Annotated in this window: 46 protein-coding genes and 3 pseudogenes; 29 read left to right on the forward strand and 20 right to left on the reverse strand. The window is 50.4% G+C overall.

Annotated features, from left to right (window positions below):
* Positions 1-122: 122 nt before the first annotated feature.
* Both HMPREF3142_RS00575 and sopA read right to left on the reverse strand, forming a co-directional pair.
* Positions 123-1,094 carry a ParB/RepB/Spo0J family plasmid partition protein gene (locus HMPREF3142_RS00575; protein WP_004206785.1) on the reverse strand — a complete coding sequence of 324 codons (972 nt, stop codon included), beginning with the start codon at positions 1,092-1,094 and terminating at the stop codon, positions 123-125.
* Positions 1,094-2,260 carry a plasmid-partitioning protein SopA gene (gene sopA / locus HMPREF3142_RS00580; RefSeq protein WP_000523812.1) on the reverse strand — a complete coding sequence of 389 codons (1,167 nt, stop codon included), beginning with the start codon at positions 2,258-2,260 and terminating at the stop codon, positions 1,094-1,096. The genes HMPREF3142_RS00575 and sopA overlap by 1 nt, the downstream gene beginning before the upstream one ends.
* 750 nt (positions 2,261-3,010) lie before the next feature.
* On the opposite strand from sopA, the gene HMPREF3142_RS00585 reads away from it, so the two are divergent.
* A complete protein-coding gene (locus HMPREF3142_RS00585) occupies positions 3,011-4,021 on the forward strand; it encodes a replication initiation protein (RefSeq protein ID WP_038992771.1) in 1,011 nt (336 codons plus the stop codon).
* A gap of 717 nt (positions 4,022-4,738) precedes the next feature.
* Here HMPREF3142_RS00585 and HMPREF3142_RS00590 read toward each other — a convergent pair.
* Together HMPREF3142_RS00590 and HMPREF3142_RS00595 are read right to left on the reverse strand one after the other, a co-directional pair.
* Positions 4,739-5,479 carry a tyrosine-type recombinase/integrase gene (locus HMPREF3142_RS00590; protein WP_001515717.1) on the reverse strand — a complete coding sequence of 247 codons (741 nt, stop codon included), beginning with the start codon at positions 5,477-5,479 and terminating at the stop codon, positions 4,739-4,741.
* A gap of 720 nt (positions 5,480-6,199) precedes the next feature.
* Positions 6,200-7,168, reverse strand: a complete 969-nt coding sequence (locus tag HMPREF3142_RS00595; protein ID WP_077264187.1) for an IS5 family transposase — start codon at positions 7,166-7,168, stop codon at positions 6,200-6,202.
* A gap of 407 nt (positions 7,169-7,575) precedes the next feature.
* Here HMPREF3142_RS00595 and HMPREF3142_RS00600 point away from each other — a divergent pair, with 407 nt between their 5' ends.
* Positions 7,576-8,484: an HNH endonuclease gene (locus HMPREF3142_RS00600; RefSeq protein ID WP_001372261.1), complete on the forward strand. Its 909-nt coding sequence runs from the start codon at positions 7,576-7,578 to the stop codon at positions 8,482-8,484.
* A 386-nt stretch (positions 8,485-8,870) separates the two neighbouring features.
* Here HMPREF3142_RS00600 and HMPREF3142_RS00605 read toward each other — a convergent pair whose 3' ends face one another.
* The 4 genes from HMPREF3142_RS00605 to silR all read right to left on the reverse strand — a co-directional run bounded on the left by HMPREF3142_RS00605 (position 8,871) and on the right by silR (position 12,195).
* Entirely contained in the window at positions 8,871-9,221 is a 351-nt protein-coding gene (locus HMPREF3142_RS00605) for a CopM family metallochaperone (protein WP_000694953.1), read from the reverse strand.
* A gap of 143 nt (positions 9,222-9,364) precedes the next feature.
* Positions 9,365-9,796 (reverse strand): silver-binding protein SilE, encoded by a 432-nt coding sequence (silE, locus tag HMPREF3142_RS00610; RefSeq protein ID WP_000790483.1) that lies wholly within the window; start codon positions 9,794-9,796, stop codon positions 9,365-9,367.
* Positions 9,797-10,046: 250 nt separating this feature from the next.
* Positions 10,047-11,522 carry a copper/silver sensor histidine kinase SilS gene (gene silS / locus HMPREF3142_RS00615; RefSeq protein WP_000555737.1) on the reverse strand — a complete coding sequence of 492 codons (1,476 nt, stop codon included), beginning with the start codon at positions 11,520-11,522 and terminating at the stop codon, positions 10,047-10,049.
* The gene (silR, locus tag HMPREF3142_RS00620; protein ID WP_000697969.1) at positions 11,515-12,195 is read right to left on the reverse strand and encodes a copper/silver response regulator transcription factor SilR; all 681 of its coding nucleotides are present in this window, start codon (positions 12,193-12,195) and stop codon (positions 11,515-11,517) included. Before silR ends, silS begins: the two co-directional genes overlap by 8 nt.
* Positions 12,196-12,384: 189 nt before the next feature.
* Between silR and silC the strand changes: the two genes are divergently transcribed.
* The 7 genes from silC (at position 12,385) to HMPREF3142_RS00655 (ending at position 22,054) form a co-directional block, all read left to right on the forward strand.
* Positions 12,385-13,770, forward strand: coding sequence for a Cu(+)/Ag(+) efflux RND transporter outer membrane channel SilC (gene silC / locus HMPREF3142_RS00625; protein WP_023292107.1), 1,386 nt, complete (start codon positions 12,385-12,387; stop codon positions 13,768-13,770).
* Positions 13,771-13,798: 28 nt separating this feature from the next.
* Complete coding sequence (gene cusF, locus HMPREF3142_RS00630) at positions 13,799-14,152, forward strand: cation efflux system protein CusF (protein WP_001246153.1); 354 nt, start codon at positions 13,799-13,801, stop codon at positions 14,150-14,152.
* A 113-nt stretch (positions 14,153-14,265) separates the two neighbouring features.
* Entirely contained in the window at positions 14,266-15,558 is a 1,293-nt protein-coding gene (gene silB, locus HMPREF3142_RS00635) for a Cu(+)/Ag(+) efflux RND transporter periplasmic adaptor subunit SilB (RefSeq protein WP_070611369.1), read from the forward strand.
* Positions 15,559-15,568: 10 nt separating this feature from the next.
* Positions 15,569-18,715 (forward strand): Cu(+)/Ag(+) efflux RND transporter permease subunit SilA, encoded by a 3,147-nt coding sequence (silA, locus tag HMPREF3142_RS00640; protein ID WP_004098958.1) that lies wholly within the window; start codon positions 15,569-15,571, stop codon positions 18,713-18,715.
* An 86-nt stretch (positions 18,716-18,801) separates the two neighbouring features.
* Entirely contained in the window at positions 18,802-19,242 is a 441-nt protein-coding gene (locus tag HMPREF3142_RS00645) for a DUF411 domain-containing protein (protein WP_000758228.1), read from the forward strand.
* A 126-nt stretch (positions 19,243-19,368) separates the two neighbouring features.
* Positions 19,369-21,816, forward strand: a complete 2,448-nt coding sequence (gene silP, locus HMPREF3142_RS00650; RefSeq protein WP_004098955.1) for an Ag(+)-translocating P-type ATPase SilP — start codon at positions 19,369-19,371, stop codon at positions 21,814-21,816.
* A 40-nt stretch (positions 21,817-21,856) separates the two neighbouring features.
* The gene (locus HMPREF3142_RS00655; protein ID WP_000843497.1) at positions 21,857-22,054 is read left to right on the forward strand and encodes a DUF2933 domain-containing protein; all 198 of its coding nucleotides are present in this window, start codon (positions 21,857-21,859) and stop codon (positions 22,052-22,054) included.
* 33 nt (positions 22,055-22,087) lie between these two features.
* On the opposite strand, the gene HMPREF3142_RS00660 is transcribed toward HMPREF3142_RS00655, so the two are convergent.
* Complete coding sequence (locus HMPREF3142_RS00660) at positions 22,088-22,825, reverse strand: peptidoglycan DD-metalloendopeptidase family protein (protein WP_004118669.1); 738 nt, start codon at positions 22,823-22,825, stop codon at positions 22,088-22,090.
* A gap of 288 nt (positions 22,826-23,113) precedes the next feature.
* Positions 23,114-23,563: a copper resistance protein gene (locus HMPREF3142_RS00665; protein ID WP_001023257.1), complete on the reverse strand. Its 450-nt coding sequence runs from the start codon at positions 23,561-23,563 to the stop codon at positions 23,114-23,116.
* A 233-nt stretch (positions 23,564-23,796) separates the two neighbouring features.
* On the opposite strand from HMPREF3142_RS00665, the gene pcoA reads away from it, so the two are divergent.
* From pcoA to pcoE, 7 genes are all read left to right on the forward strand, one after another.
* Positions 23,797-25,614 carry a multicopper oxidase PcoA gene (gene pcoA, locus HMPREF3142_RS00670; RefSeq protein ID WP_000925242.1) on the forward strand — a complete coding sequence of 606 codons (1,818 nt, stop codon included), beginning with the start codon at positions 23,797-23,799 and terminating at the stop codon, positions 25,612-25,614.
* 5 nt (positions 25,615-25,619) lie between these two features.
* Complete coding sequence (gene pcoB / locus HMPREF3142_RS00675; RefSeq protein ID WP_001378118.1) at positions 25,620-26,510, forward strand: copper resistance outer membrane transporter PcoB; 891 nt, start codon at positions 25,620-25,622, stop codon at positions 26,508-26,510.
* Positions 26,511-26,549: 39 nt separating this feature from the next.
* Positions 26,550-26,930: a copper resistance system metallochaperone PcoC gene (gene pcoC, locus HMPREF3142_RS00680; RefSeq protein ID WP_000025662.1), complete on the forward strand. Its 381-nt coding sequence runs from the start codon at positions 26,550-26,552 to the stop codon at positions 26,928-26,930.
* A gap of 55 nt (positions 26,931-26,985) precedes the next feature.
* The gene (gene pcoD, locus HMPREF3142_RS00685; RefSeq protein ID WP_080821469.1) at positions 26,986-27,864 is read left to right on the forward strand and encodes a copper resistance inner membrane protein PcoD; all 879 of its coding nucleotides are present in this window, start codon (positions 26,986-26,988) and stop codon (positions 27,862-27,864) included.
* Between the two features lie 54 nt (positions 27,865-27,918).
* A complete protein-coding gene (gene pcoR / locus HMPREF3142_RS00690) occupies positions 27,919-28,599 on the forward strand; it encodes a copper response regulator transcription factor PcoR (RefSeq protein WP_001188930.1) in 681 nt (226 codons plus the stop codon).
* Positions 28,596-29,996 carry a copper resistance membrane spanning protein PcoS gene (pcoS, locus tag HMPREF3142_RS00695; RefSeq protein WP_001211180.1) on the forward strand — a complete coding sequence of 467 codons (1,401 nt, stop codon included), beginning with the start codon at positions 28,596-28,598 and terminating at the stop codon, positions 29,994-29,996. The genes pcoR and pcoS overlap by 4 nt, the downstream gene beginning before the upstream one ends.
* A gap of 217 nt (positions 29,997-30,213) precedes the next feature.
* Positions 30,214-30,648 carry a copper resistance system metallochaperone PcoE gene (pcoE, locus tag HMPREF3142_RS00700; protein WP_023292111.1) on the forward strand — a complete coding sequence of 145 codons (435 nt, stop codon included), beginning with the start codon at positions 30,214-30,216 and terminating at the stop codon, positions 30,646-30,648.
* Positions 30,649-30,827: 179 nt separating this feature from the next.
* On the opposite strand, the pseudogene HMPREF3142_RS29675 reads toward pcoE, so the two are convergent.
* Together HMPREF3142_RS29675 and HMPREF3142_RS00705 are read right to left on the reverse strand one after the other, a co-directional pair.
* Positions 30,828-30,990, reverse strand: a pseudogene (locus tag HMPREF3142_RS29675) (type II toxin-antitoxin system RelE/ParE family toxin).
* 36 nt (positions 30,991-31,026) lie between these two features.
* Positions 31,027-31,146 carry a type II toxin-antitoxin system RelE/ParE family toxin gene (locus tag HMPREF3142_RS00705; RefSeq protein ID WP_009654306.1) on the reverse strand — a complete coding sequence of 40 codons (120 nt, stop codon included), beginning with the start codon at positions 31,144-31,146 and terminating at the stop codon, positions 31,027-31,029.
* Positions 31,147-31,229: 83 nt separating this feature from the next.
* On the opposite strand from HMPREF3142_RS00705, the gene tnpA reads away from it, so the two are divergent.
* The 6 genes and pseudogenes from tnpA (at position 31,230) to HMPREF3142_RS28855 (ending at position 36,162) form a co-directional block, all read left to right on the forward strand.
* Entirely contained in the window at positions 31,230-31,634 is a 405-nt protein-coding gene (tnpA, locus tag HMPREF3142_RS00710) for an IS66-like element accessory protein TnpA (protein WP_070611371.1), read from the forward strand.
* Positions 31,631-31,978: an IS66 family insertion sequence element accessory protein TnpB gene (gene tnpB, locus HMPREF3142_RS00715; protein ID WP_000612626.1), complete on the forward strand. Its 348-nt coding sequence runs from the start codon at positions 31,631-31,633 to the stop codon at positions 31,976-31,978. Before tnpA ends, tnpB begins: the two co-directional genes overlap by 4 nt.
* A 48-nt stretch (positions 31,979-32,026) precedes the next feature.
* Positions 32,027-33,565, forward strand: coding sequence for an IS66-like element ISKpn24 family transposase (locus HMPREF3142_RS00720; protein WP_070611373.1), 1,539 nt, complete (start codon positions 32,027-32,029; stop codon positions 33,563-33,565).
* A 38-nt stretch (positions 33,566-33,603) separates the two neighbouring features.
* Positions 33,604-33,837, forward strand: a pseudogene (locus HMPREF3142_RS00725) (arsenic metallochaperone ArsD family protein); the annotation flags it as partial.
* An 18-nt stretch (positions 33,838-33,855) separates the two neighbouring features.
* Positions 33,856-35,613, forward strand: coding sequence for an arsenical pump-driving ATPase (gene arsA, locus HMPREF3142_RS00730; RefSeq protein ID WP_023292112.1), 1,758 nt, complete (start codon positions 33,856-33,858; stop codon positions 35,611-35,613).
* Positions 35,614-35,734: 121 nt separating this feature from the next.
* Positions 35,735-36,162: pseudogene (locus tag HMPREF3142_RS28855) on the forward strand (GNAT family N-acetyltransferase).
* A 32-nt stretch (positions 36,163-36,194) separates the two neighbouring features.
* Here the strand turns inward: HMPREF3142_RS28855 and arsC are convergent.
* The 5 genes from arsC to arsR are packed head-to-tail and all read right to left on the reverse strand — an operon-like array spanning position 36,195 to position 40,503.
* A complete protein-coding gene (arsC, locus tag HMPREF3142_RS00740) occupies positions 36,195-36,620 on the reverse strand; it encodes a glutaredoxin-dependent arsenate reductase (RefSeq protein ID WP_007779002.1) in 426 nt (141 codons plus the stop codon).
* 12 nt (positions 36,621-36,632) lie between these two features.
* Positions 36,633-37,922 (reverse strand): arsenite efflux transporter membrane subunit ArsB, encoded by a 1,290-nt coding sequence (gene arsB / locus HMPREF3142_RS00745; protein WP_023292114.1) that lies wholly within the window; start codon positions 37,920-37,922, stop codon positions 36,633-36,635.
* A gap of 47 nt (positions 37,923-37,969) precedes the next feature.
* Positions 37,970-39,721, reverse strand: coding sequence for an arsenite efflux transporter ATPase subunit ArsA (arsA, locus tag HMPREF3142_RS00750; protein ID WP_038992627.1), 1,752 nt, complete (start codon positions 39,719-39,721; stop codon positions 37,970-37,972).
* Between the two features lie 17 nt (positions 39,722-39,738).
* A complete protein-coding gene (arsD, locus tag HMPREF3142_RS27145) occupies positions 39,739-40,101 on the reverse strand; it encodes an arsenite efflux transporter metallochaperone ArsD (RefSeq protein ID WP_004206665.1) in 363 nt (120 codons plus the stop codon).
* A 51-nt stretch (positions 40,102-40,152) separates the two neighbouring features.
* On the reverse strand, positions 40,153-40,503 hold the full coding sequence (gene arsR / locus HMPREF3142_RS00755) for an As(III)-sensing metalloregulatory transcriptional repressor ArsR (protein ID WP_004206664.1): 351 nt from the start codon (positions 40,501-40,503) through the stop codon (positions 40,153-40,155).
* Between the two features lie 357 nt (positions 40,504-40,860).
* Between arsR and HMPREF3142_RS00760 the strand changes: the two genes are divergently transcribed.
* The 7 genes from HMPREF3142_RS00760 (at position 40,861) to HMPREF3142_RS00790 (ending at position 47,326) form a co-directional block, all read left to right on the forward strand.
* Positions 40,861-41,109, forward strand: a complete 249-nt coding sequence (locus tag HMPREF3142_RS00760) for a hypothetical protein (protein ID WP_004193994.1) — start codon at positions 40,861-40,863, stop codon at positions 41,107-41,109.
* Positions 41,106-42,317, forward strand: a complete 1,212-nt coding sequence (locus HMPREF3142_RS00765; RefSeq protein ID WP_032415728.1) for a hypothetical protein — start codon at positions 41,106-41,108, stop codon at positions 42,315-42,317. The genes HMPREF3142_RS00760 and HMPREF3142_RS00765 overlap by 4 nt, the downstream gene beginning before the upstream one ends.
* A 133-nt stretch (positions 42,318-42,450) precedes the next feature.
* Positions 42,451-42,942: a hypothetical protein gene (locus HMPREF3142_RS00770; RefSeq protein ID WP_004206662.1), complete on the forward strand. Its 492-nt coding sequence runs from the start codon at positions 42,451-42,453 to the stop codon at positions 42,940-42,942.
* A gap of 60 nt (positions 42,943-43,002) precedes the next feature.
* Positions 43,003-43,206: an HHA domain-containing protein gene (locus HMPREF3142_RS00775; protein WP_004206661.1), complete on the forward strand. Its 204-nt coding sequence runs from the start codon at positions 43,003-43,005 to the stop codon at positions 43,204-43,206.
* A gap of 13 nt (positions 43,207-43,219) precedes the next feature.
* Entirely contained in the window at positions 43,220-43,450 is a 231-nt protein-coding gene (locus tag HMPREF3142_RS00780) for a hypothetical protein (RefSeq protein WP_004206660.1), read from the forward strand.
* 450 nt (positions 43,451-43,900) lie between these two features.
* On the forward strand, positions 43,901-45,298 hold the full coding sequence (locus tag HMPREF3142_RS00785) for an ISNCY family transposase (RefSeq protein WP_032435757.1): 1,398 nt from the start codon (positions 43,901-43,903) through the stop codon (positions 45,296-45,298).
* An 849-nt stretch (positions 45,299-46,147) separates the two neighbouring features.
* The gene (locus tag HMPREF3142_RS00790) at positions 46,148-47,326 is read left to right on the forward strand and encodes a hypothetical protein (protein WP_070611375.1); all 1,179 of its coding nucleotides are present in this window, start codon (positions 46,148-46,150) and stop codon (positions 47,324-47,326) included.
* A 52-nt stretch (positions 47,327-47,378) separates the two neighbouring features.
* Here HMPREF3142_RS00790 and HMPREF3142_RS00795 read toward each other — a convergent pair whose 3' ends face one another.
* The 3 genes from HMPREF3142_RS00795 to HMPREF3142_RS27160 all read right to left on the reverse strand — a co-directional run bounded on the left by HMPREF3142_RS00795 (position 47,379) and on the right by HMPREF3142_RS27160 (position 49,786).
* Complete coding sequence (locus HMPREF3142_RS00795; RefSeq protein ID WP_070611377.1) at positions 47,379-47,702, reverse strand: hypothetical protein; 324 nt, start codon at positions 47,700-47,702, stop codon at positions 47,379-47,381.
* Positions 47,703-47,774: 72 nt separating this feature from the next.
* Complete coding sequence (locus tag HMPREF3142_RS00800) at positions 47,775-48,770, reverse strand: hypothetical protein (protein WP_070611378.1); 996 nt, start codon at positions 48,768-48,770, stop codon at positions 47,775-47,777.
* 101 nt (positions 48,771-48,871) lie between these two features.
* Positions 48,872-49,786: a J domain-containing protein gene (locus HMPREF3142_RS27160; RefSeq protein WP_077270007.1), complete on the reverse strand. Its 915-nt coding sequence runs from the start codon at positions 49,784-49,786 to the stop codon at positions 48,872-48,874.
* Positions 49,787-50,083: the final 297 nt, after the last annotated feature.

A 50,083-nucleotide genomic window follows, 5' to 3' on the forward strand; every position in this document is an offset into this window, starting at 1 on the left:
CTGACAGATGACGCAGGTGGGACCGTGGTCCCAGAGAGAATATTCAGGCCAGTTATGTTTTCTGGCCTGTGAGAAAGGAAATGAAGTAAAGGGAGATCACCGTAGAATAATGCGTGTCCGCATCAGACTCCTGGTTTCTCAAGCTCCTTAAGAATGGCTTCTATTTTCTCTATACACTCCGCAGGAATGCGGGACTTATCCAGGTTAAGCACCATTTTATCGCCCTTATACAATGCTGTTGCCCCTGGAGCAAACTGATGACGTGAGCTCAGATTAACTCTTGATGCGGGAGATTGTTTCAGTACGGATGTTAAAAGACTAATGACCTCTTCAGCTTCAAAGATTAGTCCCGCTTTCTTCTGATCGTGGAGAGTCTCAGCCTGCTGCTTCAGTAATTCTTCTTTATCTGCAAAAGCCTTCTGAAGGGCTTCACCTGACCGGGCAGACAGTTCTCCAGGATGTGCAAACAGGGCAACAACGGATTTAGGCAGTTTGGCCGTATTAATACAGCGGGTAATGATCTTACGAGAAATGTTTTCCGCATCGGCAAGCGCAGAAATATTTCCTGCAAACTCATTCTGCAGCCGGCTTGTATAACGCAGGCCACGTTCATAAGCACTCGTCGGCCGATAATCGTTACCCAGTCGGGACAATGCAGCCATCTGCTCATCGTCCAGTTCACCAACCAGAACGCGATAATCACTTTCCGTCAGGATTGCGGCTTTACGGCGACGGCTGCCGTCTGCAATTTCTATGACATCAGAAACCCGGCGGCCGAAAGCTGGAGTCTGCTGACCGGTCAGTAAAAATGAAGGAATGAGATCATCCAGAGCATCTTCGGTAAGTAGTTCCTGATCGCGCTCATTGCCTGACCATACGCGTGAAGCGCTCTCAACAGAGTCTCCCCGGAGCACCTCAAGGGTAAATTTTACTTCCCGCCCACTTACCGGAAGAGAGATTGCATTACCGCGGGCCATAGCACCCACGCGCGCAATTAATGAATCCACCATCGGCGCGGCCGGCGCCGGTGATGAAGTATCTTCAGTCGATTGAGTATGTGTGGTATGTCTTGGAATGACAGGAGCACGCTTCATTATCTAATCTCCCAGCGTGGTTTAATCAGACGATCAAAAATCTCATTGCAAACAGGCTCCCAGATAGAGAGGGCATTACGCCAGGCACCGGTTGAAGAACGTTGATCAATAGCCTGTTCAAAAACGGTTCTCATACGGATCTGACCTTTGCCGACTTCATCCGTTTCGCGCACAACATTTTTAAGGACCATGCTTCCCCAGGCATCCCGAATTTGTTCTTCCATCCACGGGGACTGCGAGCCATTATTATTACTGTATTTGGTAAGCAGAATACGGACATCTGGCTCGAAGCCTTTAAGATCCACGTTCTTAAGCAGGTCACGAAGCATATCGAAAAACTGCAGTGCGGAGGTGTAGTCGAACAGCTCTGCCGGAGTAGGGACAATCAGAACATCAGCAGCGCATACAACATTTATCGTACCGATACCAAGGTTGGGTGCGCTGTCGATAACTATCACGTCATAATCATGAGCGACAGTTTCAATGGCCAGACGGAGCATCAGGTGCGGGTCAGCAGGTAATTTGCCTTCGTCAAATTTCCCCATCAGCTCGGTTTCAATGCGGTGCAGTGCCAGACAGGACGGGATGATATCAAGGCCAGGCCAGCAGGTGGGCTTTATAGCGTAGCTGGCGTCATCCTTTTCCCCAAGATAAAAGGGCAGGAGAGTGTCCTCAGCATGAATATGAAGATCGGGCACCCATCCGTGATACATAGAAGCAGTTCCCTGTGGGTCATTGCCTTCAACAAGCAGAACACGGAGTCCTTTCAGAGCAAGATCCTGAGCCAGGTGAACGGATACTGAGGTTTTGTAAACACCACCTTTGTGAGCTGCAACGCCAATCACCGGCGGAAACGCATCTTCAGCACGGCGCAGTCGTGTACCAAATACATCCCGCATGTGATTGATTTGTTCGATGGTATAACCAACGCGTTGCTCAACTCTCCCACGGGTTTCCATATCAGGGTGCGGCAGCCGGCCAGCTTTCTCGGCATCCCTGATAGCCTGAGATGACACGCCAACTAAATCTGCCGCTTCACCAATCCTCCAGCGCCGGGTTATTTTCCGGGCTTCCGGACTGTCATCATTAAACTGTGCAATGGCGATTGCTTTCGTCATTTCATGACCAGCACTTATGCACTGGTTGAGTGTATCCATGAGTCCCATACTGAACATCCTTTAATCATCACTTTGCATTATTTTATTAAATCTTGGAATTTATTGCAAAGCAACAATAAAATCGCAAAGTGCACGAAAAAGTGCAAAGTGAACCACATTGGGTAATGAAAGAACGCAGGGGATTACAAAAGAGTACATACCGCAGTCAATATTAATCACTGCCGCTCGCCGCAGTAAGCGATCTCACACAGTGAGAAAGCGGCGAGGAAGCGGAAAATCACAGAATTCACAGATTGCACGTACGTCGGGTTGCTAAAGATGGCTCGGGATCAGCCAGTTATAATGAAATTGACTGCGGTATGTAATATATTGACTATGGTATGATGCTTACCGCATCTGTGTCGAGGAAGAGGAAAGACGACTCAGCATACCGCAGTCAATGTTTCATTGTTGTACTTGTAGATCTCAATCTTCCAGAGCGTATTCAGGAAAATAAGGCCAGGGTTCTGGATATCTGGCGTGGCGCTTCCGGGCTTGTATCTGGGTTATTCATGGTCTCGATCCAATAATTGATCCCAAGGAGATCATAATGAGATCCAAAAGAGATCCCCGGATCGCTCCAGCATGCGCTGTAACTGGCTTTAACGTCTGTCTGGATCGACTGTGGAATGTAAAATGTTGACTGTTATATGCATAATCTAATACTGTGATATGCAACGGTATTTACTGAGGTATGTATATCCGTTGACTGCGATACGTATTACTACATCCTTTTGTGGATAACCGTTGAGGATCAAGATGACGAGCGAAAATAACAGCTTACTTCTGAACCTTCAGGAGGTTGATAAGACAACCGGTGAAGTTGTTAAGCTGGATGTCAACAGCACCAGTACCGTGCAGCCAGTAGCGCTCATGAGACTCGGTCTCTTCGTCCCAACTCTGAAATCAACAGGGAAGAGCAAGGCGAACCGGAAAAACGTTACAGACGCGACTGAGGAGCTTGTACAGCTGTCCATTGCCAAAAGCGAAGGATACACTGACGTTAAGATCACCGGTTCGCGTCTTGATATGGACACGGATTTTAAAGTCTGGCTGGGGATAATTCGCTCCATGTCGGAGTATGGGGTAAAAAGTGACACCCTGGAACTGTCGTTCGTCGAATTCGTTAAGATGTGCGGATTTGACTCCCGTCGTTCAAACAAAAAAATGCGCGATCGCATCAGTAATTCCCTGTTTAAACTCGCCTCGGTTACGCTGAAGTTCCAGAGCGAGACCAAAGGATGGACCACACATCTGGTGCAGTCAGCCTATTATGACATCAACGAGGATATCGTTGAGATCAAGGCTGAACCTAAGCTGTTTGAGCTTTACCACATGGACAGAAGGGTACTGCTGCGGCTGAAAGCCATTGACGCCCTGCAGCGCAAGGAATCAGCCCAGGCGCTTTATACCTACATCGAAAGTCTTCCCCCGAATCCTGCACCTATTTCCATGAAACGGATGCGTGACCGGCTGAATCTCACCTCAAATGTCTATACGCAGAACCACACGGTGCGTAAGGCGATGGAGCAGCTGCGGGATATTGGTTATCTGGATTACACCGAGTTTAAACGTGGCCGAGCCACCTATTTCAGCGTGCATTATCGCAACCCCAAACTCATCAGTGGCCCTGTGAAGGTTCCGCGCAATGAGGAAGAAGAGAAGGCGCCAGAGCAAAATTATGACGAAGTCATTAAGGCGCTGAAGGCTGCGGGCATCGATCCTCTTAAACTGGCTGAAGCCCTCTCAGCGATGAAGCCAGAAAATTGACTGCGATATGCATATCATGACTGCCGTATGCCGCTAAGGACATTCCATTGACTGTGATATGCATCACGCATACCGCAGTCAATATTTATTCTCTATCATGTCTGCCCGGATCGAACAATATTGACTGTAATATGTGATTTCGGGTCTTGATACGCAGATATTGACTACGGCATGCGGGTTTAACGGGGGTATTCCCTGGTCTGTTCACTATTTCATGGGTGATAACATGCCACAGTCAATTTTTCAGTAAAGCTCTATACTCCTTACGAAGATCTCAATCGGATGCTGAGACGGTCATGTTACCTGATGGTATCCGTTCCCCTGTGTACTGCAGATTTAGCCCGGCAGGATGAGACTGCAGCTGTTTGTATAACCCGGCGCCAGCTTCACGCTGCTAAATGCGATCAGGAAACGGGAGCCGGATGGCAGAAAAATGTGGGCCACAGATGGTCAATGACTGTCGCAGTTAACGGGATGATTCGCTGAGCTTTCAGGAAATAACGCACCGTGGGATGCACGGCCAGAATGCCTGCATTGTGCCCTGTCTTGTCTGCGGTATGTTGATGCCTGCAGGATTGCAGGTCACCGGGTAAGACCACGGCGGTTCAGTCATCAGCATGATGGACTGGTGTGCTGGAGCAGGGAGGGGGCTGAATGCGCTCTGCTCCTGTATTCCGTATTAGCGGAATACAGGACGTCATGCCAGGCGTGCCAATCTCAGCCGGCCGGGGGCAGGGAGCGAAGGATCTCCGCGGCATCGCGACCGTCACCGGTAAAGGGAACGGCCAGGGTGGCAGCCATGTCCAGCGCAAATACCCGGGTATAGACTTCCATCGAGCGCGGATCCTTATGCCCGGCCAGTGCCTGGATGACCTTCCTGGGCTGCCGGTGATAAAGCATGTGCATAATATAGCTGTGACGGAAAGTATGCGGCGTCACGGGGATCGAAAAATGCACGCCGTCAGCTTCAGCCCGCTTCACCGCCTGTTTCAGCCAGTTGCGCATTGTCTCATCCGTGACCGGCCATAACGGCTCACGCCGGCGGGGGCGGGTGGTGACCATCCAGCTTTCCATCTGACGCACAAAACTGGCATCCGTCAGCGGCACCAGTCGCACTTCATCTTTTGGTGGCCGCCCGCGCCGCGCGCGCACTTTCTCCGACAGCACCCTAACAAACGGGCGCAGACCATCCAGGTCGAACGATTCCGGGGTGAGCGTCCGGGCTTCACCGATACGGATCCCGGTATTCCACATGGTGGCGAACAACATGTGGTGACGCTGGTCAGGCATATACCAGAGGAGGGCGCTCACTTCCGGCGCCAGGAGGTAAGCCGGCGTGGCACCTGTTGAGGTGGCCATCCGCCGGAGTGCCACCGCGGTCGCAAAATCAACGCCCGGGGCGATCGGCAGCAGGGAGACGCGTTCTGGTGAATTCTGCAGGGGAATGATGCTGTTCATGAGTTATTTTTCACGTAGCGCACGCACTGTTTATGGATACAGGTATTTTGCACCTGACGGGCCGATCCTGCCATGACAATAAATCGCAGCGCGCGGATCCTTTTGTTGTCTTATCCCGCATTATTGCGGGTAAAACCAAATACGTAAAGGATCCTTTTTCTGCTCAGATCCTCCATGAAGCCAGTCATGACGCGGGTTGATGGCTGTTTTACGGTTTTTGGGAGAATTGGGGTAATGCCAGGAAAACAGGATCGAACCAAAAAAGGAAGGAAGCAGAGAAGGGGAGGATGCGCTACGTGAATTCTGACCTGGTACACCCCTGTAACCCTGTCAGTTTTCACGCAGCGCAATGTAGTCACTGACTAGTGTCAGTTAAGATGACGGCCTGCATCCTGATGCTGACTTAATATACGGATAATAAAAATTTCAGTATTAGTATGCAGAAAATAAAGCATATACCGTTCAACGGGTAGTGCCAATATGTATTCTCCAGTTCAGGAAAGGGGAGCGATATTATGGTCACTCAAAAACAAAAAATACCGGAGAGCAAATTAATATATCTTTCGGCCCGCTCCTCATCGAAATGGTGGTACCCGTAATACCAGATATCCTCAAGATCCTGGTTGGCTTCCGGTGTGAGTTTAACAGTTTTCACCAGCAGGTCGGCTTTGTTGAATAAATCAGATTTCGGGTAAGTCTCCCCCGTAGCGGGTTGTGTTTTCAGGTAATACGCACGCTTTCAGGCATACCTGCTTTCGTCATTTTGTTCAGCGCTCGTACCAGGGCCATAGCCTCCGCAACCTGACTATCGTAGTCACGCAGCGTCAGTGAACCCCCGAACAGCTGTTTTACCCGGTACATCGCCGTTTCCGCTATCGAGCGACGGTTGTAATCTGTTGTCCATTTCCACCGCGCATTACTCCCGGTCATTCGCTGATTAGCCACTGCACGGTTACGGTCTGCATATTCACCGGGCCAGTAACCCGCACCTTTTCGGGGAGGGATAAGCGCGCTGATTTTCTTACGCCGCAGTTCATCGTGACATAGCCGGGTATCGTAAGCGCCATCGGCGGCGGCTGACCTGATTTTCCGGTGGGTTTGCCGGATAAGACCCGGGAAGGCTTCTGAGTCCGTCACATTGTTCAGCGACAGGTCAGGGCAGATGATTTCATGTGTTTTACTGTCAACGGCGAGATGCAGCTTACGCCAGATACGGCGGCGTTCCTGGCCATGCTTTTTGACTTTCCACTCGCCTTCACCGAAGACCTTCAGCCCGGTGGAATCAATCACCAGATGCGCGATTTCACCCCGGGTGAACGTTTTGAAACTGACATTAACCGACTTTGCGCGCTTGCTGACACTGGTGTAATCCGGGCAGCGCAACGGAACATTCATCAGTGTAAAAATGGAATCAATAAAACCCTGTGCAGCCCGCAGGGTCAACCTGAACACGCGTTTAATGACCAGCACAGTCGTGATGGCAAGGTCAGAATAGCGCTGAGGTCTGCCTCGTGAAGAAGGTGTTGCTGACTCATACCAGGCCTGAATAGCTTCATCATCCAGCCAGAAAGTTATGGAGCCACGGTTGATGAGGGCTTTATTGTAGGTGGGCCAGTTGGTGATTTTGAACTTTTGCTTTGCCACGGAACGGTCTGCGTTGTCGGGAAGATACGTGATCTGATCCTTCAACTCAGCAAAAGTTCGATTTATTCAACAAAGCCTATCCACCCGTTAAACAAAATGATTAATATTTAAAAATACTCGTTGAACACCCGTGCCGTAATAATGAAGTACATTAAAAACGTTATCCGGTCATGTGAAGCTGAGACCGTCTCTTCGTCATGTAAAATGCCGTACTTTCTTTGTCGTGAAGAATGACCGGGTTAAGTCCATAAGGTTGAGAGGAAGTCTGCTGATGTGATACGCTCAAGGCGAGATTTATCTCAGTGAGAACTCACGGCAACAAAAAGTTTTTGGACAACAAAACACAAAGTTGTTTTGGACTGTAGGAGTCCAAGAGACAATGACATTACATACAACGCCGTGTAACGGATTTTACATTATTACAAAGCCTGTGTTACAAGAGAGTTATGGACATGATTGAAAAAATATGTGAAGTAATTGATGGTGAATACGTCTGTGATATAGATATTAGCGTTGAAGAATGGAAGATTTTATTAAGGGATAAAAAAGTTTTTGATGACAAAAGTATTGCAGCGTTAAAAAAATGGTTCATTGAGCCAGACCATTCCTGTACATGTTTCGATATCGGCAAGAAGTACGACCTGCACAGTATGAGTGCTAATGGTGTAATCAATGGGTTGGGTGGAAGAGTTCAGAAGCAGCTTGGCCGATTCGAGGTTAAAGGAGTCGGAAAGATTGCTTCCGGGACAAAATTCATTACAGTCATGAAAAGTAGAGAAATTAAAGGAAACCCAAAGCGAAATTTATGGACTATCCGTGAAGAACTTGTTCAGGCAATAAAAGAACTAGATTTTTTTAGTACGAACGAAAGCTCAAGCATTGATTTTTACTCAGATAATGATTTGATCACTGCTCTAGAAGAAAGTAATCACTTTGACGTTACTCAGACATTTGAGTATAGCGAAAAAGCGAAACCTAAGAAAGCTGCAATAGAAGTCAAAAATGGACTCTCATACCCAAGAAGTAAATCTGTTTCAAAAAATGCGCTTAACAAAGCTGATTATAAATGTGAAATTAATTGCGACCATCCAACGTTCAGAAGGCGAAACTCTCCTCTAAATTACACAGAACCTCATCACATTGTCCCGATGTCAAAGCAAGACTATTTTGAGAATTCACTGGATGTGGAAGAGAATATCATATCACTATGTTGCAACTGCCATAAACAAATTCATCTTGGCAAGGGGTTTGAAGATATGTTGAGGAAAATATATGCCGAGCGGAAAGATGTATTAAAAAAAGCGGGAATCGAGATATTATTAGAGGATTTGATTCTTTTTTACAAGATGGAAGGTAATTAATCTTCGAGAAGATGCATGCTTATTTTTATTTTTTAGCAATGAATGTGAAATACTGCCTGACTATCAATCCTGTCATGTGGTTCAGATTTATGGGGGAGGATTTTAATATTTTACCAGCATGGCACGTCGATCAATCGGTTAAGTATAGCGCCAGGTAACCAGACGGATTTTCCCTCTCAGGCGGGAGTCGTTATCCATCGTCCAGTACCTGATTAAAAGTAGGAGTAATTACAAGAAAATTAAGTTGTATGACTATTATTTCCGTTCAGAAAAGAAAGTTACATTAAAAACCCGAAATTATTCGGGTTTTTAATTAGTTAAGTGCTATATATTTTCGTGTCCGGGGGTACCCTAAGAGGGTGCGCAAGACAACACTCCAGTGTTCATTATTTATGACTGTCAAGCCATTTATTCATCTGCTCAATTTCACCTTTTTGAGCTTTAATGATGTCCTGCGCAAGCTTTCTCATTTCGGGATCTTTTCCGTATTTGAGCTCGGTCTCAGCCATTGCGATTGCCCCTTCATGGTGTGCGATCATACCTTTTGCAAAGGCCTTATCGGGATTGGATTCATTAACGGCGGCCATCATTTTTTCATGCATATTTTTCATGCCAGCCATATATTCCTGTGATGATGCCGATGAGTGCATATCTGACATTTTCATTTCCGAATGTTCAGCAGAAATGGCTGGCAGGGATAACATTAATATTACAAAAAGGGTGTTTTTGATTTTCATATAATAATTCCTTTCAGACAGGTACCGGTTAAGTGTAGCTGAGTCAGACAAAAAAGCCCCCTGACGGGGGGCAAAAATGTAGCAACGTTGTTTCAGGAAAATCTATCAGGGAAAAGGTAACAGCACGGATACTACCGTCGCATTCAGCCTGCATTGATCATGCGGCGGTGCGCTTCGGCCATGGCCTGATGTGGGCCGGATTGCCCGTTATTCATGAATTCATGGGCAACCGCTGCTCTTTCATGCTCATTCATCGCCGCGTAAGACGTTGACGGGACGGTCGTGGATACCGTGTTATTTCCCATCATCTTCTGATGACTTTCCACCATTTTCTGGTGCGCATCCGCCGAGCCGTTCGTCATGGTCTCATGAGCAATAATGGCCTGTTCATGCTGGTCCATACCGGTCATACGAGGAGCAGTCCCCTGGATCCCGACAGGAGCCGCAGCAGACTGCATCTGGTGAGCAGGAGCCTGTGCATTGTTGACGCGATCATGGATATTCACGGTTTCAGTGGCCCAGGCCGATGAAATTAAACCAAAGCCCAGCAAAGATGCTAATACGATATTTTTCATGATAACTCTCCATTTCTGAATTAGTGATGTCCGGGGAAGTACAACCGGTGTTTTCAGTTCCATAACTGAAACAAGTTCGGCAGCGTTTATTTCTCCGGAAGAGGGCTGGATATTCATTTCCTGGCGTACTCTGACGCCGGGTATTGATGAAGCAATCCAGCCTTCCTGATAAGTTGCACTAATTATATCGAATGGCTTCTGTTTGCTGCATGACAGGCTAATGACATCTTTGTCATTTACATCTTTATTTTCAGCATTGGGTTTCCGGGATCATTTTCTCCAGTCTGGGCACGGATAAGATAAAACGCGTGGAGCGTACGTCTGATTCCACCTGCACTCTTCCGTGATGTGCTTCCACGATTGACTTCACAATCGCAAGGCCGATGCCGCTGCCTTCTCCTTTTCGTTGTCTGGATGGATCCACCCGATAAAAACGGTCAAACAGCCTTGATAAATGTTCTTCAGGGATCGGTTTCCCCGGATTTTCAATCACAAGGTCAAAAAAGCTCTCCTGCTCTCTTATTGAGACGGTGATTGCCTGTCCCTCCGGGGTATAACGCAGGGCATTGGATAACAGATTATTGATCGCCCTTCTGAACATTTGTGGATCTCCCTCAACCAGGCAGGGCATCCCGTTAAATTTGAGCGTGATATTGCGTTCTTCGGCCCAGGCTTCGAAAAACTCGAAGACTTTCATGACTTCCGCTCTGAGGTCAAACATGACCCTGTCAGGTATCAGCTGATTATTATCTGCCTGTGCCAGGAACAGCATATCGCTGACCATTTTGGTCATCCGGTTATACTCTTCAAGACTGGAATAGAGGACATCCTCAAGTTCCCTCTGTGTTCGATCCTGACTCAGTGCGATTTCAGTCTGCGTCACCAGATTGGTGATGGGCGTTCTGATCTCATGCGCGATATCGGCAGAGAAATTGGCCTGGCGGGTAAAGACATCCTCAATCTTTCCAATCATATGATTGAACGAGATAACCAGTTGCTCCAGCTCAATGGGAACGCGTGTCGGTTCCAGTCGCGCATCAAGATTCTCGGAGGTGATGTTTTTAATGGCATTGCTGACATTACGAAGGGGCAGGTGCCCCTGACGGACAGCGATTCGAATGATCAGAACAATCAACAGGCTTATCACGACGGCAATCGCAATCAGGTTCTTTTTCAGCGCATCGAGGTAATGGAGATGGAAATTAATGGATAGGCCAGTCAGCATGACATAGTTCTGCTGTTTGCCCTGAAATATCGCCTGACCAGAGGAGGCGATAATCCTGTATGTTTCCATCTTCATTTCGGACCCGGTATCCATCGGTCCCGCAGGATCCTCCACCGTCCAGAGAAAGACATCCCGTGCGCGGCTGTGCTCGCTAAAATCTGCTGAATTCACTGCCGGGCGTAGTGCCGCCCCCTGAGCTGAGCTAAAGAGCACTTCACCCCTGGGATTGAGGAGCAAAAGGGCAACGTTGCGGTAGCTGGCAATTGATTCCTTTATTTTGCTTATTTTTTTATCATCCGGATCCACCGGGGACTGCAGTATACGGTTCAGTGTGGTGCTGATTTGTTGAAGATCGCTGACATCCTGCTCGGCAAAATGATTTTCAACAGAATGCAGCATAAACCAGGTGAAGGCGATAAAAGCCAGTATCGTGGACAGGCTGATAAAAAAGGTCAGCCGCAGAGCGAGTGAGAAAGGGCGTCTGGAAGGTTTGCTATGCATCCGGGACCTCCAGCATGTAGCCCACGCCCCGGACTGTCTGGATCAGCTTTGTCCCGTAATCGTTGTCTATTTTAGCGCGGAGTCGCTTTACTGCGACATCGATCGCATTAGTGTCGCTGTCAAAATTCATGTCCCAGACCTGAGAGGCAATCAGGGAGCGGGGAAGAACCTCTCCCTGATGGCGAATGAAGAATTCCAGCAGGCTGAACTCTTTACTGGTGAGCACAATGCGGTTTCCGGCGCGACTGACTTTTCTGGATACGAGATCAATCGAGAGGTCAGCCACCTTAAACTGGCTTTCCGTGATCATCGTGTTTCCCCGCCTCAGAAGGGTTCTCACCCGGGCGAGCAGTTCGGCAAACGCAAAGGGTTTAACCAGATAATCGTCCGCACCCAGTTCCAGTCCTTTGACCCTGTGTTCGATCGTGCCGAGGGCTGTCAGCAGTAAGACCGGCATACCCTTTCCGGCAGTGCGCAGCATGCGGATGATATCCCAGCCGTTCACATCAGGTAGCATGATATCCAGAATGACTAAATCATACTCGGCTGTCATGGCGAGATGATATCCGGTAAGACCATTATCAGCGTGATCCACTACGAACCCTGCCTCTGTAAGCCCTTTGCTGAGATATTCACCTGTTTTAATTTCGTCTTCGACGATCAATATTTTCATCTTGCTCCCCGGCTGGCTGCTAATGTCATTTTATTGCGCCCACGATCGTTATCAACGGATTACAGCAAAAATGACAACATTGTCATTATCCTGTCACCCGGCAAACAGAGAGCGTTCGGTAAAGTATCCCTATCAATACTCTGGATTTCGTTTGAACCATTTACCAGGTCTGCCTGTACGAGAAGCGTTATGTTCAAATTAAAATTACTCAGCATCAGTACCATATTCATCCTGGCTGGTTGTGTTTCTCTGGCACCTGAATATCAGCGTCCGCCAGCTCCGGTTCCCCAGCAGTTTTCATTGTCTAAAAACAGTCTGACGCCTGCGGTAAACAGCTATCAGGATACGGGCTGGCGAAACTTTTTTGTCGATCCCCAGGTCAGCAGGCTGATCGGTGAAGCCCTGAATAATAACCGTGATTTGAGAATGGCTGCCCTGAAGGTTGAAGAGGCCCGGGCCCAGTTCAACGTCACGGATGCAGATCGTTATCCCCAGCTGAATGCCTCATCCGGGATCACATACAACGGTGGTCTGAAAGGTGACAAGCCGACCACACAGGAGTACGACGCGGGTCTGGAGCTCAGCTATGAGCTCGATTTTTTCGGCAAACTTAAGAACATGAGTGATGCTGACCGCCAGAACTACTTTGCCAGCGAAGAAGCCCGTCGGGCCGTACACATCCTGCTGGTCTCCAGCGTTTCACAGAGCTATTTCAGCCAGCAACTGGCGTACGAACAACTCCGTATTGCGCGGGAAACGCTGAAAAATTATGAACAGTCCTATGCTTTCGTTGAGCAACAGCTCGTGACCGGGAGTACGAACGTTCTGGCACTTGAACAGGCGAGAGGACAAATCGAAAGTACCCGCGCCGAAATAGCCAAACGAGAAGGCGATCTGGCTCAGGCAAACAATGCCCTGCAACTGGTGCTGGGAACGTACCGCGCACTTCCGTCAGAAAAAGGGATGAAAGGCGGGGAGATCGCACCAGTAAAATTGCCACCAAATCTGTCGTCACAAATTTTGCTGCAGCGACCGGATATTATGGAAGCGGAATATCAGCTGAAAGCGGCTGATGCCAATATTGGCGCAGCGCGAGCGGCCTTTTTCCCCTCCATTACCCTGACCAGTGGTCTTTCCGCAAGCAGTACGGAGCTGTCAAGCCTGTTTACGTCAGGAAGTGGAATGTGGAATTTTATCCCTAAAATTGAAATTCCTATTTTTAATGCTGGCAGGAATAAAGCCAATCTGAAGCTGGCTGAAATTCGCCAGCAACAATCGGTGGTTAATTACGAACAAAAAATTCAGTCAGCCTTTAAGGATGTTTCCGACACGCTTGCGCTGCGCGACAGCCTTAGCCAGCAACTTGAGTCACAGCAGCGTTATCTTGATTCACTTCAGATAACTCTCCAGCGTGCCAGAGGATTATATGCAAGTGGTGCTGTCAGTTACATCGAAGTGCTGGATGCAGAACGTTCCCTCTTCGCTACGCAGCAAACCATTCTCGATCTTACCTATTCCCGACAGGTTAACGAAATTAATCTGTTTACCGCGCTGGGTGGCGGTTGGGTAGAGTAAATTTATTTAATTAATCAGGAAATTAAAAATGCGTAATTCACTTAAAGCCGTTTTATTTGGTGCCTTCTCTGTCATGTTTTCTGCCGGTCTTCATGCTGAAACACATCAGCATGGCGATATGAATGCTGCCAGTGATGCTTCGGTACAGCAGGTTATCAAGGGCACCGGTGTCGTTAAAGACATTGATATGAATAGTAAAAAGATTACCATTTCGCACGAAGCAATCCCTGCTGTGGGCTGGCCTGCAATGACCATGCGCTTCACTTTTGTTAATGCAGACGACGCTATCAATGCCCTGAAAACCGGCAACCATGTCGATTTCTCGTTTATTCAGCAGGGCAATATCTCCTTACTCAAAAGCATTAACGTTACGCAATCCTGATTATCAGTCCGGAGCGAATACATCCAGTGCGCCTGAACATTCATTAAGGGATTACTGTGAATGAATGATCGGGCGCATATGCCAGGTGTTTTGATTTTTCAGCGAGAAATTGTATGGCTTCTTTAAAGATAAAATATGCTGCAATAATTATCAGCAGCCTCATAGCAGGGGGGCTGATATCGGTTACTGCCTGGCAGTATGTAAACTCATCACAAAAAACAGTACAAACCGAACAAAAGGCACCGGAGCGAAAGGTACTTTTCTGGTATGACCCGATGAAACCGGATACCAAATTTGATAAACCCGGAAAATCTCCCTTTATGGATATGGACCTGGTGCCGAAATATGCTGATGAAAGTGGCGATAAAAGCAGTGGCGGGATCCGTATCGATCCAACGCAGGTTCAGAATCTGGGATTAAAAACGCAAAAAGTCACGCGAGGAATGCTGAATTATTCCCAGACAATCCCGGCTAATGTCAGTTACAACGAGTATCAGTTTGTCATTGTGCAGGCGCGCTCTGACGGTTTCGTCGAAAAAGTGTATCCCCTGACGATTGGCGATCATGTGAAGAAAGGCACTCCGCTTATCGATATCACCATTCCTGAATGGGTTGAGGCACAAAGTGAGTTCCTGCTGTTATCCGGTACAGGCGGTACGTCAACCCAGATAAAAGGGGTTCTGGAGCGACTTCGTCTGGCTGGTATGCCGGAAGAGGATATTCAAAGGCTGCGTTCAACCCGCACAATCCAGACCCGTTTTACCATTAAAGCACCTATTGATGGTGTCATTACTGCGTTTGACCTGCGCACCGGCATGAATATTTCGAAAGATAAAGTAGTGGCTCAGATTCAGGGGATGGACCCGGTCTGGATCAGCGCTGCAGTGCCAGAATCTATCGCATATCTGCTGAAAGATACGTCGCAGTTTGAAATTTCGGTACCGGCTTATCCGGATAAAACATTCCATGTCGAAAAATGGAACATTCTTCCCAGCGTGGATCAGACAACCCGTACGCTTCAGGTCCGTCTCCAGGTTTCTAATAAGGATGAGTTTCTCAAGCCGGGCATGAATGCCTATCTGAAACTGAATACCAAGAGCCAGGAGAGGCTGCTGATACCAAGCCAGGCCGTTATCGATACCGGCAAAGAACAGCGCGTGATTACTGTTGATGATGAAGGCAAGTTTGTGCCGAAACAGATCCACGTTCTGCATGAATCACAGCAACAGTCCGGCATCGGTTCCGGCCTGAATGAAGGCGATACCGTGGTGGTCAGTGGCCTGTTCCTCATTGACTCCGAAGCCAATATTACGGGCCCGCTGGAACGTATGCGCCACCCTGAAAAAACAGAAAGCAGTATGCCAGCAATGTCTGACCAGCCTGTAAATATGCATTCAGGGCACTGAGGAGACGACGATGATTGAATGGATTATCCGGCGCTCTGTCGCCAACCGTTTCCTGGTCATGATGGGGGCCCTGTTTCTCAGCATCTGGGGTACATGGACGATTATTAACACGCCGGTCGATGCCTTGCCTGACCTGTCAGATGTACAGGTCATTATCAAAACCAGCTATCCCGGCCAGGCCCCGCAGATTGTAGAAAACCAGGTCACCTATCCACTTACCACCACCATGCTGTCCGTACCTGGCGCAAAAACCGTGCGTGGTTTTTCACAGTTCGGGGATTCGTATGTGTATGTCATTTTTGAAGACGGCACCGATCTGTACTGGGCCCGTTCCCGCGTGCTGGAATATCTGAATCAGGTTCAGGGAAAACTGCCTGCCGGTGTGAGTTCTGAAATCGGTCCTGATGCCACGGGTGTGGGCTGGATTTTTGAATATGCCCTTGTCGATCGCAACGGAAAACACGACCTTTCAGAACTGCGCTCTCTGCAGGACTGGTTCCTGAAATTTGAGCTGAAAACCATCCCGAACGTGGCTGAGGTCGCTTCGGTTGGCGGCGTGGTGAAACAGTACCAGATTCAGGTCAATCCGGTAAAACTGTCCCAGTACGGTATCAGCCTGCCCGAAGTGAAACAGGCACTTGAATCGTCTAACCAGGAGGCCGGTGGCTCATCCGTTGAAATGGCCGAAGCGGAGTATATGGTCCGTGCCAGCGGTTATCTTCAGAGCATTGATGATTTTAATAACATCGTCCTGAAAACAGGTGAGAACGGCGTGCCGGTTTATCTGCGGGATGTTGCCCGCGTGCAGACCGGGCCCGAAATGAGGCGTGGTATTGCCGAGCTGAACGGCCAGGGAGAAGTCGCTGGCGGCGTGGTGATCCTGCGGTCGGGTAAAAATGCGCGCGACGTTATCACGGCAGTGAGGGATAAACTGGAGACGCTGAAGGCCAGCCTGCCGGAAGGCGTTGAAATCGTGACCACCTACGATCGCAGCCAGTTAATCGACCGGGCGATTGATAACCTCAGTTACAAGCTTCTTGAAGAGTTTATCGTTGTTGCTGTCGTTTGCGCACTGTTCCTCTGGCATGTCCGTTCTGCCCTGGTGGCGATTATTTCTCTGCCACTTGGCCTGTGTATCGCCTTTATCGTCATGCACTTCCAGGGACTGAACGCCAATATCATGTCGCTGGGAGGGATAGCGATTGCCGTCGGTGCGATGGTGGATGCCGCCATTGTGATGATTGAAAATGCGCACAAACGGCTTGAGGAGTGGGATCATCAGCATCCGGGTGAGCAGATTGACAACGCCACCCGCTGGAAGGTGATTACCGACGCCTCCGTGGAAGTGGGACCCGCGTTGTTCATTAGCCTGCTGATCATCACCCTGTCCTTTATTCCTATCTTTACCCTGGAAGGGCAGGAAGGTCGTCTGTTTGGCCCGCTGGCATTCACGAAAACGTACTCCATGGCGGGAGCGGCCGCACTGGCCATCATCGTCATTCCTATTCTGATGGGATTCTGGATCCGGGGGAAAATTCCTGCCGAGACAAGTAACCCCCTGAACCGGGTGCTGATCAAAGCGTATCATCCTTTGCTGCTGCGGGTCCTCCACTGGCCAAAAACAACCCTGCTGGTTGCGGCCTTGTCCATTTTCACGGTTATCTGGCCACTGAGTCAGGTGGGCGGTGAATTTCTGCCGAAGATTAACGAGGGCGATCTGCTGTATATGCCGTCGACCTTGCCTGGCGTCTCTCCGGCAGAAGCTGCAGCGCTCCTGCAGACAACAGACAAGTTAATCAAAAGCGTTCCTGAAGTGGCTTCTGTATTTGGCAAGACCGGTAAAGCAGAGACCGCAACGGATTCCGCGCCGCTCGAAATGGTGGAAACCACGATCCAGCTCAAACCTGAGGATCAGTGGCGTCCCGGCATGACAATTGACAAGATTATTGATGAACTCGACAGGACAGTCCGTTTACCGGGTCTGGCAAACCTCTGGGTGCCGCCTATCCGTAACCGTATTGATATGCTCTCAACCGGGATCAAAAGCCCGATAGGTATCAAAGTGTCCGGGACTGTTCTGTCCGATATCGACGCGACGGCGCAGAGTATCGAGGCGGTAGCCAAAACCGTGCCTGGCGTGGTGTCTGTCCTGGCTGAGCGACTTGAGGGCGGGCGCTACATCGATATCGATATCAACCGGGAGAAAGCTTCCCGGTACGGGATGACTGTGGGCGACGTCCAGCTGTTCGTCTCTTCAGCAATCGGTGGGGCTATGGTGGGTGAGACGGTTGAAGGCGTGGCCCGGTACCCTATTAACATTCGCTATCCGCAGGATTACCGTAACAGTCCGCAGGCGTTGAGAGAGATGCCAATCCTGACCCCAATGAAGCAGCAAATTACGCTGGGCGATGTTGCCGATATTAAGGTCGTTTCCGGACCAACCATGCTGAAAACCGAAAATGCCCGGCCAGCCAGCTGGATTTATGTTGATGCCCGCGGCAGGGACATGGTGTCGGTGGTGAACGATATTAAGACGGCCATCAGTGAGAAAGTGAAACTGAGACCGGGGACCAGTGTGGCATTCTCAGGACAGTTTGAATTACTCGAGCACGCCAATAAGAAATTAAAACTGATGGTACCGATGACGGTGATGATCATCTTCATCCTGTTATATCTGGCATTCCGCCGGGCTGATGAGGCCTTACTTATTCTGATGAGCCTGCCGTTTGCCCTGGTTGGCGGGATATGGTTCCTGTACTGGCAGGGCTTCCATATGTCAGTGGCGACCGGAACCGGGTTTATCGCCCTGGCCGGGGTGGCAGCAGAGTTTGGCGTGGTCATGCTGATGTATCTGCGTCATGCCATTGAAGCGCACCCGGAATTGTCCCGTAAAGAGACGTTCACACCGGAAGGCCTTGATGAAGCCCTCTATCATGGTGCCGTACTGCGTGTCCGGCCGAAAGCCATGACCGTGGCGGTGATCATTGCGGGTCTGCTGCCAATACTCTGGGGAACCGGTGCAGGTTCAGAAGTCATGAGCCGTATCGCGGCACCCATGATTGGTGGGATGATCACGGCTCCGCTGCTGTCCCTGTTCATTATTCCTGCCGCCTACAAATTAATCTGGCTGCGCAGACATAAAAAAAGCGTGTCCTGAACCTGAAAGGGCACCCCCTGTGGGTGTCCTTCTTTACTGATTCACCCTGACGTCAGGGTTTATATCGATAATATACAGAGGTGAGTATGAAAAAAGTGGTTCTAATGGCGCTGGCTCTCGGCCTTTCACTACCCGCGATGGCGAGTGAAAAAGTGATTGATATGTACAAATCTGAAAACTGTGGCTGTTGTTCCCTGTGGGGCAAAGCGATGGAAAAAGACGGGTTTGAAGTACGAACTCACGTCATGAATGATCAGGCGCTGTCAGCCCTGAAAGAAAAGCATGCTATTCCTGCAGGACTACGAAGTTGTCATACCGCGGTTGCCGGTAATTTGATCATTGAAGGCCATGTGCCTGCGACAACGATACATAAGGCAATGCAGTCTGGTTCGGGTATATACGGTCTCGCCACCCCCGGTATGCCAGCAGGAAGTCCTGGAATGGAGATGGGAGCCCGAAAAGAGGCTTACGATGTTATCGCATTCTCACCGGATGGAAGTAAAAAAGTCTTCCAGCGAATCGAATAGTCAGCGGAACGGCTGATAACGGGACGCCGGTAGCAGGCACTCCTGTGCCGGCGATATTCGTGGTAATCGCATCCATGACATACCCTGAAGACAGAAGATGCTTCGGTATGCATAAGGAGAGTTACTGTGAAAAATGACAATGCAGTGCAACACAACAACCAGACTGCTTCTGAGCAGACATTATCCCCGGACGAGGGCCACGTATTGCATAAGGTGAGAGATCCCGTGTGCGGGATGGCCATCCTGCCCGACAGGGCGCACAGCAGCATTCGATACCAGGACCACCAACTTTATTTCTGCTCCGCCAGCTGTGAGAGTAAATTTAAAGCCCATCCCGATCGTTATCTTACCGAAGATGCCAGTGAACATTCCCATCACCATCACCACGATCATCACGAAGTCAGCCCTGATCAGATAAAACAGCCTCACAACCAGGCGGAAAAAGAGAATTCTGAAGGTGTGTGGACATGTCCGATGCACCCGGAGATACGCCGCAGTGGTCCCGGAAGCTGTCCTGTCTGTGGAATGGCACTGGAGCCGCTCGTAGCTACGGCATCCACGGGGCCGAGTGATGAACTTCACGACATGACAAGACGCTTCTGGCTGGGGTTGTTGCTGGCGTTTCCGGTTCTGGTACTCGAAATGGGATCTCATCTGTTTCCCGACTTGAGGAATACAGTACCGCCACAGTACAACACATGGCTGCAGTTGCTTCTGGCCTCCCCTGTCGTGTTGTGGTGTGGCTGGCCATTCTTCGCCCGGGCCGGAATGTCGTTACGTAACCGCTCCCTGAATATGTTTACCCTTGTTGCAATGGGGACCGGCGTAGCCTGGGTTTACAGCGTCATTGCAACCGTCTTCCCCTCCTGGTTTCCTGCATCGTTCAGAAACATGGATGGCCTGGTGGCCGTTTATTTTGAAGCCGCAGCAGTTATTACGGTGCTTGTTCTGCTGGGACAGGTTCTTGAGCTGCGGGCACGGGAACAAACCTCAGGCGCCATTACTGCGCTTCTGAACCTTGCCCCCAAAACCGCCAGACGGCTGGATCATGACGGTCATGAAACGGATATTAATGCGGAAGATGTCCTGCCTGGCGATAAGCTCCGCATCAGACCTGGAGAGAGTATTCCGGTCGACGGTATCGTGATCGAAGGCAAAACAACCGTTGATGAATCGATGGTGACCGGGGAGTCTATGCCGGTTACCAAAACGAAGGGTGACCCTGTCATTGGGGGGACGATTAATCAGACAGGTAGTCTTATCATCCGTGCAGAGAAAGTCGGTGATGAAACGATGCTCTCACGAATTGTTCAGATGGTCGCTGATGCACAGCGTTCGCGTGCCCCCATCCAGAGAATGGCAGACAGCGTTTCAGGCTGGTTTGTTCCTCTGGTGATACTTATTGCGGTTGTTGCTTTCTTGATCTGGTCTGTCTGGGGGCCCGAGCCCAGGATGGCGCACGGTCTCATTGCGGCTGTGTCGGTCCTGATTATTGCCTGTCCCTGCGCGCTGGGACTGGCCACGCCGATGTCGATAATGGTGGGGGTGGGCAAAGGCGCCCAGGCCGGGGTGTTAATCAAGAATGCCGAAGCCCTTGAGCGTCTTGAAAAAGTGGACACGCTGGTTGTCGACAAAACAGGCACGCTCACGGAAGGTTCGCCTACGGTGACAGGGATTATCAGTCTCAGTCCGGGTGGGGAAATATCTCTTTTACGTGTAACAGCTGCAGTGGAAAAAGGTTCGCAGCATCCGTTGGGTATGGCTGTTGTCAGAGCCGCGCATGAAAAGGGGATCGTGATACCTGCCGTCAGTAATTTCAATGCCCCGTCGGGGAAAGGTGTCTCAGGCGATGTCGAAGGTCAACGGGTTGTTATTGGTAATGAACTGGCTATGCAGGAAAACAGTATCGTTATTGATAATCAAAAGGCCGTTGCGGATACGTTGCGGATGGAAGGCGCTACCGTTATCTATGTGGCCACAGACGGGAACCTTGCAGGCCTGATAGCTATCTCGGATCCCGTGAAAGCAACCACGCCGGATGCGCTTAAAGCTTTGCGTCAGGCGGGGATCCGCATTGTTATGCTCACCGGGGATAACCAGCTTACTGCTGAAGCAGTCGCACGGAAACTGGGAATAGATGAGGTTGAAGCCGGGATTCTGCCGGATGGCAAAAAAGCAGTGATAACCCGACTGAAAGCGTCTGGCCATGTGGTTGCGATGGCCGGAGACGGTGTGAATGATGCCCCGGCGCTGGCAGCGGCTGACGTGGGTATAGCCATGGGAACGGGTACAGATGTGGCAATAGAAAGTGCTGGCGTTACCCTTCTCAAAGGCGATTTGATGATACTCAACAGGGCCCGTCATCTGTCAGAAATCACCATGAAAAATATCCGGCAGAATCTGTTTTTTGCGTTTATCTACAATGCTCTTGGGGTGCCTGTAGCTGCAGGTCTGCTTTATCCTGTGTATGGAATACTGCTGTCGCCAGTTATTGCGGCGGCGGCTATGGCCCTTTCCTCCGTTAGCGTCATTGCAAATGCGTTGCGTCTGAAAAGTGTCAGGCTCGGGAAATAACCCTGAATGAAGGGTCTGTTACTAACAGAAGGAGTCCGGTATGAAAAGTACCACCTATGCGCTTATTGCTGTCGCCGCGATTGCGGCATTTGCCCTCCTGCGCGAACACTGGTCACATGTGGCAGGTTACTGGCCATATCTGTTATTGCTGGTCTGCCCGCTAATGCATCTTTTCCACGGCCACGGAGGGCATGGAGATCATCAACATCAAGGAAGTGAAAACGATAAAAAAAATTAATCCGGCAGACGGGGCCGCGTCGCGGCCCCGTTATCAGTCCAGGTATCGTTCGTAGTCTCTGGCATGCGCAAAGGCATGCTGTTCAAGTTTGTTATCAGCGGGTGCCGCTGCCCGGAACGCCAGTGAGTTAACAGGATTGTTATTGATGACCAGCTCGTAATGCAGATGAGGACCGGATGAACGTCCGCTGTTACCGGATAACGCAATAGCGTCTCCCCGGGTAACCCTGGCCCCTTTAGTAACGAGTATTTTATTGAGGTGGAGATAGCGAGTTTTAACACCGGCTTTTCCTGTTACTTCAACAAAATATCCCATGGTGCTGTTGTATTCGGCCCGGGTGATTTTTCCGTCGATGACGCTGACTATTTTCGTGTTCATGGGCATGGAATAATCAATGCCATTATGGGGACTCACTTTTCCCGATACCGGGTTAAGTCTTGCAGGATTGAAAGGCGAACTGAGTCTTGCTGTGGCCGGTAACGGATAATCGAGACTGCCTTTCCCGGAAGTATCGGAAAGGTTATAGAACTTTTTATCTGATATACGATACGCCGTGTAATTAAATGAACCGGACGTAAATTTATAGGCCACGACACGTGATTTTCCCGCTTTCTTTTGCAGTACGAGTTTTAATGATTCATTTTTTTTCAAATGTCGCAGATTAAACCGGGAAGGCAAGGAGCGCTGAAGAGTAGCGATCTCGTTCGATTCCAGCCCCGAGCGGGTGGCTGAAAGGTAGGCATTTTCTTTTACGACATCGGTAGAATACATTTACTGGAATTCGCCGTTAGCATGAACACTGCGGCGTATGCTAGGGGTTTTCAGGAGGCGTGTCATCTGTCAGTTAATCGGGAGCACCGTTGATGGTCGTCATTTTTGTAACATATCTTGTTTCCCGTTTGCTCCTGAAGCTCTGGGAACTGTATGACCAGCCCGACGGTGATGATTAACGGGACTGAAACAGGTTACGGCAGAGCAATATGGGGCTCATGTCCTGCTACGTAACCCGTCAGTAAAGCCCTGCTGCGCACCTGACGCTAAGCTCTAACCCGCCTGCAGTTACCTGGTCGAATACAGCCCGCGAAGCTTTCTTGCCTGCGTCTGATGTGCTTCCGCACCGGCATTATTGACCTGCTCATGCACGAGAGCGGCTTTTTCTCCGGCATTCAGTTCGTTAAAAGAAGAAGACGAGGTCTTTGAATTTGCATCACTGCCGGACAGCATTTTTTTATGTTCCTCAATCATTTTCTGATGCGCATAGGACGCGCTGTTGTTCATAAATGAATGAGCAACAATGGCCCTTTCATGTTCATTCATTTCAGAGAATGAGGGCGTGTTGTTTTTATTAACCCTGTCCGGTAAGTTTTCATGCGTCGAGGAGTTCACATGACTGACGGCTGAGGCATTATTAACAAATCGATGTGCTTCATGGGCAATATCACTGGACTGAGCAAAAGCTGCCCCACAAAATAAAGCTGTAAACGCAGTGGTCGTGATTAATATATTCATGTGTAATTACCTTCTGAGGTACATAAAAGATGTCCTTATGATCATATATAAAAAAATCAACCTGTGGGGAAGATGACGTAAATGTAATACAGCCACGTACATTACACGATTGTAATGAATTTGTTTCTTAAGGTGTGCTAGATTCATTTCATTGTAAGTGGATGAACCAGTAATTTAATTTAAATCGGTTCTCGAATTCTGTCAGTAACCATACTTTAAATAAGGGAATGCGCATGCTGTTGAAAACGTCTCGACGAACTTTCCTGAAGGGGTTAACCCTCTCTGGCGTAGCCGGAAGTCTTGGCGTATGGAGTTTCAATGCGCGTTCCAGTCTGAGCCTGCCAGTTGCCGCATCCCTGCAGGGTACTCAGTTTGACCTGACCATTGGTGAAACGGCCGTCAATATCACGGGCAGTGAGCGTCAGGCCAAAACAATCAATGGAGGCCTGCCGGGGCCCGTTCTTCGCTGGAAAGAAGGTGACACCATTACCCTGAAGGTCAAAAACCGTCTTAATGAACAGACGTCCATTCACTGGCACGGCATTATTCTTCCGGCCAATATGGATGGTGTTCCGGGGCTGAGTTTTATGGGCATAGAGCCTGATGATACCTACGTTTACACCTTTAAGGTTAAGCAGAACGGGACTTACTGGTACCACAGCCATTCCGGTCTGCAGGAACAGGAGGGGGTATACGGTGCCATTATCATCGATGCCAGGGAGCCAGAACCGTTTGCTTACGATCGTGAGCATGTGGTCATGTTGTCTGACTGGACCGATGAAAATCCTCACAGCCTGCTGAAAAAATTAAAAAAACAGTCGGATTACTACAATTTCAATAAACCAACCGTTGGCTCTTTTTTCCGCGACGTGAATACCAGGGGGCTGTCAGCCACCATTGCCGATCGGAAAATGTGGGCTGAAATGAAAATGAATCCGACTGACCTCGCGGATGTCAGTGGCTACACCTACACCTATCTCATGAACGGGCAGGCCCCGCTGAAAAACTGGACCGGACTGTTCCGTCCCGGTGAAAAGATACGCTTACGGTTTATCAACGGCTCGGCAATGACCTATTTCGATATCCGTATCCCCGGGCTGAAAATGACGGTCGTGGCTGCAGATGGCCAGTATGTAAACCCGGTTACCGTTGACGAATTCAGGATTGCCGTTGCCGAAACCTATGATGTCATTGTGGAGCCTCAGGGTGAGGCCTATACCATCTTCGCACAATCCATGGACAGGACCGGTTACGCTCGAGGGACACTGGCCACGAGAGAAGGGTTAAGTGCTGCCGTTCCCCCCCTCGATCCCCGTCCTCTGTTGACCATGGAAGATATGGGTATGGGGGGAATGGGACATGATATGGCAGGAATGGACCACAGCCAGATGGGAGGCATGGATAACAGCGGAGAGATGATGTCTATGGACGGTGCTGACCTTCCGGATAGCGGGACATCCTCCGCGCCCATGGATCACAGCAGCATGGCCGGTATGGATCATTCCCGGATGGCCGGAATGCCGGGTATGCAAAGTCATCCTGCGTCAGAAACGGATAACCCACTGGTTGATATGCAGGCGATGAGCGTCTCTCCGAAATTAAATGATCCGGGTATTGGTCTTCGAAATAACGGAAGAAAGGTTCTCACGTACGCGGATTTGAAAAGCCGCTTTGAGGATCCTGACGGACGTGAACCTGGCCGTACCATAGAACTGCATTTAACCGGCCACATGGAAAAGTTTGCCTGGTCATTTAACGGAATCAAGTTTTCAGATGCCGCACCGGTGCTGCTGAAATACGGTGAGCGGCTCAGGATCACGCTGATCAACGATACCATGATGACTCACCCCATTCACCTGCATGGTATGTGGAGCGATCTGGAAGATGAAAACGGTAATTTCATGGTTCGTAAACACACAATAGATGTTCCCCCTGGTACAAAACGCAGTTACAGAGTGACAGCAGATGCGCTTGGCCGCTGGGCGTATCACTGCCATTTGCTCTATCACATGGAAATGGGAATGTTTCGTGAAGTCCGGGTGGAGGAATGATGCGAATGAAGAGAAATTTGAAGGCCATACCTGTTCTGGTCGCCGGTTTGTTTACCTCACAGCTTTCTATTGCGGCGGGCTCCGTCTCTGCAGATCCCCACGCCGGGCACGACATGTCTGCCATGCAGATGCCAGCAGATGAGAATTTCACTGAGATGACGTCAATGGAGCCCATTGTAACTGAGAGCAGAACGCCAATTCCGCCTGTTACCGATGCCGACCGGAAGGCTGCATTCGGCAATTTACAGGGGCATGCGATTCACGACAGTGCGATTAATTATCTGGTTCTGCTGGATCAACTGGAATGGCAACGGTCGGATAACACCAACAATTTCAGCTGGAGTGTTAACAGCTGGATTGGAGGCGACACAGATCGGATTTGGCTAAAGAGTGAAGGTGAACGAAGCAATGGGGAAACGGAGGCGGCTGAAGCGCAGTTACTCTGGGGACATGCGGTTGGCCCATGGTGGGATTTGGTTGCGGGTGTCAGGCAGGATTTCAGACCTGCTTCTGCCCGGACCTGGGCTGCTGTCGGTTTTCAGGGGCTGGCACTCTATAATTTTGAGTCTGAAATTACGGGTTTTGTCAGTAATGGCGGAAAAGCAGCCCTTCGTCTGGGAGGAGAATACGACGTTTTACTGACTAACCGGCTCATACTCCAGCCATCCTATGAGGTGAATTTCTACAGTCAGGATGATGAATCGCGGGGTCGCGGCAGGGGACTGACTGACACAGAGCTGGGGCTCCGGCTGCGCTATGAAATACGCCGTGAGTTTGCACCCTATATAGGCGTTTCCTGGAATCAACTTTACGGGAAAACATCCGATATGGCGAAAAGAGAAGGTGAGAAAGACCATCAGGTAGTATTCCTGGCGGGAGCCAGAATCTGGTTTTAACGCACTGATATAAAACACTCAACTAAACAGGTAAATAAAATGTCGATTTTAAATAAAGCCATTCTTACAGGTGGCCTCGTTATGGGCGTTGCTTTCTCTGCTATGGCCCATCCGGAATTAAAAAGCTCTGTGCCACAGGCTGATTCAGCCGTAGCGGCCCCGGAAAAGATTCAGCTTAATTTCTCGGAAAATCTGACCGTGAAATTCTCAGGTGCAAAATTAACGATGACGGGTATGAAAGGCATGTCATCACATTCTCCGATGCCGGTCGCGGCAAAAGTGGCGCCAGGCGCTGACCCTAAATCGATGGTCATTATTCCGCGAGAGCCTTTACCCGCTGGCACTTATCGTGTTGACTGGCGCGCGGTTTCTTCAGATACGCACCCTATTACCGGTAATTATACCTTTACAGTGAAGTAATATTATGAACGACCTGATTATGATTGTTATTCGTTTTCTTCTTTATCTGGATTTGATGGTAATATTTGGATTGCCATTTTTTCAGATATATGGAATAAGCGGTGTCAGACATGAAACCTATAACCTGACTAATTTCAGGTCGTTTATAACCTTTGCTGTTGTTACAGGCATCATTCTTACTGGCATTAATATGCTCCTGGTATCTAATGCCATGAGTGGAGTAACTGACCTCAGAGAATTATCCATCCATGTTATCGAGATGGTGATAGAAGAAACTGATGTGGGTATTAGCTGGATTGTCAGGCTCTGTGCCCTGTTTACCACACTCGGTGCTTTGTTCCTTTACACTAATAAGAGAGTATTGTCCTGCCTGCTGATGACGATGAGTGGGGGCGTGGCGCTGGCTACACTTGCCTGGGGAGGACACGCCGTTATGCATGACGGTCTGCATTACTATCTCCATTTACTGAGCGATCTGACCCATCTCGGCGCTGCAGGTGCCTGGACAGGTGCTCTGGTTGCATTTGCTATCCTGCTGATGCGCAGAAACGAGCATAATGCACAGAGCGTCATTGTGATATCTGACTCCCTGGCAAAATTTGCCACGGCAGGAACGGTGATTGTTGTAGCCCTGATCCTGAGTGCGCTGGTCAACTATCTGTATATTGCTGAGGGTAACTTAACTCCCTTATTCAACAGTTCCTGGGGGAGGATATTGCTTGCCAAGACGGCTCTGTTTGTTCTGATGCTTCTTCTGGCTGCAGCAAACCGGTTTCACCTGGGTCCCCGGCTTGAAGTTATGGTCAGGGAAGGGAATTATGATCGCAGCGTTGCCCTGATGCGAAACAGCATCCTGACAGAATTCGTTGTTGCGATTATCATTCTGGGCGCCGTAGCGTGGCTTGGAATGCTTGCTCCGTCTCAGATCAGCTAGGGGACAGCCAAAGCTCATGCGTGAGATTTTTACTTTCATATCAGCGAGTTGACCATGCAGCGTATTTTAATCGTTGAAGACGAACAAAAAACAGGTCGTTACCTGCAGCAGGGACTGGTTGAGGAAGGCTATCAGGCCGATCTCTTTAATAATGGCCGCGATGGTCTCGGGGCCGCGTCGAAGGGACAGTATGATTTGATAATACTGGACGTGATGCTGCCTTTCCTCGACGGGTGGCAAATCATCAGCGCACTGAGGGAGTCCGGGCACGAAGAACCGGTCCTGTTTTTAACCGCAAAGGACAACGTGCGGGACAAAGTGAAAGGACTGGAGCTTGGCGCAGATGACTACCTGATTAAGCCCTTTGATTTTACGGAGCTGGTTGCACGTGTAAGAACCCTACTGCGCCGGGCACGCTCGCAGGCCGCAACAGTCTGCACCATCGCCGATATGACCGTTGATATGGTGCGCCGGACCGTGATCCGTTCGGGGAAGAAGATCCATCTCACCGGTAAAGAATACGTTCTGCTTGAGTTGCTGCTGCAACGCACCGGAGAAGTGTTACCCAGGAGTCTTATCTCGTCCCTGGTCTGGAACATGAATTTTGACAGTGATACGAATGTGATTGATGTCGCCGTGAGACGTCTGAGAAGTAAAATTGATGATGACTTTGAGCCAAAACTGATCCATACCGTTCGCGGTGCCGGATATGTCCTGGAGATCAGAGAAGAGTGAGGTTCAAAATTTCCCTGACCACACGCCTGAGCCTGATTTTTTCTGCGGTGATGCTTACGGTATGGTGGTTATCAAGTTTTATCCTGATTAGCACCCTGAATGGCTATTTCGATAATCAGGACCGCGATTTTCTGACAGGTAAACTTCAGCTCACCGAAGAGTTTCTTAAAACAGAGACGTTCAGGAACAAAACGGATATTAAGTCATTATCAGAAAAAATAAACGATGCGATGGTGGGGCACAATGGCTTATTCATTTCTATAAAAAACATGGAAAATGAAAAAATTGTTGAACTCTATGCCAAAAATTCTGTTGTTCCAGCGGTCCTGCTTAATAAGTCGGGTGATATTCTCGACTATATGATCCAGACGGAAGAAAATAACACCGTGTACCGCAGTATCTCGCGGCGGGTTGCCGTGACGCCGGAACAGGGTAAAAGCAAACATGTCATCATTACGGTTGCCACGGATACTGGGTATCACACCCTGTTTATGGACAAACTCAGTACCTGGCTGTTCTGGTTCAATATCGGTCTGGTCTTTATTTCTGTTTTTCTGGGCTGGCTGACCACACGTATTGGTCTGAAACCGCTACGGGAAATGACCAGTCTGGCTTCCTCCATGACCGTACACAGCCTGGATCAGCGTCTAAATCCCGATCTGGCTCCGCCGGAAATCTCTGAGACCATGCAGGAGTTCAATAATATGTTTGATCGCCTGGAGGGGGCATTCCGGAAACTGTCAGATTTCTCGTCTGACATCGCGCATGAGCTGCGCACACCAGTCAGTAATCTGATGATGCAGACGCAGTTTGCACTGGCTAAGGAAAGGGATGTTTCGCATTACCGCGAAATTTTATTCGCTAACCTGGAAGAACTGAAAAGGTTGTCACGAATGACCAGTGACATGCTTTTTCTGGCACGTTCAGAGCATGGTCTGCTGCGGCTGGATAAACATGATGTGGATCTGGCAGCCGAACTGAATGAATTACGTGAGTTGTTCGAGCCCCTGGCAGACGAAACAGGAAAGACAATCACGGTTGAAGGAGAGGGCGTTGTTGCCGGAGACAGCGATATGCTCCGACGTGCTTTCAGTAACCTGCTTTCCAATGCAATCAAGTATTCTCCCGATAACACCTGTACAGCGATACACCTTGAGCGTGACAGTGACTGTGTGAACGTGATGATTACGAATACGATGTCCGGCCAGGTTCCCGCTAATCTGGAACGTTTGTTTGACCGGTTCTATCGCGCAGACTCATCAAGGTTCTACAACACGGAAGGCGCGGGGCTGGGATTATCAATTACAAGGTCGATCATTCATGCTCACGGCGGCGAGCTGTCAGCAGAACAGCAGGGGCGTGAAATTGTGTTCAAAGTGCGCCTGTTAATGGATTAATCCCGTTGTTCAGGAGAAACCTGGAAGGTGACAAAATTGTCATCATTCAGTCACGCGATAAACAGAGGCGGTTTTTTATAATTATTCATAAATCAGGAGCAGCGTGATAACACAATCACCTGGTTCCTGGCGTGATGATTAACCCGCCCTGAGATCAACTGCTTTCTCTGTTATAAGCCATTGATTGTTTGGGTATGTAAACACCGGAGACCCAACCATGAAAAAGATTCTCGTATCATTTGTTGCCATTATGGCTGTCGCTTCATCCGCCATGGCTGCAGAGACAATGAACATGCATGACCAGGTAAATAATGCACAGGCTCCTGCCCATCAGATGCAGTCATCTGCTGAAAAAAGCGCAGTTCAGGGAGACAGCATGACAATGATGGATATGAGCAGTCACGATCAGGCCGCAATGTCCCATGAAATGATGCAAAACGGCAATTCTGCTGCCCATCAGGACATGGCTGAAATGCATAAAAAAATGATGAAATCCAAGCCAGCAGCTTCTAACGAAACAGCAAAATCATTTTCCGAAATGAACGAGCATGAGAAAGCCGCTGTTGTGCATGAGAAGGCGAATAATGGTCTATCTTCCGTTATTCATCAGCAGCAGGCTGAAAAGCATCGCAGCCAGATCACCCAGAATTAACCCGCAGCTCCACTTGTCAGACCCTCATTTGACGCCGAAGTCACTGGCTTACGCTCCCGATCGGGAGCGTTTTTTTTATAAGCGAAATGAATAATAATGAAAGAGTCCATACACAATGTTTTTTTTGGTCATGTCGACCTCACAATTAACTTATATTGTTTGAGAATCCTGTTCCCCGGTCATCTCCAGGGTGCATGTCGCGCTGTATCCTGAGACTGGCTGAGAATACGAATGACCGTAACCATAGAATGTGATGATACAAAATAGATCGTATGCCGGTTCTACCGGCAGTGTGCAGATATCGTCTCCCAGCTCTGCACAATGCGTGCCGATATCATGCATGGCCAGCACATCAAATACTGCAGCTATACGACCGATCTATGCATCCGCCTGAACAACCCCGATCTGTCTGAAGCTGAAGTCCCAGATGGCCTCCAGATCCTCTTCTGCTTTGGGTGTCAGCTCAATCTCTTTCATTTGCCACCCTGGCCCTGACATTCGTAAGCGTCGTCTCAGCACCGTCTGGCAGATCCTGATATTCCTGAGAGGATAGTGGACACCAAATATGGTGGACGCTATCCATGAAATCATTAACCGCAGTGCGTAAAAAAAGCCCTAATTATCCCGTTGAGTTCAAAATCAAAATGGTTGAACTCTCGCATCGACCAGAGATCTCCGTAGCGCAACTCGCTCGTGAGCATGGGATCAACGATAATTTGCTGTTCATGTGGCGCCAGTACTGGCGCGAAGGAAAACTACGTCCTCCTTCAACAATAGAAAACAACGTGCCTGAGCTGCTCCCGATAACACTTGATGCCGAAGATGTTGTCCCTGCAACCTCCCCCCGGTCACAACCTGTAGCTGCTGCGGCACCTGAATCACTCAATATCAGCTGTGAAGTGACGTTCCGGCACGGATCACTCCGTCTGAATGGTGCCATCAGCGAAAATATCCTGAACCTGCTGATACGGGAGCTCAAACGTTGATCCCATTACCATCAGGGACAAAGATCTGGCTGGTCGCTGGCATCACCGATATGAGAAACGGCTTCAACGGCCTGGCGGCAAAGGTGCAGACGACGCTGAAAGACGATCCGATGTCAGGTCACGTTTTTATCTTCCGTGGGCGTAATGGCAGTCAGGTAAAGCTCCTCTGGTCTACCGGCGATGGACTGTGTCTGCTGACCAAACGGCTGGAGCGCGGCCGCTTCGCCTGGCCGTCAGCCCGGGATGGCAAAGTGTTCCTCACACCGGCACAGCTGGCGATGCTCCTTGAAGGTATCGACTGGCGGCAGCCTAAAAGACTGCTTACGTCACTGACTATGTTGTAGGCCTCTTTATCCTGGTCGACGCTGAATGAGCCAGGTAATATACCCGGTATGAACAGCTTACTTCCTGACAATATCGATGAACTGAAACGTCTCCTTGCCGAACAGGAGGCGCTGAACCGTGCCCTTCTGGAAAAGCTGAACGAGCGTGAACGCGAAATAGATCACCTGCAGGCGCAACTGGATAAGCTGCGCCGGATGAACTTCGGCAGCCGCTCCGAAAAAGTCTCCCGCCGTATCGCGCAGATGGAAGCCGACCTTAAGCAGTTGCAGAAAGAAAGCGATACCCTTACCGGCCGGGTGGATGACCCGGCCGTGCAGCGCCCGCTGCGGCAGACCCGTACCCGCAAACCGTTTCCTGAATCACTTCCCCGTGACGAAAAACGGCTGCTGCCGGCAGCGTCATGCTGCCCGGAATGTGGTGGTACGCTGAGTTACCTGGGTGAAGATGCCGCCGAACAGCTGGAGCTGATGCGCAGCGCCTTCCGGGTTATCCGGACAGTACGTGAAAAGCATGCCTGTACTCAGTGCGATGCCATCGTGCAGGCCCCCGCGCCTTCACGGCCCATCGAGCGGGGTATCGCAGGACCGGGGCTGCTGGCCCGCGTGCTGAGTTCAAAGTATGCAGAGCACACCCCGCTGTACCGCCAGTCTGAAATATACGGCCGCCAGAGTGTGGAGCTGAGCCGCTCACTGCTGTCGGGCTGGATGGATGCGTGTTGCCGGCTACTGTCACCGCTGGAAGGGGCGCTTCAGGACTATGTGCTGACTGACGGTAAGCTCCATGCTGATGACACGCCTGTCCCGGTGCTGTTGCCAGGTAATAAGAAAACGAAGACCGGGCGGTTATGGACCTACGTTCGTGACGACCGTAACGCCGGGTCAGAGCTGGCGCCGGCAGTGTGGTTCGCTTACAGCCCGGACAGAAAAGGTATCCACCCGCAGAGCCATCTCGCTGGCTTCAGCGGTGTTCTGCAGGCGGATGCGTACGCCGGGTTCAACGAACTGTACCGCAATGGACAGATAACGGAAGCTGCCTGCTGGGCTCATGCCCGCCGCAAGATCCACGATGTGCACGTTCGCACCCCGTCAGCGCTGACGGAGGAAGCCCTGAAACGGATCGGTGAGTTATATGCCATCGAGGCGGAAATAAGGGGGATGCCGGCGAAGCGACGCCTTGCAGAACGTCAGCAAAAAGCTAAACCGCGGCTGAAATCCCTGGAAAGCTGGCTGCGTGAAAAGGTGAAAACGCTGTCGCGACACTCAGAACTGGCGAAAGCGTTCACGTACGTACTGAACCAGTGGCCGGCGCTGGCTTACTATACTGACGACGGCTGGGCCGAGGCAGATAACAACATAGCTGAGAATGCGCTACGGATGGTCAGCCTGGGCCGCAAAAACTACCTGTTCTTCGGTTCGGATCATGGAGGAGAGCGGGGAGCGCTGCTGTACAGCCTGATCGGGACATGCAAACTGAACGGAGTGGAGCCAGAAAGCTACCTCCGTTATGTCCTTGACGTCATTGCTGACTGGCCGATAAACCGGGTCAGCGAGCTACTCCCCTGGCGCGTAGCACTGCCAACTGAATAACACATCCCCGTCAATACGGTTCTCGCTGCACGCTTACTTACAGCCTGGCAAAGAACCCGCAGCAGTTCCTGAATACGCCCGTCATCAGGGCCTTCCTGAACACGTCAGGAATGGAGTCCCTTCCCGCTACCCTGCTTGACGGCCAGCTGGTGATGGCGGGCAAGCTCCCGTCCCGGGAAGATATCGCCCGCTGGGCCGGTATTTCCCTCACGCAGGACTGGAATGAAGACAGCACGCAGCCGCGCTGCTGCAGAATTCCCCGTATGCCTTAATCCCGGAGGAGCTCAACAATGACGATGCCATTTTTACAGAATATCCCCCCGTTTATCTTCTTCACCGGCAAAGGCGGCGTGGGGAAAACCTCTCTGGCCTGCGCGACGGCGGTATGGCTGGCTGACCAGGGCCGGAGAACGCTTCTGGTCAGTACCGATCCGGCCTCCAATGTCGGTCAGGTCTTCAGCCAGACTGTGGGCCACCGGATCACTGGTATCCGCACCGTGGAAAACCTTGCGGCAATGGAAGTTGACCCGATGGCGGCCGCGCAGGCTTACCGCGATCGCGTGCTCGATCCTGTTCGTGAACTGATGCCTGCCGATGTTATCAGCAGCATTGAAGAACAGCTTTCCGGTTCATGTACCACCGAGATCGCGGCATTTGATGAATTTACCGCGCTGCTGACCAGTCATGAACTGCGCGAAAAATATGATCATATCGTCTTTGATACTGCACCAACCGGACACACCATCCGTATGCTTGAGCTGCCGGGCGCCTGGAGCGGGTATCTCGATGCACATCCTGATGCTGCGGCGAACCTCGGCCCTCTGGTGGGGCTGGAGAAACAACAGGACCAGTACGCTGACGCAGTGAAAGCCCTCTCTGATACGGCACTCACGCGACTGGTTCTGGTTGCCCGCGCCCAGGCGTCGACCCTGAAAGAGGTCTCCCATACCCACGAGGAGCTGTCGGCTATCGGTCTGCAGCATCAGCACCTTGCCATCAATGGCGTGCTGCCTCCCTTTGCCGGTGAACGGGATCCGCTGGCGCACAGTATTCTGGCGCGGGAGGAACGGGCCTTACGGGCCATGCCTGAAAACCTCGCGCATCTTCCCCGGTCGATGCTGTATCTGAAGCCTTTTAATCTGGTTGGTCTGGACGCCCTGAGGGCGCTGTTTACAGAGAGCACACCTGTTCTGCCGGATCCGGGAGCCACGCTCACGACGGTCGATTTACCGGAGCTTGCCTCCTTGGTGGAGGACCTCAGCCGGGCGGGAAAAGGGCTGGTCATGACAATGGGAAAAGGGGGCGTGGGAAAAACCACGGTGGCGGCTGCGGTCGCGGTCTCGCTGGCCAGACGCGGTCATAAAGTCCACCTGACCACCTCCGATCCGGCAGCCCACCTGTCTTACACCCTGGATGGCTCGCTGCCAGGCCTTCAGGTCAGCCGTATCGATCCAAAGGCAGAGACTGAGCGCTATCGTCGCTTTGTGCTGGAAAATCAGGGAAAAGGGCTGGATGCGGAGGGACTGGCGGTACTGGAGGAAGATCTCCGTTCCCCCTGCACCGAAGAGATTGCCGTGTTTCAGGCATTCTCCCGGATCATCAAAGAGGCCAACGACCATTTTGTCATTATGGACACTGCGCCCACCGGGCATACGCTGCTGTTGCTGGATGCAACCGGGGCCTATCACCGGGAAATGGTGCGCCAGATGGGGCAGGCTCACGATCACGTGATAACGCCAATGATGCAGCTGCAGGATCCGGAGAAGACCAGAGTCATTATCGTGACGCTTGCCGAAACCACGCCGGTACTGGAAGCGGCCGGGCTGCAGCAGGACTTACGCCGGGCCGGGATTGAACCCTGGGCGTGGGTCATCAATAACAGCCTCGCGGCCGCGAAGCCGTCCTCCCCGTTCCTGGTCACCCGTGCCCGTCGCGAACTGCCGCTGATCGACGACGTTGCCGGGCATTATGCACAGCGCATTGCCCTGACGCCACTGCTGAAGGACGACCCGGTAGGCGTGGACCTGCTGGCTGAAATGGCGGGCTGACAGGTGGGGCGACGCCCCACCTCCACTTAAAACATTTCCTTATACAGGTCATAAGATGAAGCGCTTAATCTGCCGTCGCGAATTCCGGTAGTGTGTCAGTCAACGTCACAGGAGTCATACAATGCACATTATCAATGCTGAAGAGCAGCACATTCCCGCCATACGCCGCATTTACGCCCATCATGTCCTGCACGGCACAGGCAGCTTCGAGACGCCCCCCCGAACACGCAGGAAATGCTTGCCCGGGTGAAAAACGTTCAGTCATGTGGATTTCCCTAGTATATCGCCCTGCAGGGGGGCGGAAAAGCCTTACTCGATCATGCCTTAACATGGGCCCGGTCTCAGGGATACCGCCAGATGATAGCGGTTGTGGGGGACTGTGCGAACGTCGCGTCTGTAGCGCTGCATCTTCGCTCCGGATTTACTGAAATCGGCACGCTGAAGGACATCGGTTTCAAGCATGGCCGCTGGCTGGACACGGTGTTGCTGCAGTGTCAGCTGGGAAAAGGGAGCTGTACGCTGCCGGACAGTCCGGTACCCGGACGCTGAGGCAGGAGAAAGGGGGCATCGCCCCCTTTCGGTTATTTCAGCCGTTTCCCTGCCTCATCTACTACTTTCTCGCCGTCTTCCTTAGCAAATGCGCCTTTTTGCGCATCCGGAAGAATATCCAGTACCACTTCGGAAGGGCGGCACAGACGCGTTCCCAACGGTGTCACCACAATCGGACGGTTAATCAGGATCGGATGCTGAAGCATAAAATCGATTAACTGATCGTCAGTAAACTTATCTTCCGCAAGCCCCAGTTCTTCATAAGGCTCGACGTTTTTGCGCAGCAAAGCCCGGACTGAAATGCCCATATCTGCAATGAGTTTGACCAGCTCATCGCGTGACGGTGGATTTTCAAGGTAATGAATAACGGTCGGTTCATTACCACTGTTGCGGATCATCTCCAGCGTATTACGCGACGTGCCGCAGGCCGGGTTGTGATAAATGGTGATGTTGCTCATATCAGTATCTCATTACAAAGTGAAAGAGAGACGTAGCGCCAGCGCTGCCAGCGTTACAAACAGCACAGGCAGAGTCATAACGATCCCGGTGCGGAAATAGTATCCCCAGGTGATGGTCATATTCTTCTGTGAAAGGACATGCAGCCAGAGCAGCGTTGCCAGGCTACCAATAGGTGTAATTTTAGGTCCCAGATCGCAGCCAATCACGTTGGCGTAGATCATCGCTTCTTTGATAACGCCTGTTGCGGTGCTTCCATCGATAGAAAGAGCGCCAACCAGCACGGTAGGCATGTTGTTCATGATGGAAGACAGGAAGGCCGTCAGGAAGCCAGTACCCAGCGTCGCAGCCCAGAGTCCTTTATCCGCCAGTACATTCAGCACACCTGAAAGGTATTCGGTTAGCCCGGCGTTGCGCAGACCGTAGACCACCAGGTACATCCCCAATGAGAAGATGACGATCTGCCATGGCGCGCCGCGCAGCACTTTGCCAGTGTTAATGGAATGGCCTCGTTTAGCTACTGCAAACAGGATCACAGCGCCAACAGCCGCAATCGCGCTAACGGGAATACCGAGCGGCTCAAGGACAAAGAACCCAACCAGCAGAAGTATTAAAACTATCCAGCCGGTTCTGAAGGTTGCCAGATCTTTAATCGCTTTTGCCGGTGCTTTCAGAAGAGACAGGGCGTAAGTCGGTGGGATATCCTTGCGGAAGAACAGATGCAGCATAACCAGCGTGGCAACAATGGCTGCAATATCCACCGGCACCATTACCGACGCATACTCGGTGAAGCCCAGTCCAAAGAAGTCTGCAGAAACGATGTTAACCAGGTTGGACACGATAAGCGGCAGGCTGGATGTATCGGCAATAAACCCGGCAGCCATGACGAATGCCAGTGTCGTGCCTTTGCTGAACCCTAATGCCAGCAGCATGGCGATGACTATCGGCGTCAGAATAAGTGCCGCACCATCGTTGGCAAACAGTGCCGCCACCGCTGCACCAAGCAGAACGATATACGTAAAGAGCAAACGGCCACGACCGTTACCCCAGCGCGAAACATGCAATGCCGCCCATTCGAAAAAGCCGGACTCATCAAGCAGCAGGCTGATAATAATTACGGCAATAAAGGTCGCCGTCGCGTTCCAGACGATATTCCACACCACCGGAATATCGCCCACATGCACAACGCCAGATATCAGAGCCAGTCCCGCGCCCAGCATTGCACTCCAGCCGATCCCTAATCCCTTTGGTTGCCAGATAACCAAAACAATGGTCAGGACAAAAATAGCGCCTGCCAGTAACATAAAACCTCCTGACAGGGCGACTTTGTCGCCCTGTATATGTCAAAAAATTAGCTCATCAACTCTCTGAGCTTTTCAATACCGGCGGGCTCTGACGCCAGCACCGGAACAAGCGCTATACGGTCAGCATGCTGATCCTTAACAGCCTCAATCTGAGGCAATTCCTGATGAGCACGCTGACAAAGCAACGGAGAACGCGTATCCGCAATGGAAAGGCTGTTATTGATAATCCAGCCCCACGGATGAATCCCCGCTCTTTCAAGGTCAGCCTGCAGGTTTGCCGCTTCCAGGACCGGTGTGGTTTCAGGAAGCGTAACCAGCAGAACTTTGGTTCTATCCGGGTCCTGAAGCTGCATCATGGGGGTAGTAAAATGACCTTTACTCCCCATTTTTTTGGCAATCTCTCGGTGGTAAGCCCCGGTCGCATCCAGCAACAGCAGCGTGTGTCCGGTAGGGGCGGTATCCATGACAACAAAGCGCTTACCCGCTTCACGAATTACACGGGAGAAGGCCTGAAACACGGCAATTTCTTCTGTACAAGGAGAGCGTAAATCCTCTTCCAGTAACCGTTTCCCTGCTTCGTCCAGATCTCTTCCCTTCGTCTCAAGAACATGCTGGCGATAGCGTTCGGTTTCATCGTGAGGGTTGATGCGGCTGACCTGCAGGTTTTTGAGGCTGCCGTTCAGCGTTGTACTCAGGTGCGCAGCAGGATCAGAGGTCGTGAGATGCACGTCAAATCCCATGTCTGCCAGCCTGACGGCGATGGCAGCAGCCATCGTGGTTTTCCCTACACCACCTTTGCCCATCAGCATAATCAGGCCGTGTTCACTGCGAGCGATATCATCGACCAGGCCAGAGAGAGATAAGTTTTCAGGCGTGTACAGGATATTCGTTACCGGGAGCGGTAATGCCTCAGAACGGGTATCCAGCAGTCCCTTCAATGCTGAAACACCAACCATATTGACTGGCTGGAGTAACAGGGTATCTGTCGGTAGCTCAGATAAACCGGCAGGAAGATTTGCCAGTGCCTCCTGCTCACGTTGCCATATCGCCGCGGCCAGGGCGCCATGTTCAGCTTCGGCTTCAGGCAGCACACCATTAATCACCAGATATTGATTTTTCAGGCCAATCTCAGCCAGTTCCTCATGAGTGCGGGCGACTTCCTGCAGCGTAGAATTTTGCAGTCGTGCAACCAGAACCAGGCGGGTACGTTCAGGATCGGACAAAGCCTCTACCGCATGAGCATACTGCTCACGCTGCTTTTCCAGCCCGGCCATTGGGCCAAGACAGGAAGCACCATCTGGATTACTTTCAATGAAGCTACTCCAGGCACCGGGAAGCTGGAGCAGACGAATCGTGTGGCCCGTCGGCGCTGTATCAAAAATGATGTGATCAAAGCGGGTCAGCAGGGAAGCGTCTGTTAGTAAGCCCGTGAATTCATCGAACGCAGCAATCTCAGTCGTACAGGCTCCTGAAAGCTGCTCGCTGATACTGTTAACAACGTCATCAGGCAAAAGACCTTTGATAGGATCAACGATTCTGGCACGATATTGCCGGGCGGCTTCCTGCGGGTCAATCTCCAGTGCGGAAAGTGCAGGAACTGCTGTCACAGGGCGAATCGTGTTACCGATAGCCTGATCGAATACCTGACCGACATTGGAGGCCGGGTCGGTACTGACCAGCAAAACCCGCTTACCCTGTTCGGCAAGGCGGATAGCCGTCGCGCAGGAAATGGAAGTTTTTCCTACACCTCCCTTGCCAGTAAAAAACAGGTAAGGCGGGATATTCTGTAAGAATTTCATATGTTCTCCTGACATATTCAGCAACAGGAAGTATTACCACCACAGCAACTGGTGGGAGCTAACCCTACCTTCTCCAGCGGAATACCGAACCAGCGAGCCAGCTCAGCGCGTTTTGGGTATCGCCCAGCCATCACCGTTTCGCCGTCCAGCAACAGCAGCGGAAGCCCTTCTGCGCCGGATGCGTCGAGGAAGGATTTCGCTTTCTCATTGTGAACAAAGCTCATGGGCTGCTGCGCCAGGTTGTAACGTTCAACCTGTACACCACGTTCTTTCAGCCACTGCACATCAGCAGAAAAATCAACCAGAACCTGATCGACATCTGAACCACATACACCGGTACTGCAGCACATTGCCGGGTCAAACACCGTTAACGTCTTCATTCTGAATACCTCATACATTCGAAAAAACACATATGTTCAGGCAAATTTTTTTTAGATGCAAACAGCCTTACCGCTACCAGAGCAGTTTGCCGATGCCAGCTTACGGGCGATGGCCTGTACGTCGTCCTGTTGGCTTAACCAGGCCTGCTCAATCACCTGAGCAGCCCAGGAAGGAATATGCGGGGATAAGCGATAATGAACCCATTTCCCCTGCTTGCGATCCAGCAATAGACCGCTTTCCCGGAGCATTGCCAGATGACGGGAAATCTTGGGCTGGGACTCATCCAACGCCGTGCAGAAATCGCAGACGCACAGTTCTCCCATCTCCCTGAGCAGCAGGACAATACCCAGACGGGTTTCATCGGACAGGTTTTTGAAAAGCTTAAGGGCTGTAAGGGTCATTATTCCTCCTGTTCGGTTGCGTAAAGCATACGCCCGGAGACAAAAAAAACAACCATACATTCGGAAAATCGAATGTGTGAAAGTGTCAGATGACGCTGTCACGCTGGTATACGTCCGTTACTTTCCGGGGAAAATACATGTGTGTTACAGAGATCCGACTTAGACAATTTCCGGATCTGCACGGCGGGAAACCTGCCATTGATATGATAATCGTACTAAGCACATAAAATCATACTGAATGTGATATTTATCATTAATCATAAAATCACATCTGATATGATGTTTTCTAAATGCGATGTAAATTATACGAAGTATGATTTTTGATTAAACCGGACATGTTCAGACGGAGTGTGCAGGATGTATGAAGATATGTTGTTTTCGCTCAGCTATGAGCAGATGACGCAGATGGCAGAAGAGGAAATAAAGCAATGCGATTTTCGCAGGGATGGCACCCATTATGTCTGGGAAGTGAACAAGGCTCATGACATCCTCCGCTTCTGGTATCTCCTGGCGCTGCGCGGACACACTGGCCTGGCCACAACACGGGTCGAAGCAGACTATAAACGGCTTAAAACGCTCATATCCGAGAGGGATGAGGGGCAATGATGCGGGAAAAATCCCGACGTCCGTCGCCGCTGCAGCGGCGGGTGCTGATTGTGCTGGCCGCCCTCGATGCGAAACGTCCTGGACCGGTGGCCACGCGGGATATTGAGCGGGTGCTGGAGCAGGGCGGGGACGCCCCGGTATACGGGCCGAACCTGCGTGCCTCCTGCCGGCGCATGGAAGCCGCGGGCTGGCTGCGCACCCTGCGCGCGCCGAACCTGCAGCTGGCCGTCGAGCTGACGGATGCCGGCCGTGCGCTGGCCGCCCCGTTTCTCGCTGACGAACAGGCGCGCGTCCTGGCGGAGCAGCGCGCGACGGCGATCCGGGTTCTGCCTCTGGTCCCGCCTGTCCAGGCAGATGAGGCTGACGACCGGCCGGTGGAGCTGGATGGTCGATGGCACCTGGCGTTGCGGGGTGACTACGTGATCCGTCTTGACGGCACCACCTGCCTGCAGCTGTGGAATGCGGCCGGGCAGGTGACACGCCTGGAAGGCGATCCCCTGCAGGTCGCCACCTGGCTGCAGTCCTGTCACGATGCGGGGATTGCGGTCCGGGTACAGATTAATGAGAGCGCCACGCCGGAGGCGGGCACGGTGGACGTTACCGCGCCGGCGGACCAGACCGGCACCTGGTGCCGTCAGCTGGACGCCGCGCTGCAGGCGGAGGGGATCACCGGGCTGACTGAGGATATTCAACTGGCCGTGGTCAGTCCTGAAGCGTCCCTGCGGATGCTGCCGGCACCGGCGCGCCTGCTGCACGTTCTGCGCGACGCGGACCCGCTCACTGCTGCCACATACGAGGAAGACACGGTGGCCGCGCTGGCTGACCTGCTGGCCCGCGCGGGGTTCACGGACGACCAGGCGCAGGAGCTGCAGTGGCACCGCATCCGCTGGCCGCTGATGAGTCAGGAAGAAGCTGACCGGCGCGAGCTGAACAGCCTGCTGGATGAACTGGAACAGCGACAGCTGTACTGCAACCGCGGGCAGCTGACGGAGATTGTGTTTTCGCCAGTTCGCAAACCCGGAGAGCGCTGGACTGAACGTCTGCAGTGGCTCCTGATGACGGATGGATTCGGGTTCCGCAGTCCGCTGTCGCGTGAAGCGGCCTCACGGGCGCTGGCTATCCTGGCCGGTTACACGGGACGGGAGGTGGCGGAGCATCTGGCCACGGTGATGGTGTGGAACGACGCCGAAGCAGGAGAGAGGCCCTGAGCCCATTGTCTTCAGCAGGCCACGTTCATCCTGGCGTGACCGGCTCGCGCTGCAAAAAATGACTGACGAACTCCGGCCTGGAGCATGAGAACCGGGACTGTACCCAACCACCACAAGGAACAAGAGCTAAAACATGAAAGTCACTGAAAACCGACTGGACACCCTGATCGATAACCTGAACACCCTGATTTGCGAGGACAGCCTGCTCACGCGCCAGGAGCGTGAAACCCTGGTGCGGGCCGTGGCCGCCATCGGCGCCATGAAAGCGCGCGTCGGCATGAAAAAGCCCGCGGTACCGGCATCGTCGAAACCGAAGGAAGAGAAACAGGCACCTGTACCTGACCCACGCTTTCCGAATGCCCGCCAGGCCTGGGTGGCTGAAGAGGAAACTTTATTACTGGATGCGCTCGATGGCGTCCCGAATGATGATATTGGTAAGCATCTTTTCTGGCTTTCCGAAAAACTGGGGAGAACGCCGTTCAGCGTCGCCTGCAAAATCGCGTCACAAAGACATCTGACAAATGGATGGAAAGAGCAGTTCAGGGAAGTTTCGGATAAAATTCGCTTGTCCGGCCTGAGCATCAGTGATTATCTTAAGCAGAACGGCACGGGCCATAACGCCTGAAAGAAATTTGCGTTATTTGTAAAATTAAATACCAGGGACGCCTCAGGATATAAAAAACTAATGACGAAACAGGAATGGATTTTACGACTACGGCGCTGTACATCGAAGGAAACCTTGGAAAGGATAATAGAAAAAAATAAATATTCTCTGTCAGATGATGAGCTTGAGCATTTCAATGCCGCGGTTGATCACCGGCTGGCGGAGATGACGATGGGAAAGTTGTATGACCGGGTACCGCCAGGTGTCTGGAAATTTGTGAAATAGAACAGGTGACCTTATGAGTTACGGCTGGCTCTTCGAAAATCCGGATGATGACATTTCGGGTTATAATCATATCAATCTGGAACACCTCCCTCCGGAGCTAAAACAGGTTGCTCTCCAGATAGTACAAAATCAGTTTGATCGTGATACTGCAGAGAAAAAACTGGCAGAATTAATCCAGCAACTCGAGTTTGATATAACTGCAGCAGAACTGTCAGCATATCTTTTTAAACCGGGCCATGCCTGACGGCTAACCCGGTAGCGATAATAGTGGAGACCGACGGAGGGCTTCACTTTGGCCGCGGGATCAGCGTCCTGCGGATGGTTTCCATCAGAAGTTGATAATGCACAGACTGGCTTTTATCCAGCCGCAGACCGTTCTTCCAGCATTCATCCGAAAATTGTTCCGCTTCATTACAGGTACGATCTTCAGGCTGCCGGCTCTCAAGCCAGCGAGTCTGTACTTCTTAAGCTGTTCTGTTCATTAACTTAGTCCTTGCCTCGTTAGGGGATGACATCCCTGATTGTGCTGTCATGACACGACAAACACATCAACTTATGTTACGAAATCGATTCAAGTAACTGATATTTAACATAAAACGCATTAAGCGTAGTTTCGGTATAGAAGCAAAGCTGACATGGCCGTTCTGAGCTAAGCTTACCTGGCCGCTTCAGGCTACCTGCTGAGGATCCTGATATGACGGCTTCTGGTACGGAGTTTTTCACGATGAACGAAGTTAACCGGCTTAAAGTTATCCAGGACGTCGTTGACCGGCGGCTGACAACTCATCTCGCAGCTGAGCGTCTCGGTATTTCCGAACGGCACTGTCGCCGCCTGCTTCAGCGCTATCGTACAGACGGTCCGCTGGGTATGGCTGATCGCCGGCGCGGCAAGCCAAGTAACTATCAGCTGCCTGCTGGCCTTGCTGAACGTGCTGTACAGATCATCCGCGAGCGCTACTCAGACTTTGGTCCGACGCTCGCCTGCGAGAAGCTGGCCGAGCTTCACGGCGTGACGCTGTCTAAAGAGACCGTACGGAAGCTGATGATGCAGTCAGGCCTCTGGATCCCGCGCAGGCATCGTGCGCCAAAAATCCAGCAACCACGCTACCGCCGCGCGTGCGTTGGCGAACTGATACAGATCGACGGCTGCGATCACCGCTGGTTCGAGGAACGCGGTCCGGCCTGCACGCTGCTGGTTTACGTGGATGACGCGACCAGCCGCCTGATGCAGCTTCATTTCGTCCGCTCCGAGTCCACGTTCACCTACTTTGAAGCCACGCGCGGCTACCTGGAACAGCACGGCAAGCCGCTGGCCTTTTACAGCGACAAGGCCAGCGTGTTCCGCATTAACAACAGGAATGCGGCTGGCGGCGACGGTCAGACGCAGTTCGGTCGCGCGATGAACGAGCTGAACATCACCGGCATCTGCGCCAACACCAGCTCTGCCAAGGGCCGCGTGGAGCGAGCGCATCTCACGTTGCAGGACCGGCTGGTCAAGGAACTCAGGCTGCGTGACATCAGTACGCCTGACGCGGCTAACGCCTTTGCCGCTGAATTTATGGCGGACTACAACCGGCGTTTCGCGAAGGCACCGAGGCATGATTTTGACGTGCACCGTCCGCTCGATGCAGACGACAACCTGAACCAGATATTTACCTGGCGCGAACCGCGCAAGGTTTCGAAAGCGCTGACGGTCCGCTACGATAAAATGCTGTTGCTGCTTGAGGACAACGATGACAGCCGCCGCGCGATGGGCAAGTATCTGGATGCCTGGCAGTACCCGGATGGCCGCGTTGAACTCAGGAGTCACGGCACGGTGCTTCCCTACTCTGCCTATGACCGGCTGTCTGAAGTTGACCAGGGTGCGATCGTTGACAACAAGCGGCTTGGACACGCGCTGGCCGTGGCTAAACTGATGCAGGACAAGCGTGATAATACGCGGTCTCAGGGCCTTCCGTCGGGTAACGGTCCGCCACGAAGAATGAAAAAGAAAGACCCAACTAAAAAGCGACAGCGTGCGGTCAATGAGGACGACCTACTAGAGGCTCTGGTTGATTTGCAGACACGAAGCAAAGAGATATTTGGTAGCTAATTGTTTTTTGAAATACAATAAGTTGCTCTGAACACAGTATTATAAAGACCATTAGCTTATGGAGTGAGAGTGCGCCCTGAAAGAATAATAATATTAGGCAATGCTGGAAGCGGTAAATCTACTTTATCCCGAATATTGGGAGAAATGTTAAATTACCCTGTGACACATCTGGACCGGTTATTTTGGCGTCCGGGCTGGTTAAAGCCTGAATCTGAGGAGTTTCGTGAAAAAGTTACGGAGTCCGTACTTGACACGGTATGGATCAATGAGGGGAATTATGCCCGTAGGACGTTCGACTTGCGGCTATCAAGAGCAGACCTTGTAATCTGGCTCAACACGCCTCGAATAACGTGTCTTTTCAGGGTTTTAATCAGATCTTTTCTTAATAAATCCAGAACTGATCTACCTGATGGCTGCTCAGAAAAAATTAACTATGAATTTTTAGAATTCCTTCGATATGTCTGGCGTTTTGATACGCGAGACAGGCCAGAGATAGAAAGACTTCGAATCAAATTCGGCAGCGACGTTCCAGTTATTTATCTGCATAACAGAAAGCAGATAAAGTCTTTTCTGGCAGGTATACATAATAAGTAACTACTCTTAGGGTGGTATCAGTTAACTCGTAGAGAAATGGACAACTCAGATTTGCCTGAACCCGGTCATCTCTGCTTAGCTTTAACATTCGGTGAAGTGGCTAAATTGAGATGTCCGTCTCTGACCAAATGACATGTCCGCGCTACAGTCTCACCACACAGCGATCACTGCTTTCAAAGGATAAGACTCATGACGGCATACGGAACGGAGTCTATAATCAATTCATGACCGGCTCGTATTTGATGGAGCAAGCTCATGCTCATTACTCTGATTGTTAAAATACTACCACCCTTAGCTTTGTTTATTCTTTTTATCAATAGTGCTAACGCGGCATACCCTGCCATTGAGGCGTTTACTCCTCCGCCTAAGAGTTATAACGTTAAAAAGAATGTTATCGAAGTTACTAATATAGCGAAAATCCCTTCGCAAGGAGGAAGAGAGATATGCTATGCAGTTGCAGCATCAGTATTTCTAAATGCCGAAAACTGCCGTGTATCCAAATTGGATTGCAAGCACTTAACGCCAGACAGCTTATTCTCACCCGCAGGTTTGGTTCTGGATGGTATCGGTGATGACCCTGAAGGTAAAAAAATTTATGCTAGAGAGGGCGGGAGCTCTTTTAACTCAATAAAGACTGTTATATATGAATCATATTCTTCTCCTTCCCTTGAGTGTACATCTAAAGAGAAGACCATGCCGGAGTTTGCACAAAATGATGATGGAGTGGAAAAGGAGTTCGCCATGTGGAAAGAGATGTTTAATTTATATAAGAAAATTTCTAAACATGCGAAAACTATAGACGATGGATGTGATGAGTGCGCTCAGGTATTTTATGATAAATATAAGGTCGAATTCTCAAAACTTAAAACCATATTCCCTTTACTAGAAGATAAACCTTCATCATTTGTAAGTTTAATGAAAGAACATACATTTCGAGAATTTGTTGTGAGATTAACAGTTCCAGCCGTTTGCAGAAGAGCCAAAAACCTTGCTTTTTTCGAGAAATCCGATAGCTTAGACGTGGCTATGTATCCAGGAGTTAACGGTGAAACAAATGCAAGGCTCATGTCTGGCATTGATGATTCATTGAAAACCACAGGGAATTACACTGAATCAATGTCGATTATTCGAGGGGCATTGGCTGTAGGAAAGGTTCTTACTCTACAAGGGATTTGCCTAAGTAAATACGCCAAAGATGGCACTTGTAAAGATGGACATGTAGCAGTTATAAGTGGGGCTATGACCGTATGCAATAATCAAAATAATAAATGCACCGAACTTCTCAAGGTAATAAATCCCTGGGGAGACAAATGGCAGGCCGCAGTAAATGATGGCTGGGTTATGGCCAAGCCTCTGCTAGAAAGCACAAAATACCGTTTTGGAACGCTAATCTGGCTTGTAGACAGGCCTCCCGAGCATAAGCCCTCAGAATAGTTCACGACTGCACAATAAATCACATACTCCCTAGAGACGCACCGGGCGTGCGTTATCTAAATCCAGGCCCCTTTTGTGTCTCACACACAGCAGCAGGCAGACTTCCTTTGTCATATTTATTCGTACAGTCGCTCTGATCTTTAACAAACAGAACAAAAGTCATCAGCATCAGAGATACAATTAGGCCCGGTATTAATGCCTTAAAAGCATCCTTAACCTTCTTCTCTTGCCTATAACCCATAATACAAAAGAAAAATATGGGGAATGAATACAGCGCAAAATCCATTATATTAAACAAACCGACGGTCAATATCGGCAACGCCAGAATGGGACCAAAAATGAATGCAATAATGATTGTGACGATATACCCATTCATAAATCACTCCTTGATTAAATGCTGTCGCATTTATTATATATTGTTCTTATTTAGAATGATAAACTTTATCGGTCAAAATCCCTCAATTAATGAATATAAAGCAGCAGGAGTATGTCGGTAGCTTACAAACATCACCTCCAGATTATGATGGCTGACCAGATATAAGGCACGCCTGAGAGCAGTAATTATCCAGCCAGGTTCATTCCCAAATGCTCCGCCTCCGACCATAGTCACATATACTCTCGGATTGCCTGTACGCCGGTAGTTCAGAACACCTGCCAGCAACGTTGCTTCGTAACTGGCTTCCAGTACCAGCGATGCAAAAGAAGCCCAGTCTTCCCGGGGAGATGAGTTATACGCGACAGGTAAGGCAGAGCAGAGAGCCTGAGACACAAACTGATCTTCAGGTACTCCTGGTATAGTGACTTCAGTATCTGAGTGCAATCCGATGCGTAACTCCTGTCTGAGCCTGTCCCGCATTTGCTCATCCAGAGATGCAATATGACGGCTAATGGCCTGCACCGTATTAGCCGACATCAGGGCATACCCGTTTTTCATTCGTATGCCATCAATGCCGATAGCCTTTTCCATATCAGCCAGCGTGTTAAGCTGGCTGGTAAAGGATTGTCCTGTCTGTGACCCTATCGGGACAAGATAGTTACGAAATACCGTGGCAGCAGCACAGGCCATAGCGCAGGCAGGTCCTTGAGTATGATCAAACTGGTATTCGGTAATCCCCTTTTCTGGCGTTGTATATTCACATGGCATTTCGAGCAAGTTGAACTGACTGGCAACCTGGATCAGCGCACCCTTTACTTCGGATTTTCGGTGGAGGTCATATGCATCAGCCTCAAGTATGTCAAACCTGCACCTTCCATACGGTTCGGTCACAAGATTACTGACTGCTTTCCTTAATTCGGCCAGACTCGGCATGGTCAGAATACCAGAGCGATAAGAAACAGATGGCTGGCTTCTGGTATGAAGAAAAGGGCCTTCCTGAAAAAAGCGAGCCTGAGTCTCTGCATAGTCTGATTCTTCGAATCCAAATACGTCATTAAACCAGCTCATGATAAGTTCCTTAGCATTACCATATAATTCAAACGACAACCTGGAAACTTCACGTAATAATGTTGTACGTGACGGGTAAGCAAATACCCTGCGGGGATATTTTAAAACTGTGAAGCCGGTAAAGATAAGAAATGTGTATTCCCATTTATTACGGGATAAAAAGTTAAAGAATTGTCACTGTACTCTGTTCCCGTTGAAGTTTGTCTTTCAATCATATTGATTGGTTCAGAAATTTGTACGCATCCATTTTTAACACTTTGTGTTTTTACCCGATATGTTCCTGATGGGACTTGTTCCAGAGTAATTTGACTACCTGCGGGAACGAATACTTCACGTACAAAATCAGTTTTGATGTATGCATTATCCAGGGTTAACCGGACTCGTAACCCTTCGTTATTTTGAGTGTTATCTAATCTGAGTGAGGACAAACCATTTCGCCTGTCTTTTTCAGATAAAACAGTTGGGATAGTAGGCCATAGTAGTTGTTGCACAGATGAATCACAAATTCCGTTATTGTTATTTACACGTTCTGGTTTTAATGGAGATGAGTTGCTTCCTGTATCTGTTTTATCTAAAGAAGAATCTCTTTGATTAATATTATGAAGAATTGCGTACGCAACAATCCCTATCACACACAGGCCGGAAACAGTTTTCAGCATAGAAAACAAAGGGTAAAAAACGACACCTAATATTGTCATTAAAGATTTCTTTTTTCTTTCTGCTGTTGTTTTAACTGATGCCTGGACATTAACATTTGCTTCCGAGTTTCGTGCTATTGTGGCTTCAGCCTTTTCTCTCCAGGTTTCTTTAATAATCCAGCGATCATGTTCTTTTCTTTTCAAAGGGTCAATTAATACTTCGTATGAGGCATTAATTATTTGCATTATCCTGACAGCTTCGGGATTATTTTTGTTTATATCCGGGTGATATTTCTTTGCCAGCGTCCGGTAAGCAGCTTGTATTACCTCCACAGGAGCATCTTTCGACACTTTGAGGTTATCATAGTGTGTTCTCATCTTCTTCCCGTAGTGATAAAAGTCCCTACCATGTATATAACAAAGTTGCTGAATGTTGTAAAACCCTGGATTTTGCAGCTGAACTCCGCCCCTGATTTGAAAGGTTCAGCCGCCCCACTTCTCTGCAAAGTCATACCCGCTAAAAACGCCGCAGATGCCTCTGTACGCGGTCGGACTGGTCCCGATTAGCTACCGAAACTGGTGAGAAGCTCCTTCCCACATACCATAAAGCATCCCTTTAGATGCCCGGGTTGTTAGCGCAATTCCCGGATGTCTCGCTGTACCTCCTGTTCCCGG

Source organism: Klebsiella sp. HMSC16C06, from assembly GCF_001808325.1.
Classification (GTDB): Bacteria; Pseudomonadota; Gammaproteobacteria; order Enterobacterales; family Enterobacteriaceae; genus Klebsiella; species Klebsiella variicola.

Bases quoted from the DNA above. Each gene is read 5' to 3' on its own strand.
- HMPREF3142_RS00605 (WP_000694953.1), bottom strand. From the start codon at position 9,221: ATGAAAATCAAAAACACCCTTTTTGTAATATTAATGTTATCCCTGCCA.
- HMPREF3142_RS27160 (WP_077270007.1), bottom strand. From the start codon at position 49,786: ATGAGAACACACTATGATAACCTCAAAGTGTCGAAAGATGCTCCTGTG.
- HMPREF3142_RS00775 (WP_004206661.1), top strand. From the start codon at position 43,003: ATGACGAAACAGGAATGGATTTTACGACTACGGCGCTGTACATCGAAG.
- arsR (WP_004206664.1), bottom strand. From the start codon at position 40,503: ATGACCCTTACAGCCCTTAAGCTTTTCAAAAACCTGTCCGATGAAACC.
- pcoB (WP_001378118.1), top strand. From the start codon at position 25,620: ATGAAGAGAAATTTGAAGGCCATACCTGTTCTGGTCGCCGGTTTGTTT.
- HMPREF3142_RS00760 (WP_004193994.1), top strand. From the start codon at position 40,861: ATGTATGAAGATATGTTGTTTTCGCTCAGCTATGAGCAGATGACGCAG.
- cusF (WP_001246153.1), top strand. From the start codon at position 13,799: ATGCGTAATTCACTTAAAGCCGTTTTATTTGGTGCCTTCTCTGTCATG.
- arsA (WP_038992627.1), bottom strand. From the start codon at position 39,721: ATGAAATTCTTACAGAATATCCCGCCTTACCTGTTTTTTACTGGCAAG.
- pcoC (WP_000025662.1), top strand. From the start codon at position 26,550: ATGTCGATTTTAAATAAAGCCATTCTTACAGGTGGCCTCGTTATGGGC.
- silR (WP_000697969.1), bottom strand. From the start codon at position 12,195: ATGAAAATATTGATCGTCGAAGACGAAATTAAAACAGGTGAATATCTC.
- HMPREF3142_RS00665 (WP_001023257.1), bottom strand. From the start codon at position 23,563: ATGAATATATTAATCACGACCACTGCGTTTACAGCTTTATTTTGTGGG.
- pcoD (WP_080821469.1), top strand. From the start codon at position 26,986: ATGGTAATATTTGGATTGCCATTTTTTCAGATATATGGAATAAGCGGT.
- HMPREF3142_RS00800 (WP_070611378.1), bottom strand. From the start codon at position 48,770: ATGAGCTGGTTTAATGACGTATTTGGATTCGAAGAATCAGACTATGCA.
- HMPREF3142_RS00655 (WP_000843497.1), top strand. From the start codon at position 21,857: ATGAAAAGTACCACCTATGCGCTTATTGCTGTCGCCGCGATTGCGGCA.
- tnpA (WP_070611371.1), top strand. From the start codon at position 31,230: ATGAAATCATTAACCGCAGTGCGTAAAAAAAGCCCTAATTATCCCGTT.
- arsD (WP_004206665.1), bottom strand. From the start codon at position 40,101: ATGAAGACGTTAACGGTGTTTGACCCGGCAATGTGCTGCAGTACCGGT.
- HMPREF3142_RS00660 (WP_004118669.1), bottom strand. From the start codon at position 22,825: ATGTATTCTACCGATGTCGTAAAAGAAAATGCCTACCTTTCAGCCACC.
- HMPREF3142_RS00585 (WP_038992771.1), top strand. From the start codon at position 3,011: ATGACGAGCGAAAATAACAGCTTACTTCTGAACCTTCAGGAGGTTGAT.
- silA (WP_004098958.1), top strand. From the start codon at position 15,569: ATGATTGAATGGATTATCCGGCGCTCTGTCGCCAACCGTTTCCTGGTC.
- pcoE (WP_023292111.1), top strand. From the start codon at position 30,214: ATGAAAAAGATTCTCGTATCATTTGTTGCCATTATGGCTGTCGCTTCA.
- HMPREF3142_RS00785 (WP_032435757.1), top strand. From the start codon at position 43,901: ATGACGGCTTCTGGTACGGAGTTTTTCACGATGAACGAAGTTAACCGG.
- silC (WP_023292107.1), top strand. From the start codon at position 12,385: ATGTTCAAATTAAAATTACTCAGCATCAGTACCATATTCATCCTGGCT.
- pcoA (WP_000925242.1), top strand. From the start codon at position 23,797: ATGCTGTTGAAAACGTCTCGACGAACTTTCCTGAAGGGGTTAACCCTC.
- HMPREF3142_RS00765 (WP_032415728.1), top strand. From the start codon at position 41,106: ATGATGCGGGAAAAATCCCGACGTCCGTCGCCGCTGCAGCGGCGGGTG.
- arsC (WP_007779002.1), bottom strand. From the start codon at position 36,620: ATGAGCAACATCACCATTTATCACAACCCGGCCTGCGGCACGTCGCGT.
- HMPREF3142_RS00645 (WP_000758228.1), top strand. From the start codon at position 18,802: ATGAAAAAAGTGGTTCTAATGGCGCTGGCTCTCGGCCTTTCACTACCC.
- arsA (WP_023292112.1), top strand. From the start codon at position 33,856: ATGACGATGCCATTTTTACAGAATATCCCCCCGTTTATCTTCTTCACC.
- silS (WP_000555737.1), bottom strand. From the start codon at position 11,522: ATGCATAGCAAACCTTCCAGACGCCCTTTCTCACTCGCTCTGCGGCTG.
- silB (WP_070611369.1), top strand. From the start codon at position 14,266: ATGGCTTCTTTAAAGATAAAATATGCTGCAATAATTATCAGCAGCCTC.
- HMPREF3142_RS00790 (WP_070611375.1), top strand. From the start codon at position 46,148: ATGCTCATTACTCTGATTGTTAAAATACTACCACCCTTAGCTTTGTTT.
- HMPREF3142_RS00720 (WP_070611373.1), top strand. From the start codon at position 32,027: ATGAACAGCTTACTTCCTGACAATATCGATGAACTGAAACGTCTCCTT.
- HMPREF3142_RS00705 (WP_009654306.1), bottom strand. From the start codon at position 31,146: ATGTCAGGGCCAGGGTGGCAAATGAAAGAGATTGAGCTGACACCCAAA.
- arsB (WP_023292114.1), bottom strand. From the start codon at position 37,922: ATGTTACTGGCAGGCGCTATTTTTGTCCTGACCATTGTTTTGGTTATC.
- HMPREF3142_RS00795 (WP_070611377.1), bottom strand. From the start codon at position 47,702: ATGAATGGGTATATCGTCACAATCATTATTGCATTCATTTTTGGTCCC.
- silE (WP_000790483.1), bottom strand. From the start codon at position 9,796: ATGAAAAATATCGTATTAGCATCTTTGCTGGGCTTTGGTTTAATTTCA.
- pcoR (WP_001188930.1), top strand. From the start codon at position 27,919: ATGCAGCGTATTTTAATCGTTGAAGACGAACAAAAAACAGGTCGTTAC.
- HMPREF3142_RS00575 (WP_004206785.1), bottom strand. From the start codon at position 1,094: ATGAAGCGTGCTCCTGTCATTCCAAGACATACCACACATACTCAATCG.
- HMPREF3142_RS00600 (WP_001372261.1), top strand. From the start codon at position 7,576: ATGATTGAAAAAATATGTGAAGTAATTGATGGTGAATACGTCTGTGAT.
- sopA (WP_000523812.1), bottom strand. From the start codon at position 2,260: ATGGGACTCATGGATACACTCAACCAGTGCATAAGTGCTGGTCATGAA.
- HMPREF3142_RS00780 (WP_004206660.1), top strand. From the start codon at position 43,220: ATGAGTTACGGCTGGCTCTTCGAAAATCCGGATGATGACATTTCGGGT.
- HMPREF3142_RS00770 (WP_004206662.1), top strand. From the start codon at position 42,451: ATGAAAGTCACTGAAAACCGACTGGACACCCTGATCGATAACCTGAAC.
- HMPREF3142_RS00590 (WP_001515717.1), bottom strand. From the start codon at position 5,479: ATGAACAGCATCATTCCCCTGCAGAATTCACCAGAACGCGTCTCCCTG.